General features: G+C 49.3%; 45 protein-coding genes, 11 tRNA genes and 1 pseudogene (1 of these 57 running past the window's edge). 32 read left to right on the top strand and 25 right to left on the bottom strand.

What is annotated here, in order from left to right; translation table 11 throughout:
• Positions 1-1954, bottom strand: the 5' portion of a protein-coding gene (glgP, locus tag IQ256_RS06095) for an alpha-glucan family phosphorylase (protein WP_193854656.1). 245 nt of this gene lie to the left of the window's left edge; only the first 1954 of its 2199 coding nucleotides appear in the window; it begins with the start codon at positions 1952-1954; its stop codon lies off the left edge, out of view.
• Between the two features lie 587 nt (positions 1955-2541).
• On the opposite strand from glgP, the gene IQ256_RS06090 reads away from it, so the two are divergent.
• Together IQ256_RS06090 and rimM are read left to right on the top strand one after the other, a co-directional pair.
• Positions 2542-3855, top strand: coding sequence for a valine--pyruvate transaminase (locus IQ256_RS06090; RefSeq protein ID WP_193854655.1), 1314 nt, complete (start codon positions 2542-2544; stop codon positions 3853-3855).
• An 80-nt stretch (positions 3856-3935) separates the two neighbouring features.
• Positions 3936-4646, top strand: a complete 711-nt coding sequence (gene rimM, locus IQ256_RS06085; RefSeq protein WP_193854654.1) for a ribosome maturation factor RimM — start codon at positions 3936-3938, stop codon at positions 4644-4646.
• 28 nt (positions 4647-4674) lie between these two features.
• Here rimM and IQ256_RS06080 read toward each other — a convergent pair whose 3' ends face one another.
• On the bottom strand, positions 4675-5148 hold the full coding sequence (locus tag IQ256_RS06080; RefSeq protein ID WP_193854653.1) for a hypothetical protein: 474 nt from the start codon (positions 5146-5148) through the stop codon (positions 4675-4677).
• Between the two features lie 274 nt (positions 5149-5422).
• Positions 5423-5504 (bottom strand) — tRNA-Leu (locus tag IQ256_RS06075).
• 340 nt (positions 5505-5844) lie between these two features.
• On the opposite strand from IQ256_RS06075, the gene IQ256_RS06070 reads away from it, so the two are divergent.
• Positions 5845-6249, top strand: coding sequence for a hypothetical protein (locus IQ256_RS06070; protein ID WP_193854652.1), 405 nt, complete (start codon positions 5845-5847; stop codon positions 6247-6249).
• Here IQ256_RS06070 and IQ256_RS06065 read toward each other — a convergent pair.
• Both IQ256_RS06065 and murA read right to left on the bottom strand, forming a co-directional pair.
• On the bottom strand, positions 6136-7068 hold the full coding sequence (locus IQ256_RS06065; protein ID WP_193854651.1) for a M48 family metallopeptidase: 933 nt from the start codon (positions 7066-7068) through the stop codon (positions 6136-6138). The two genes, IQ256_RS06070 and IQ256_RS06065, sit on opposite strands and share 114 nt — an antisense overlap.
• A 229-nt stretch (positions 7069-7297) precedes the next feature.
• Positions 7298-8719, bottom strand: a complete 1422-nt coding sequence (murA, locus tag IQ256_RS06060) for a UDP-N-acetylglucosamine 1-carboxyvinyltransferase (protein ID WP_193854650.1) — start codon at positions 8717-8719, stop codon at positions 7298-7300.
• Between the two features lie 295 nt (positions 8720-9014).
• Here murA and IQ256_RS06055 point away from each other — a divergent pair.
• The 14 genes from IQ256_RS06055 to IQ256_RS05990 all read left to right on the top strand — a co-directional run bounded on the left by IQ256_RS06055 (position 9015) and on the right by IQ256_RS05990 (position 27185).
• Positions 9015-9098 (top strand) — tRNA-Leu (locus tag IQ256_RS06055).
• An 86-nt stretch (positions 9099-9184) separates the two neighbouring features.
• Positions 9185-9976, top strand: a complete 792-nt coding sequence (locus IQ256_RS06050; RefSeq protein ID WP_193854649.1) for an RNA methyltransferase — start codon at positions 9185-9187, stop codon at positions 9974-9976.
• A gap of 98 nt (positions 9977-10074) precedes the next feature.
• Complete coding sequence (gene lpdA / locus IQ256_RS06045) at positions 10075-11508, top strand: dihydrolipoyl dehydrogenase (protein ID WP_193854648.1); 1434 nt, start codon at positions 10075-10077, stop codon at positions 11506-11508.
• Between the two features lie 49 nt (positions 11509-11557).
• Positions 11558-12448, top strand: a complete 891-nt coding sequence (gene trpC / locus IQ256_RS06040) for an indole-3-glycerol phosphate synthase TrpC (protein WP_193854647.1) — start codon at positions 11558-11560, stop codon at positions 12446-12448.
• A gap of 51 nt (positions 12449-12499) precedes the next feature.
• Positions 12500-14149, top strand: coding sequence for a phytoene desaturase family protein (gene crtI / locus IQ256_RS06035; protein WP_193854646.1), 1650 nt, complete (start codon positions 12500-12502; stop codon positions 14147-14149).
• Between the two features lie 81 nt (positions 14150-14230).
• Complete coding sequence (locus IQ256_RS06030) at positions 14231-15010, top strand: photosystem II S4 domain protein (protein ID WP_193854645.1); 780 nt, start codon at positions 14231-14233, stop codon at positions 15008-15010.
• Positions 15011-15216: 206 nt separating this feature from the next.
• Positions 15217-17295, top strand: a complete 2079-nt coding sequence (locus IQ256_RS06025; RefSeq protein ID WP_193854644.1) for an NAD(P)H-quinone oxidoreductase subunit 5 — start codon at positions 15217-15219, stop codon at positions 17293-17295.
• A 257-nt stretch (positions 17296-17552) separates the two neighbouring features.
• The gene (locus tag IQ256_RS06020; RefSeq protein ID WP_193854643.1) at positions 17553-19157 is read left to right on the top strand and encodes an NAD(P)H-quinone oxidoreductase subunit 4; all 1605 of its coding nucleotides are present in this window, start codon (positions 17553-17555) and stop codon (positions 19155-19157) included.
• Between the two features lie 290 nt (positions 19158-19447).
• On the top strand, positions 19448-21331 hold the full coding sequence (locus IQ256_RS06015; protein WP_193854642.1) for a nuclease-related domain-containing DEAD/DEAH box helicase: 1884 nt from the start codon (positions 19448-19450) through the stop codon (positions 21329-21331).
• Between the two features lie 182 nt (positions 21332-21513).
• Positions 21514-22710, top strand: a complete 1197-nt coding sequence (locus tag IQ256_RS06010; RefSeq protein ID WP_228024620.1) for an FtsW/RodA/SpoVE family cell cycle protein — start codon at positions 21514-21516, stop codon at positions 22708-22710.
• Positions 22711-22915: 205 nt separating this feature from the next.
• On the top strand, positions 22916-23680 hold the full coding sequence (locus IQ256_RS06005; RefSeq protein WP_370623356.1) for a cytochrome c biogenesis protein CcdA: 765 nt from the start codon (positions 22916-22918) through the stop codon (positions 23678-23680).
• A 30-nt stretch (positions 23681-23710) separates the two neighbouring features.
• A complete protein-coding gene (locus IQ256_RS06000) occupies positions 23711-25087 on the top strand; it encodes a cytochrome c biogenesis protein (RefSeq protein WP_193854641.1) in 1377 nt (458 codons plus the stop codon).
• Positions 25088-25213: 126 nt separating this feature from the next.
• The gene (gene rppA / locus IQ256_RS05995; protein ID WP_193854640.1) at positions 25214-25897 is read left to right on the top strand and encodes a two-component system response regulator RppA; all 684 of its coding nucleotides are present in this window, start codon (positions 25214-25216) and stop codon (positions 25895-25897) included.
• A 187-nt stretch (positions 25898-26084) separates the two neighbouring features.
• Positions 26085-27185 (top strand): hypothetical protein, encoded by a 1101-nt coding sequence (locus tag IQ256_RS05990; RefSeq protein WP_193854639.1) that lies wholly within the window; start codon positions 26085-26087, stop codon positions 27183-27185.
• Here IQ256_RS05990 and rfbB read toward each other — a convergent pair.
• From rfbB to rplU, 3 genes are all read right to left on the bottom strand, one after another.
• Positions 27175-28197, bottom strand: a complete 1023-nt coding sequence (gene rfbB / locus IQ256_RS05985) for a dTDP-glucose 4,6-dehydratase (RefSeq protein ID WP_193854638.1) — start codon at positions 28195-28197, stop codon at positions 27175-27177. The genes IQ256_RS05990 and rfbB overlap by 11 nt on opposite strands.
• A 258-nt stretch (positions 28198-28455) precedes the next feature.
• Complete coding sequence (gene rpmA / locus IQ256_RS05980; RefSeq protein ID WP_193854637.1) at positions 28456-28716, bottom strand: 50S ribosomal protein L27; 261 nt, start codon at positions 28714-28716, stop codon at positions 28456-28458.
• Positions 28717-28833: 117 nt separating this feature from the next.
• The gene (rplU, locus tag IQ256_RS05975) at positions 28834-29205 is read right to left on the bottom strand and encodes a 50S ribosomal protein L21 (protein WP_193854636.1); all 372 of its coding nucleotides are present in this window, start codon (positions 29203-29205) and stop codon (positions 28834-28836) included.
• 288 nt (positions 29206-29493) lie between these two features.
• On the opposite strand from rplU, the gene IQ256_RS05970 reads away from it, so the two are divergent.
• The 5 genes from IQ256_RS05970 to IQ256_RS05950 all read left to right on the top strand — a co-directional run bounded on the left by IQ256_RS05970 (position 29494) and on the right by IQ256_RS05950 (position 35884).
• A complete protein-coding gene (locus tag IQ256_RS05970; protein ID WP_193854635.1) occupies positions 29494-30306 on the top strand; it encodes a carbon-nitrogen hydrolase family protein in 813 nt (270 codons plus the stop codon).
• Positions 30307-30492: 186 nt separating this feature from the next.
• Entirely contained in the window at positions 30493-31965 is a 1473-nt protein-coding gene (locus IQ256_RS05965; RefSeq protein ID WP_228024619.1) for a cation:proton antiporter, read from the top strand.
• 519 nt (positions 31966-32484) lie between these two features.
• On the top strand, positions 32485-33393 hold the full coding sequence (gene murI / locus IQ256_RS05960; protein WP_193854634.1) for a glutamate racemase: 909 nt from the start codon (positions 32485-32487) through the stop codon (positions 33391-33393).
• Between the two features lie 994 nt (positions 33394-34387).
• Entirely contained in the window at positions 34388-35359 is a 972-nt protein-coding gene (gene sds / locus IQ256_RS05955) for a solanesyl diphosphate synthase (protein ID WP_193854633.1), read from the top strand.
• 57 nt (positions 35360-35416) lie between these two features.
• Complete coding sequence (locus IQ256_RS05950) at positions 35417-35884, top strand: CYTH domain-containing protein (protein WP_193854632.1); 468 nt, start codon at positions 35417-35419, stop codon at positions 35882-35884.
• Between the two features lie 79 nt (positions 35885-35963).
• Here the strand turns inward: IQ256_RS05950 and leuD are convergent, their stop codons facing one another.
• The 11 genes from leuD to IQ256_RS05895 all read right to left on the bottom strand — a co-directional run bounded on the left by leuD (position 35964) and on the right by IQ256_RS05895 (position 39459).
• Positions 35964-36563, bottom strand: coding sequence for a 3-isopropylmalate dehydratase small subunit (gene leuD / locus IQ256_RS05945; RefSeq protein ID WP_193854631.1), 600 nt, complete (start codon positions 36561-36563; stop codon positions 35964-35966).
• 596 nt (positions 36564-37159) lie between these two features.
• Positions 37160-37235 (bottom strand) — tRNA-Gln (locus IQ256_RS05940).
• Between the two features lies 1 nt (position 37236).
• Positions 37237-37311: transfer RNA gene (locus IQ256_RS05935), tRNA-Asn, on the bottom strand.
• Positions 37312-37337: 26 nt separating this feature from the next.
• Positions 37338-37436: transfer RNA gene (locus IQ256_RS05930), tRNA-OTHER, on the bottom strand.
• Positions 37437-37469: 33 nt separating this feature from the next.
• A tRNA-Arg gene (locus IQ256_RS05925) sits at positions 37470-37565 on the bottom strand.
• A 256-nt stretch (positions 37566-37821) separates the two neighbouring features.
• A tRNA-Glu gene (locus tag IQ256_RS05920) sits at positions 37822-37922 on the bottom strand.
• Between the two features lie 27 nt (positions 37923-37949).
• A tRNA-Trp gene (locus IQ256_RS05915) sits at positions 37950-38020 on the bottom strand.
• Positions 38021-38023: 3 nt separating this feature from the next.
• Positions 38024-38097, bottom strand: a tRNA-Ile gene (locus IQ256_RS05910).
• Positions 38098-38102: 5 nt separating this feature from the next.
• Positions 38103-38178, bottom strand: a tRNA-Cys gene (locus IQ256_RS05905).
• Between the two features lie 111 nt (positions 38179-38289).
• Positions 38290-38385, bottom strand: a tRNA-OTHER gene (locus IQ256_RS05900).
• Between the two features lie 687 nt (positions 38386-39072).
• The gene (locus IQ256_RS05895; protein WP_193854630.1) at positions 39073-39459 is read right to left on the bottom strand and encodes an alr0857 family protein; all 387 of its coding nucleotides are present in this window, start codon (positions 39457-39459) and stop codon (positions 39073-39075) included.
• Positions 39460-40148: 689 nt separating this feature from the next.
• Between IQ256_RS05895 and IQ256_RS05890 the strand changes: the two genes are divergently transcribed.
• Positions 40149-40481 (top strand): hypothetical protein, encoded by a 333-nt coding sequence (locus tag IQ256_RS05890; RefSeq protein WP_193854629.1) that lies wholly within the window; start codon positions 40149-40151, stop codon positions 40479-40481.
• Between the two features lie 58 nt (positions 40482-40539).
• On the opposite strand, the gene cobS is transcribed toward IQ256_RS05890, so the two are convergent.
• The 4 genes from cobS to IQ256_RS05870 all read right to left on the bottom strand — a co-directional run bounded on the left by cobS (position 40540) and on the right by IQ256_RS05870 (position 44853).
• Positions 40540-41352 carry an adenosylcobinamide-GDP ribazoletransferase gene (gene cobS / locus IQ256_RS05885; protein WP_370623355.1) on the bottom strand — a complete coding sequence of 271 codons (813 nt, stop codon included), beginning with the start codon at positions 41350-41352 and terminating at the stop codon, positions 40540-40542.
• Positions 41324-42667 (bottom strand): TldD/PmbA family protein, encoded by a 1344-nt coding sequence (locus IQ256_RS05880; protein WP_193854628.1) that lies wholly within the window; start codon positions 42665-42667, stop codon positions 41324-41326. Before IQ256_RS05880 ends, cobS begins: the two co-directional genes overlap by 29 nt.
• Before the next feature lie 2 nt (positions 42668-42669).
• Positions 42670-44151: a TldD/PmbA family protein gene (locus tag IQ256_RS05875; RefSeq protein WP_193854627.1), complete on the bottom strand. Its 1482-nt coding sequence runs from the start codon at positions 44149-44151 to the stop codon at positions 42670-42672.
• 81 nt (positions 44152-44232) lie between these two features.
• Entirely contained in the window at positions 44233-44853 is a 621-nt protein-coding gene (locus tag IQ256_RS05870) for a helix-turn-helix transcriptional regulator (RefSeq protein ID WP_193854626.1), read from the bottom strand.
• 266 nt (positions 44854-45119) lie between these two features.
• Between IQ256_RS05870 and IQ256_RS05865 the strand changes: the two genes are divergently transcribed.
• The 8 genes from IQ256_RS05865 (at position 45120) to IQ256_RS05835 (ending at position 54217) form a co-directional block, all read left to right on the top strand.
• Positions 45120-46976, top strand: a complete 1857-nt coding sequence (locus IQ256_RS05865; protein ID WP_193854625.1) for a SpoIID/LytB domain-containing protein — start codon at positions 45120-45122, stop codon at positions 46974-46976.
• Positions 46977-47164: 188 nt separating this feature from the next.
• Positions 47165-47299 carry a hypothetical protein gene (locus IQ256_RS30010; protein ID WP_255516187.1) on the top strand — a complete coding sequence of 45 codons (135 nt, stop codon included), beginning with the start codon at positions 47165-47167 and terminating at the stop codon, positions 47297-47299.
• A gap of 334 nt (positions 47300-47633) precedes the next feature.
• A complete protein-coding gene (locus IQ256_RS05860; protein WP_193854624.1) occupies positions 47634-48605 on the top strand; it encodes a DUF3445 domain-containing protein in 972 nt (323 codons plus the stop codon).
• Between the two features lie 54 nt (positions 48606-48659).
• On the top strand, positions 48660-49442 hold the full coding sequence (locus tag IQ256_RS05855; RefSeq protein ID WP_193854623.1) for an SDR family oxidoreductase: 783 nt from the start codon (positions 48660-48662) through the stop codon (positions 49440-49442).
• Between the two features lie 155 nt (positions 49443-49597).
• A complete protein-coding gene (locus tag IQ256_RS05850) occupies positions 49598-51097 on the top strand; it encodes an aminotransferase (protein WP_193854622.1) in 1500 nt (499 codons plus the stop codon).
• Between the two features lie 54 nt (positions 51098-51151).
• A complete protein-coding gene (locus IQ256_RS05845; RefSeq protein ID WP_193854621.1) occupies positions 51152-51997 on the top strand; it encodes an ABC transporter permease in 846 nt (281 codons plus the stop codon).
• A 180-nt stretch (positions 51998-52177) separates the two neighbouring features.
• Entirely contained in the window at positions 52178-53239 is a 1062-nt protein-coding gene (locus tag IQ256_RS05840; RefSeq protein ID WP_193854620.1) for an ABC transporter substrate-binding protein, read from the top strand.
• A 138-nt stretch (positions 53240-53377) separates the two neighbouring features.
• Positions 53378-54217, top strand: a complete 840-nt coding sequence (locus tag IQ256_RS05835) for an ABC transporter ATP-binding protein (protein WP_193854619.1) — start codon at positions 53378-53380, stop codon at positions 54215-54217.
• Between the two features lie 24 nt (positions 54218-54241).
• On the opposite strand, the gene IQ256_RS05830 is transcribed toward IQ256_RS05835, so the two are convergent.
• Complete coding sequence (locus tag IQ256_RS05830; protein WP_193854618.1) at positions 54242-54970, bottom strand: sulfite exporter TauE/SafE family protein; 729 nt, start codon at positions 54968-54970, stop codon at positions 54242-54244.
• A 21-nt stretch (positions 54971-54991) separates the two neighbouring features.
• A complete protein-coding gene (locus tag IQ256_RS05825) occupies positions 54992-56461 on the bottom strand; it encodes a DUF3370 domain-containing protein (protein WP_193854617.1) in 1470 nt (489 codons plus the stop codon).
• Positions 56462-56680: 219 nt separating this feature from the next.
• On the opposite strand from IQ256_RS05825, the pseudogene IQ256_RS05820 reads away from it, so the two are divergent.
• A pseudogene (locus IQ256_RS05820) lies at positions 56681-57671 on the top strand (ATP-dependent helicase); the annotation flags it as partial.

The following is a 57671-nucleotide window of genomic DNA, read 5'->3' as shown; positions in this document are numbered from 1 at the left end:
GGGCGTAGCTATCGGATTCGGGGGTGTTGCCTAGACTAGCGATCGCCGCATCCCCGATCGCCCAGCCATTGATGCCAGGTCGATAGCCCTCACACCACCAGCCGTCTAGCACCCCCAGATTCAAGCCTCCATTGAGGGCAACTTTTTGACCGCCGATGCCTGAGGCTTCTAGCGTTCGCCTAGCCGTGCTTAGCCACAGATCAACGCCTTGCACCATGAGCTTACTGGTGTAGAGATCGTAATTTTCAATAAAGGCAATGCGATCGCGTAAGTCAGGGTGGCGGCTCCATTCCATGATCCGCTGAATAATCCGCTTGCCGCCATCGTCGTCAGGATGGGCCTTGCCAGCAAAGATAATCTGAACCGGGCGTTTCGGATGAGCCACGATCTGAGTAAGATGATGCAGATCTCGAAACAGCAAATCGCTGCGTTTGTAAACGCTGAATCGACGAGCGACGCCTACCGTCAATATATTAGGATCAAGCAGACGCGCCACCGCATTGATATCGTCTTGGGCTTCACCTCTGGCCAAACGAGACTGAAGAATGCGATCGCGCGTATAGGCAATCAATCTCGCCTTCAAAATGCTGTGCCGATGCCAGAGCTGAGCATTAGGAATCGTTTCTACTCGCTTCCACTGGTCAGCGCGGGTCAGCGACTGAGCCCATTCAGGCCCGACATATTTATCAAATAGATCCCCGATCAAAGGCGCTACCCAGCTACGAACATGGACACCGTTTGTAATATGGCTGATAGGCACCGCTTCTACGGGCTGCTGAGGATAGAGATCGCGCCATAGCTGACGAGACGTGTGGCCGTGCCGTTCGCTGACGCCATTGGCTAACTGCGTCAGTCGCAGGGCCATTCTGGTTAAGCTAAACTGGTCATCTTCTTTGCCTAGCTGTCCGAGCGCCAAAATTTGACTAGAAGATACGCCAGTGTTTTGCATGTAGGCAGCAAGGGCCTCGCTGATGTCGCTAGCCGGAAAAGTATTGCCAAAAGGAACTGGGGTATGAGTGGTAAACCGGGCGCGATCGCGGACCACCTGCTGCAATTGTTCAAACTCTAGTCCAGTTTCTTCGCGGGCTTGCCTGGCGATCTCTAGCAGCGCAAACGCTGGATGCACCTCGTTGAGATGATATAGCACCGGCTCTATGCCCAAAGCCTGCAACGCTCTGACGCCGCCAATACCCAACAGCATTGCCTGACCTAGCTGTACAGCAGGATCGCCATTATATAGGTGACCTGTTAGCTCGCGATCGCGTTCGTCATTCTCCATCAAATCGCTATCTAGCAGGTACAGCGTGCTTCGACCCAGCTGCGTTTTCCACACCCGCGCTTTGACCGAGCGCTTACCAATCGCTACCTTCACCGTAATCGGCTGGCCAAATTCATTGCAGACTGCCAACAGCGGCAGATTTTCAATATCGTTATCGACATAGTTTGCCTCCTGCCAGCCGCTACGATTGAGCTTCTGCTGAAAATATCCCTGTTTATACAGCAATCCCACGCCTACTGCCGGCATGCCTAGATCCGACGCCGACTTCAGATAGTCTCCGGCTAATACGCCTAGCCCGCCACAGTAGATAGGCAGCGATTCATGCACGCCAAATTCTATACAAAAATATGCTACCGGATGGTCGCCAGAGACTTCGGGAACTTCGCGGCTTGCCCAGGTTCCTTCGGCGCTCAGATAGTGATCTAGCTGCGCGGCCAGCTTTTCTAGCCGCGTTAAGTACTTAGGATCTTCAGCTATCTGCCAAAGCCGATCGTGAGAAACCTTATTTAACAGGCTCACCGGATTGTGGTTGCACTGCTGCCACAGACCCGGATCAATAGAGCTGAACAGCGATATTCTCTCCGGCGTCCAGCTCCACCAGTAGTTATAGGCAAAATCGGCCAAACGCCTGACGGGATTAGGTAGTTTGGCGCTTAGTTGATTGATCGCGTTCATAATGGTCGAAGTGAAGGGGAAAGCCAGCGGAGCTCACGAGTACATTCGTTAGGGTGAACTCTAGACAAAGTGTCTCTCAATACAAAATACAGAGCTCTCTAGAGAGTAAACCCTTTAGAGCAACAGATTGTCGACTAGTCGAGAAAATTTTCTCTAATTTCCTCGATTGGTAAGCACAGCAGTCAGACTCCATGGTTTCAAGCATTCAAAAAGTCTTTGTCACAAGATTAGAAATTAAGAGATTCAGATAGTCACGGCTTTCAAATAAAACACTTGCACCCGAAGGATTCTTACTCTAAAACATCTCACTTTAGCCATGTGTCGCGTAGATCTACTCAGCAGCAGTTGCATCCGATAAGCTGCTGTTAAAGGCTACTAGCATCGACGGTTGTCATTACGAGCAGCACCGGATACTGCTAACAACGGTTGATGAGCTTCGGATCACAAGGCGGATCGTGCAGCGCTTGCTACGCAAATATCAACCTACACTGCCTTGTCCTAATAAATAAGGGTATTATATTGAATCGCATAAGCTGCGTAGAAAGATTTTCTATCAGGCGGCTACTCCTCTTTCTTCTAACGTACCTATGACTTTTGCTCTTACCCAGTTTGGCGATCGCATGTCTCACCTAACCGGGGTGCGGGCAATTATGAAAGACATCATCGAAACCCTCAATTCCAGTAAGGGATCGGGAAAAGAGTTCATTAACCTCAGCGCCGGTAACCCTGTTATTTTGCTAGAAGTTGAGCAGCTATGGCGTGATTGCACCAAGGATTTGCTAGCCAGCAGCGAGTACGGTGAGGTGGTTTGTCGCTACGGTGCTAGCCAAGGCTACGAACCTCTAATTGAGGCTATTCGAGACGATTTCAACCAGCGCTACGGACTGCATCTGACTTCGCGCAATATTCTGATCACCCCTGGCAGTCAAAACCTTTATTTCCTAGCAGCTAATGCCTTGGGTGGCTACAGCTCTAACGGACAGCTCAAAGACATCGTTCTCCCGCTGAGCCCTGACTACACTGGCTACGGCGGCGTCACGCTATACCCTGAGGCAGTCAAAGCCTATCGGCCTTCTATAGAGCTAGGTAAAGACGCTCATTCGTTCAAGTACCGTCCCGATTTTGATCAGTTAGAGGTCAACGAAAACACTGGGTTTGTCCTCTTCTCTCGCCCCTGCAATCCGACCGGGAACGTTCTCACAGGTGATGAGGTGCAGCAGATTGCCGATCTAGCAGCGCCTTTCGACGTGCCTGTCTTTGTTGACTCGGCCTATGCGCCGCCATTTCCGGCGCTGAACTTTACTGAAATGACGCCGATTTTTGGCGCTAATATCGTTCACTGTCTAAGTCTGTCAAAAGCTGGGTTACCGGGTGAGCGCGTAGGTATAGCAATTGGAGATGAGCGCATCATTCAAATTTTGGAATCTTTTCAGACTAACCTGTGTATTCACTCTAGTCGCTATGGTCAGGCGATCGCAGCTCGGGCCATCCGCAGCGGCGCACTGGCCGATATCGCCAAAAACACCATTCGGCCTCACTACCGCAGCAAGTTTGACGTTCTAGAAGAGACCTTGACCACTAAGATGCCTAGCGAAGTGCCTTGGCGATTGCATCGAGGTGAAGGTGCGATCTTCGCCTGGCTGTGGTTTGATAATCTGCCCGTGAGCGACTGGGAATTTTACAACGAGCTCAAGCACTACGGCGTTATCATCGTGCCGGGCAGCCCCTTCTTCCCAGGACTAAAAGCCAGTCTCAATGGTGAAGATTGGCCGCACATGCGCCAGTGCTTCCGACTGAGTCTAACAGCCACCGAAGACCAGATTGTCACTGCCATCAATCATTTGGCAGCGCTGACTGATCGGGTGTATACCGCTAAGTCAGCTGCGATCGCGGCGATCTAAAAACTCTTTTGGAGCCTGTTTTAAGAAGATCTTCTAGAGAGTCACTTTTAGGCGCGGAGGAAGGAGTTGCTTACTAACAAATGGTGAATAGCGTGACAGATAAAGACTGGTTACTCATTGGCCGCATTGTAGGTGCTCATGGCCTCAACGGGTATGTCAAAGTCTATCCAGAAAGTGATTTTCCTGAACGCTTTGTAGAACCAGGAGAGCGATGGCTTGAGAAGCCAGGTGCTCAGCCCACAGCCGTCAAGCTGACGAGCGGTCGCTACCTCGAAGGAAAAAATACTTATTTAGTCAAGCTAGCAGGCTTCGACTTTCGCGATCAGGCAGAAGATCTGCGAGGGTCAAAGCTAATGGTGCCAGCGGGCGATCGCCTACCGCTAGATCCAGGCGAGTTTCACGTCGATGATTTAATCGGCCTAAGCGTAGTTTTGCAGTCGAACCAAACCGCAATAGGCACCATCACCAATGTCTTCACGACCGGACATGATTTGCTAGAAGTCTCGCTGCCAATAGAGGATGTGCCCTCTTCAAACGAGCCCAATCAAAAGAAAAGCCAAGAAGATCCCGCACCAGAAGCAGCAACAGTATCTTCATCCGAATCCGAGAATCACCCATCGCTACGAGCCAAGGCCGCGCAGAAGTTGCGTCGCAAGGCCAAAAGAGCACAGAAGAAAAAGCGACCTAAGACGTTGCTAATCCCTTTTGTTAAAGATATTGTGCCTGTTGTTGACGTTGCCTCGGGCCATGTAGAGATTACGCCCCCAGCAGGACTGCTCGATCTCGCTTAGCCCACTAATGCTGTGAAGGCGATGGAGGTCAGCTAGAGCAAAGCGCTCTAGTTGAATCATCCAGCTTTTTGCGTAAGCGAAAAAGCATCCTATCGTCTTCTATACGCTGTTCTTTATAGCTTCTTTGCCAGACAGGAGAACCAGGTTCATTGCGAATGAGGTTAATCCTTTTGGCGGTGGCTGCTTTTAGCCCAGCGACAAAAGCACTTAACATAGCTGGCTTACGGCTTTGATCTGTTTGCTTTGTATGCGTGGACTTTAACGAAACTAGAGCGTGTAACGAGTCTGGCTCTAGTATCCACTGATCGAGCGTAATTCCTTTGTAATTAGTCTCTACTTGACGCAGCTCGTCTGCCACAATCTTAGCGAGCGAATGAGGTAGGGGGGCCTGCGTAGAGGACTTTTCCAGCTCAAACAGACTGTTACTATTGTGGGTCTTGAGTCGCACATAGTAGCGGGCAGCCTCGACAGATGATTGGCTGTACTGTAATTTTCTTGTCAACGGACCCCCTGAACCTTCACAAAGTGTCTGATAGTATCGTGCCCAGACTAGTTTTAAAATCACACACTCACTAGCAGATTTATTGGGCGCGAAACGAAGGAAGTCAGCGAGCGGTGAAAGAAAGCTCACCGTAGCAGAAGTCTATCAGCTAGCAAAAACCTAGCCGACAAGGAGGGACTAGATAGTCTCCCTTCTCTTTGTTCCTTGTACCGTTTGTTTGCACTTTCACCAATTGCGCTTTTAACAAACGCATTCATGTAAGCACGTCTTAGTATGGGCAAGGAGAGACTCGAACTCTCACAACCGAAGTCGCCACATTTTGAGTGTGGTGCGTCTACCAATTCCGCCACTTGCCCGATAGGTTTCTCAGTATACAGAACTCGTGTGCAAGTACGCTAGTCAGTTTCTATTTTTCAAATTGCTATCTTGCACACAAGACACTCTACTAAATTCAATTCTTAGAATCCCACAAAGCAAAAAAATTTGTGTGACGCTTGAGAGAGTAAGGAGTGGGCACAGTGGGGGATAGCACCCTCTATATCGATACAGTTGCGATCGCACCAAGGGAAACCACTACTCACTCAATAGCCAACCCTAGCCTGTGCTGAGCATTCCAATCTTTTAGCCAAATAAGCTCATCTTCAAGCAAAGCGTGATCGTGAGCTAGTAGCGATCACTAAGAAGACACGGGCTTATTTGGCTCAAGAGGCTGGGGAGAGCGATCGCGAGTATGGATCTCGGGTATTGCGATCGCACTTCTCAGACAAGTTCTCGCAGGCGATTCGTGATTTTGTCGGCGTGATCTTTAATAACGGCGTGCGGCTGGTGGACGTGCCGGGTGAGATTCGGCAGCACTGGGTGAACCTAGATGGCAATGGTAGTAATGGCGATCGCCTGTGTGCGAGTTTGGCGCTGCAAAGCTTGCGCCGGGGCCATAGCTTTGTGCTTTGTGGACAAAGTGATCAGGCTATAAAAGTAGGTAATCGTTCACCAGTTAATCCAGCTACCTGTCGGCCTCTCTTCACTATTAGTTTTGCCGCTAGTTTTATGAGTACTTTGGCCTGCTTGAGAACGTCGCTTGAGGGTAGGACGGTTCTCTAATAGCGACTGGTAGTTAGGGGTAGTGGCCCAGCGATTGATTTCTCTAGCACGCAAAACAGGTACCGGATGACTGAGTTCATCTGTTTTCATTCGTTTGAGCAGCTCACCCATTTCGTTATCACTGATGGCATCATACGATTCGGCCTGCGCCAGAAAAGCATCTAGATTGAGCTGCGGTGAAAGCGTCGGTGACCCCCCAGATAGCTTCATTAGCACGGCGGCAACGGTTCGAGCATCTTGAGTGGCGAGTAGAGCAGCGCGATCGCAGGTAAACTCGGCGCAGCGAACCCATTCCATGATCCTAGACTGCCAGTTTTGAACCAAAACTGCACCAAAAGGGAGCTGACTAGTCGCCAAAGTCAGCAAGTTGGCTAGCGTTAGATAAACGCCGTGGTCGCATTTTAGATGGCCTAGTTCGTGGCCGATAACAGCTTGAAGCTCTGCGGGATTGAGCAGTTCAACCAAGGAAGTGTGAACAACGATGAAAGGTTGCCTGCCTCGCATCGCAAAGGTGTAGGCGTTCGGAACCGGGTGCTGTTTGATATAGAGCTGGGGAACGTCTAGATCCAAGATTTGGCAGGCTTCAACCAATAGTTGATAAATATCAGGGAGCTGTTTAGGTCCAACCAGTACACTTGCAGCAATATTTTCTAGATAGAAAAACTGTTCACCCATAGGCCCTAGCAGGCTACGAATAGCAATGTCTATACCCGGTATCTGCTTAAGCGCCTCGGTCGCTCGCTGATCGAGCGGATGGCGAAAATGACTAGCGTTGAGGCCAAGTAGACGAGCTTTGGAGGAAAACTGAGAGAGAGTCATGTGAAGTCAAGCTTAGGGCTGGTTTTGTAGGCACTAAGAAATCGCTGATATTAGAGTCTGCCGCTAGTATAGCGATTTCCCCAGCATCAGCGATTATCAGCCATTCGATGGCCATTATGTAGATAGCTGTCGAGTCAATAGACGATCAGATCCTACAAGAGCCGCTATTCAAGAAAGACCACCTCAAAAAGGCATCCCTTGTATGGCACTTACTTTGCGATATTGGCGGCTACCGGGCTGTACTGGTGACTGGACTAGCAACGGCTAACGGTTCAGGGGTAGGCTGGGCAGCCGTATCGGCTTCGGCAGCAGGGATGCGTCGTAAGCGCGCCCCAACGTTACGGAGCTTCTCCTCAAATCTTTCGTAGCCGCGATCTAGATGGTGTAATCCGTAGAGTGTGGTTTTACCCTTGGCTGCTAGACCGGCGATCGCCAGCGCAGCAGAAGCTCGTAAATCGCTACCCGTCACGGGTGCGCCCGATAGATAAGAGACCCCTCTAATGATCGCACAGTCACCTTTGACCTTGATATCTGCGCCCATCCGATTGAATTCAGCCACATGCTGCAGCCGGTTTTCAAACACAGTTTCTGTGACCATACTGTTACCTGCCGCTAAGGTCAGCAGCGCCATGAACTGAGCCTGCATATCTGTCGGAAAGCCTGGATAGGGCAGCGTTTGAATATCTGTCGGGGCAATCTGCTCCCCAGGAGAAATGCGAATAATGTTATTAGCTTCGATCTCAATTTTGGAGCCGGTTTCTTTTAGCTTCGATAGCAGCGGCGATAGGTGGTTTGGATCGACAGGGCCGACTGTGATTTCTGAACGAGTGATGGCACCAGCGACTAAGAAAGTGCCTGCTTCAATGCGGTCTGGGATGATGCTGTAGTCGGTAGCATGCAGGCTAGGCACACCCGTGATTGTGATTGTGTTTGTCCCAGCACCAGCAATCTTTGCCCCCATAGCACGGCAGAAATTAGCAAGATCGACGACTTCTGGCTCCTGCGCCGCATTCTCGATTACCGTTTCGCCTTCAGCTAGTGTCGCTGCCATCATCAAGGTTTCTGTCGCACCGACGCTGGGATAGTCTAGGTGGATTTTGGCCCCTTTAAGCTTGCCGCTAGCACCCGGAACATAAGCATGGACGACACCGTGATCCATATGAACATGTGCGCCGAGCGCCTGCAGTCCACGAATGTGAAGGGCAACCGGACGAGCGCCAATGGCACAGCCGCCAGGTAGCGGCACGCGAGCGACACCTAAACGAGCCAGCAACGGACCAATCACAAAAAAGCTAGCACGCAGCTTGCTAACAATGTCGTAGGGCGCTTTGGAATGGCTGATATGGCTACCGTCAATATCTAAGGTATCGCCAGCACGATCTACTTTGAGCCCAAGGGCTTCTAAGACGCTAGCCATTCGACCAATATCCATCAGGTCAGGAATATTGCGAATACGACAGGTTTGTGAGCATAGAAGTGTGCCACCCAACACCACTAAAGCAGAGTTTTTTGCGCCGCTGACCGGAATATGACCACTCAACTTGGCATTGCCCCAAATCTCGATAACAGACTCTGATACGGGCTCTGATGCAGACTCAGCAGATTGGCCGTTGATCGACAGGTTAGAGGTGATGATAGGATTGCCCTCCATAAAAAGTAAAAAAAGTTGATTAGGATAATTTGGTATGGATTCTACCCGAAACTCTTCATCTTCTCTTGGTTAATTTGGAATTTTGCCAAGTGTGTACCAAGAATCATACGTTTACAGGGGACAATGAACCGTCAACTGTCCGTCCGTCTCCGAAGATTTAAAGAGCAAAGAGAAGCATAAAAAGAGTTTGGTTGTTGACGGATGGACCGCACTGCTAGATTATTGTTAATCGCAGCTATGCAGCGACTGCTGATACTTTCTATGCTTAATTCATAGGGTGTCTGGCTTTCTTTGTGCGGGACTGGCGGAATTGGTAGACGCGCTAGATTCAGATTCTAGTGTTCGCAAGGACTTCCGGGTTCAAGTCCCGGGTTCCGCATAGATTTGTTTTAATAACAAATTTTTTCTAAGTAACGGGCTCCTTGGTTCTACCGGCTAGGGAGCTTTTTAATAGCTATTGCTTCTATGCTTACCAGCTTGCAAAATCAAACGGTCAAACAGCTTCGCAAGCTTCAGCAGCCGAAGGAACGTAAAAAGCAAGCGGTGCTGCTGTTAGAAGGCACTAATCTGGTTGAAGCCGCTTGCGATGTTCGCTACCCGTTGCAAACGCTCTGTTTCACCGAAGCATGGCGCTCACGGTATCAAACGCTATCTGAGCAGGCGATCGCACTCTCGTCGCAAGTAGAACTAGTCTCGCCAGAAGTCCTGAGTGCTATTGCTAGTACCGTGACTCCCGATGGTGTAGTGGCGATCGCACCTCGACGCAACGTTTGGGAAGCTGAATCAGGCCGGCCAAAAGACAGCGTCAGCCTAGGCGTGGTCCTTGAAACGCTTCAAGATCCGGGCAATCTCGGCACAATCATTCGCACCGCAGCAGGGGCAGGCAGCGACGGCCTCTGGCTCAGTCACGATAGCGTTGACTTGAGCCATCCAAAGGTACTAAGAGCTTCGGTAGGTCAGTGGTTTCGGATGCCGATGGCAACTGTAAACGCCGTCAAACAGGCTAAAACGCTGCGCGAACAGGGCTTGCAGGTCGTCGCAACCGCAGCAACGGCTGAGCTGAACTACTGGCAGCTAGATCTGCGTCAGCCTACCGTCTTTTTGATGGGAAACGAGGGAGCAGGGCTTTCGCCTGAGATCATGGCTAGCGCATCGGTGTCAGTAAAGATTCCAGTCATGCCAACGGTAGAGTCTCTGAACGTGGCAGTTTCGACAGCGTTGCTGCTGTATGAGGCAAAACGCCAGAGAGCAAGCTGAGAAAGCAAAGTCGAGAAGTTATAGATAACCGAAGAAAACCGAAGTTGTCCAAAGTCACCTTTTCGGTTGAGAATAATACTGAACATAAGGAGAGCGCAGTGGATTCAGCATTTGACTACGACTTGGTAATTATTGGTGCGGGTGTAGGCGGGCACGGAGCGGCGCTACATGCGGTGCAGCGCGGACTCAAGACAGCCATTGTCGAAGCAGGTGATATGGGTGGTACCTGCGTAAACCGAGGCTGTATTCCGTCTAAAGCGCTACTGGCAGCTTCAGGTAAAGTGCGCGAGATGCGTGACGAGCAGCATCTGAAGGCCATGGGCATCAGCCTGTCGGGTGTTGGCTTTGACCGCGAAAAGATTTCTAATCACGCCAAAAACTTAGTTGGCAAGATTCAAGGCGATCTAACGGGTAGTCTCACTCGGTTGGGCGTAGATATCATTCGAGGCTGGGGCAAAATTGCCAGCACTCAAAAAGTCTCTATTGAAGATGAAAGCGGTAAGCGCACGATTACCGCCAAAGATATTATTTTGTCTCCTGGCTCAGTACCGTTTGTGCCCAGAGGCATTGAAACAGACGGTAAGACGGTGTACACCAGCGATGAAGCAGTGCGATTGGACTGGCTGCCTGATTGGGTGGCTATCATCGGCAGCGGCTATATCGGTCTAGAATTTTCGGACGTTTATACAGCGCTTGGATCTGAGGTCACCATGATCGAGGCGCTAGACCAGCTCATGCCGACATTCGATCCCGATATCGCTAAGCAGGCTGAGCGCGTGCTAATCAAGCCACGTGATATAGAGACTCGTGTGGGCTTGTTGGCCAAGAAGATTACGCCGGGCGCGCCAGTTGTGATCGAGCTAGCCGATCCCAAGACTATGGAGACTGTAGATACCCTAGAAGTCGATGCTTGCTTGGTAGCGACGGGCCGGATTCCAGCGACCAAGAATCTGGACTTAAACATGGTGGCTGTAGAAACAGACAGGCGTGGCTTCATTCCAGTTGACGATCGTTTAGCTGTCCTACGTGATGGCAAACCCGTGCCTCATCTGTATGCGATCGGCGATGCCAACGGCAAGATGATGCTGGCCCACTCTGCTTCGGCTCAAGGGATTGTGGCGGTCGATAATATTTGTGGTGAGTCTCGCACGGTAGATTACAATGCCATCCCAGCAGCGGCCTTTACCCACCCAGAGGTGAGCTTTGTCGGTCTGACTGAGCCTGCGGCTAAGACAAAAGCGAAAGAAGAAGGCTATGAAGTGGCGTCGGTTCGCAGCTATTTCAAGGCAAATTCCAAGGCGCTAGCAGAAGGCGAGACTGAAGGACTAGCCAAGGTGATCTACCGGAAGGACACAGGTGAGGTGATGGGAGCTCATATCATCGGCTTACATGCGGCGGACCTGATTCAGGAGGCGGCCAATGCGATCGCCCAAAAACAGTCCGTCACCGAGCTATCCAAATTTGTCCACACGCACCCGACCCTATCCGAGGTACTCGATGAAGCGTACAAGCGAGCAAAGGTAACCGCGTAAGCAAGCCGCATCGTTCACAGATCCTGATTCCACTTCTATTTCATCATTCATGAAAATCCGCCGTCGCCCCCCTAGCACTCCAATTTCTGTCAGGCATCTCGAATACAAAATCGAGATGCCTGATGCTGAGCCGCGCAACATTCTTGAGAAAATTGTGTGGCACAAAGAAACCGAAGTTACTCGGCTGCGAGAGAAGTTGCCCTTAGCTGGATTGCAGCGTCAGGTACAGGGGCTACCAGCGACTAAAGGGTTTATCAAGGCGCTGCGTGAACGAGCGGCAAAGGAAAGTCCGGCTTTGATTGCAGAAGTTAAAAAGGCATCGCCAAGCAAAGGCACTATCCGAGAAGATTTTGATCCAGTTGAGATTGCCAAAAGCTATCAGTCTGGCGGCGCGACCTGTCTGTCTGTTTTGACCGACAGCAAGTTTTTCCAGGGCAGCTTTACCTATCTCAGTCAGATTCGTCAGGCCGTAGACTTGCCGCTTTTATGCAAAGAATTTGTGATCTATCCCTACCAGATTTATCAGGCTCGGCTAGCTGGCGCTGATGCAATCCTGCTGATTGCGGCGATTTTGACTGATAAAGATATTGGTTACTTCACTAAGATTGCCAAAGTTTTAGGGCTAGACGCTTTGGTCGAAACCCATACCGTTGAAGAGTTTGAGCGCGTCGCTGCGATTGATGGTGTTGAGCTAGTGGGGATCAACAACCGCAATTTGGAAGACTTTACGGTGAGTTTGGAGACGACTCGGCAGGTCGTAGAGAAGTTTGGAGATGCGATCGCGCAAAAGCAGCTCTTCCTAGTTAGCGAATCCGGCATCCACACCTTCGAGGATGTTAACACCGTCACAACCGCTGGTGCGAAAGCAATTCTCGTCGGCGAATCGTTGATGAAACAGCCCGACCCCGGCGCAGCTATCGGCAAATTGCTCTCTGCATAAGCGTTTATACGGGTCTATACTAAGAAATGTATAGCCAGCATTAGAGATTGTATGAGTCGCAAGAAAGCCATCATTATTGGTTCCGGGATCGGTGGACTATCCTTAGGCATTCGTCTACAAAGCCTAGGATTCGAGACCACCATCTTTGAAAAGCTAGACGCACCGGGCGGCAGAGCATACGTTCGCAGGGCGCAAGGCTTCACTTTTGATATGGGACCAACCGTACTCACGGTTCCACACTTTATTGAAGAGCTATTTTCTTTGGAAAAAGGTGCGGCGGCTCTAGGCGAACCCGACTTTCCTGAAGAAATTATGGACCCGAAAGACCGGATTCGCTCTGGTGTTAGCGGTGGCCCCAATACTTCTAAGTACGTGAAAATCGTTCCTGTTTTGCCGTTCTATCGCATCTACTTTGATGACGGCACCTATTTTGACTACGACGGAGATCCTGAAAATACGCTGCGTCAGATTGAAGCGATTGAACCTGATGACTTAGAAGGCTATGCGCGGTTTCACGATGCGGCTAAAGCTATTTTTGATCGCGGCTTTATCGAACTGGGCTATACCTATTTTGGCAATGTCGTAGACATGCTGAAAGTCGCACCCGATTTGGTAAAGCTAGACGCGATTCGACCGCTGTTCTCTTTTGTAAAAGACTATTTCAAAAGCGATAAGCTGCGGCAGGTTTTTAGCTTTGAGCCTTTGCTAGTGGGCGGCAGTCCGCTGACCGTGCCCGCTATCTACGCGATGATTCACTTCGTCGAAAAAACCTGGGGTATTCACTTTGCCATGGGAGGCACGGGCGAGCTGGTTCAAGGCTTTGTTCGCAAGTTTGAGGAGCTAGGCGGCACTATCCGATACAACAGCGAAGTTGCCAAGATCGATGTTGAAGGTTCACTGCTATTCGGCAAGAAAACAGCCAAAGGAATTGAGCTGGCAGACGGTAGCTACCATGCCGCTGATTTGGTGGCTTCTAACGGCGACTATGCCAACACCTACATGAAGCTAATCGATCCGAAGTATCGCTTTATCAACCAAGACCTCAAAGTAAAGCTGACCCGCCAGTCGATGTCAGTACTGGTTATCTACTTTGGCTTCAAAGCAGACGCATCAGAAGAATTGGACCTGCGCCATCACAACATTATTCTGGGCCCCCGCTACGAAGAACTGCTCAAAGAAATCTTTGACCAAAAAGTACTAAGCCCAGATTTCTCACAGTATCTGCATATTCCATCGATTACCGATCCCAGCATGGCACCGCCCGGACATCACGCTGCCTACACACTCGTCCCGGTGCCGAACAATGGTGGCGATATCAACTGGGATATAGAAGGGCCAAAACTGACTGATAGGGTTCTCACCTTTCTAGAAGAGCGTGGCTACATTCCTAAGCTTAAAGAGCGTCTGGTCTACCAAAGCCACATCACGCCTGACTACTTTGAAGGAACGCTTAATAGCTATCTGGGTAATGCCTTTGGCGTAGAACCTGTACTGGTGCAAAGTGCATTTTTCCGCCCTCACAACCAAAGCGAGGACATCCAAAATCTCTATTTGGTCGGGGCGAATACCCAGCCTGGTGGCGGCACGCCTTCTGTAATGATGTGCGCCAAGATGACCGCTCGGGTGATCGCGAAGAACTTCAACATTCCTTCTGAAGTTGTTAATGGCATTGCCGAAAAGAAGGAAGTGGCTGCGGTCTAAAAACTTCCCCTAGTGGCCCCTTCTAGGTACCTACTTAGCTAGATACCTGCTTTAAAAACAAGTCTGATGTAACTCTCTTGTATGCTCCCAAAAGAAGACCTGCTTAAGCACTCTGAAAATAAAGAGACGCTCTCTCACATAATTGACCAGGCAGAACAAGCGATCCGTACTTGGGAGCCTGTGGCTACCGACTTTCTTTCTCCCCCTGAGCTATTTGAGGCGCAGGCAGCTTTTAGTCGGCTGAGTGATGTGCATGTGATCGCCCACGGTGGCTATCCCCAAGCAGAACGTCAGCGGCTAGTGATGGCCCGCGCTGAACTACCGCTAGAAGAAACGTCCGTACCCCTAGCAGCCGTCAGTATTGCAGGCAACTTTTTGTTTGACACAGCTACCCATCGAGACTTCCTGGGGTCTTTACTAGGAACAGGTCTAGTGCGGGCGAAGGTCGGTGACATTATCGTATTGGGCGAGCGGGGCGCACAGGCAATTGTGGTTCCCGAGCTAGTGGAATTCTTGACGACGAGTCTGACTCAGGTGCGATCGGTTCCAGTGAAGACACAGCCGATAGAACTCAGCGAATTGCGGGTGCGCGAGCCAAAGAAAAAAGAGATGACTACCGTAGAGGCTTCGATGCGTTTAGATGCGCTAGCGTCGGCTGGATTCGGTATGTCGCGCAGCAAGATGGCTGACATGATCGCAGGCGGCGATGTGCGGGTGAACTGGAAGCCAGTGACGCAGGCGAGCCGCACATTGCAATCGGGTGATCTAGTTGCGATTAGAGGCAAAGGACGATTAGAAATTGGCGAGATGTCTGTGACGAAAAAGCAGCGGTATCGAGTGCAGCTAACTCGGCTAGTGTGATCGCCACACCGCTAAACGCGCAACATCGATGTCATAAGACATTTTTGTTTAATTAAAATTGACATTTCGTAGCATTCTCTCCCTAAAGCAGCAGAACCAGATGGACGGGGTATGGCAATATATAGGCTGTTTGCCAACTGGTTCACGGGCTATCGAGTTCATGGGCAACTGGTTCGTAATTGGGTTGGCGAGAAATGGAGTTAACAATGGAATCTGTCGAGGCCATTTATCAATACATCTGGCTGATACCCGTACTGCCGCTTTTGGGTGCGACTATTGTCGGCGCAGGACTAATCAGCTATAACGAAGCGACCAACAAACTTAGACAGCCAGTCGCTGCTTTCATTGTCAGCCTGATCGGGGCGGCAATGACACTTTCTATCATGGTGCTAGTTAGCCAATGGCAAGGCCATGCACCCTATACCTATTTAATTGAATGGGCCTCTGCTGGAGATTTCCAGATCAACATGGGCTTTACCATCGATCACATCACTGCGGTCATGCTGGTGATTGTAACCACCGTAGCCTTTTTGGTGATGATATACACCGACGGCTACATGGCCCACGATCCGAGCTACGTACGGTTTTATGCTTATCTAAGTCTGTTTAGCTCGTCTATGCTCGGCCTAGTGATTAGCCCGAACCTGCTACAGGTTTATGTTTTCTGGGAGCTGGTAGGTATGTGTTCATATCTGCTGATTGGCTATTGGTATGACCGAGACGGGGCGGCTGATGCCTGTCAAAAGGCATTTGTTACTAACCGCGTGGGCGACTTTGGCCTGCTGCTTGGCATTCTGGGTCTGTTCTGGGCGACTGGAACGTTTGAATTTGAGCTGATGGGCGATCGCCTTACAGAACTGGTCAACGTCGGCACTATCTCAGGCGGTTTAGCGGCTCTCTTCGCAATTTTGGTCTTTATGGGCCCAGTCGCCAAGTCAGCGCAGTTTCCTCTCCACGTCTGGCTACCGGATGCGATGGAAGGGCCAACCCCTATTTCTGCCCTGATTCATGCGGCGACCATGGTGGCAGCGGGCGTCTTCCTGATTGCTCGGATGTATCCGGTTTTTGAGCACATTCCAACTGTCATGAGCGTGATTGCTTGGACAGGTACAATTACCGCCTTCTTAGGTGCCTCAATTGCGATCACTCAGAACGATATTAAGAAAGGGCTAGCTTTTTCTACCATGTCTCAACTGGGCTACATGGTGATGGCTATGGGCGTAGGCGCTTATAGTGCTGGCCTGTTTCACCTGATGACTCATGCTTATTTCAAGGCGATGCTGTTCCTTGGATCGGGCTCAGTCATTCACGGCATGGAAGAAGTGGTAGGCCATGATCCTGCCTTAGCTCAAGACATGCGTTTGATGGGTGGCCTAAGAAAGTACATGCCGATCACGGCGATTACTTTCTTGATTGGTACTTTGGCAATCTCCGGCTTGCCGCCGTTTGCAGGTTTTTGGTCAAAAGACGAGATTCTAGGCTCTGTCTTTGAAGTGAACCCCGTGATGTGGGCGGTCGGCTGGCTAACGGCTGGTATCACTGCGTTCTATATGTTCCGCATGTACTTCTCTACCTTTGAAGGTGAGTTCAAGGGGAACGATATGGGGTTGCGTAAGCAGGTGAAAATCCAGTCTCTGCAGATGGCAGGCGCATCGCTTGGGCCTGGGGCAATGAGTGCTCAGGAACTAGAAGTTGAGACTGCTGCCGATCATGGTGATGATCACTCGCATGCTGAAGAGCCGCATGAGTCGGCTTTGAGTATGACCTTTCCGTTGATGATGCTGGCGATTCCGTCTGTGTTAATTGGTTTAGTCGGAACGCCATTTGCTAATTACTTTGAGGCGTTCATACATCCACCGGGCGAGGCGCTGACGGTAGCTGAGCTAGCTGAAGAAGTGGATATGAGTGAGTTCGTGCGGATGGCTGGGCTATCTGTTGCTATCTCGGTTGCGGGAATCGTGTTGGCAGTGCTGATGTACCGTGCTAACAAAATTGATGCGGGTGCGATCGCCAATAAGATCAAACCTCTCTACAATCTCTCTCTCAACAAGTGGTACATCGACGATATCTACCGCGAAGTCTTTGTCAAAGGAACACGTCGCTTGGCCAAGAGCGTTCTGAACGTCGATATCAAAATTGTCGACGGTATTGTCAACCTCACTGGCTTCGTTACCCTAGTTACAGGTGAAGGACTGAAATACTTTGAGAATGGCCGTGCCCAGTTCTATGCACTGATCGTCTTTGGCGCAGTGCTAGGTCTGGTCTTTATCTCCGGGCTAGGATAAAAGGTATAGCGATTTTCTGGTGCATTTCCTTGTTGCATCACTAGTGCATTAGAGAGGGCATTAGAGAAATGCAAAGTCGCTTCAGGGACCAAGGCTATAGGCCGTTAGGAGGCATAGGGCAACTTCGTCCCCTCTTAACGGCCTATCTTTTTAAGCCACCTTTAAGAAAAGCTAACAGCTTTGATCTAAAATCGATTTTTCTACCTAGAGTGTATAAGGCCCGATAGCTTATCTCGCTTGCAGATTTCAATTTTGTTATGGATCAATTCCCCTGGCTGTCAACCATTGTCTTCTTTCCATTTTTGGCGGCGCTGCTGATTCCCCTCATTCCTGACGAAAAGGGGCGCACTGTTCGGTGGTACGCCTTGGTAGTCGGTCTGATTGATATCGCACTGATTGTCTACGCTTTTGTCAATCATTACGATATCAACAGCGCGGGTATGCAGCTATACGAAAGCTACGCCTGGGTACCTCAGCTTGACCTACGCTGGTCTGTCGGTGTCGATGGGCTTTCAATGCCCCTAGTGCTACTGACTGGCTTTATTACGACTTTGGCGATTCTGGCTTCCTGGCCGGTCACTTTCAAGCCCAAGCTGTTCTACTTTTTGCTGCTGTCTATGTACGCTGGCCAGATTGGTGTCTTTGTCGTACAAGATATGCTGCTGTTCTTCCTAATGTGGGAGCTAGAACTGCTGCCTGTTTACCTGCTGCTTTCTATCTGGGGCGGCAAGAAGCGGCTATACGCAGCGACCAAGTTTATTCTCTACACCGCTGGCGGTTCGCTGTTCATTTTGCTAGCAGCGCTAGGGATGGCCTTCTATGGCGATACTATTAGCTTCGACATGCAAACGCTGGCAGCGAAGGAATTTCCGCTGAGGCTACAGCTATTTCTATACTCTGGCTTCCTGATTGCCTACGCGGTCAAGCTACCGATTATTCCTTTCCATACCTGGCTGCCGGATGCTCACGGTGAGGCAACTGCGCCTGTACATATGTTGCTAGCTGGCATCCTGTTGAAGATGGGTGGCTATGCAATCATTCGCATGAACGTCGAGATGCTGCCGGATGCTCATGCGGTCATTGCCCCAGGCCTAGTGATCTTTGGCGTGGTGAACATTATCTACGCGGCGCTGACCTCGTTCGCCCAGAACAATCTAAAGCGAAAAATTGCCTACTCATCGATCTCCCACATGGGATTTGTGATGATTGGGATCGGTTCGTTTACGAACTTGGGTCTAAGCGGCGCGGTCTTGCAGATGGTCTCTCACGGTCTGATCGGTGCCAGTCTGTTTTTCCTAGTGGGCGCTACCTATGACCGGACCCATACGCTGATTCTCGATGAGATGGGCGGCGTCGGTCGCAAAATGCCGAAGATCTTCGCGATGTTCACGACTTGCTCGATGGCGTCTCTGGCGCTGCCGGGAATGAGCGGCTTCGTTGCTGAGCTGATGGTTTTTGTCGGTTTTGCGAATAGCGATGCCTACGGCTTTAACTTTAAGCTGATTGTGGTGATGCTAATGGCAGTCGGTGTGATTTTGACGCCTCTATATCTGCTGTCTATGCTGCGCGATATTTTCTACGGCCCTGAGAATAAGGAACTGATTGAAAACGAAGTGCTAATTGACGCAGAGCCGCGCGAAGTGTTTGTGATCACTTGTTTGCTGATTCCTATTATCGGATTTGGGCTGTATCCCAAAGGCTTGACCCAGCTCTATGATGCAAAGACCGTTCAAATTACAGAGCGGATTCGGACAGAGATGTTTGCGATCGCGCAAGACAAAAATCCACCGCTGCCAATTGCGACAACGCCCTTGCTCAATGCGCCGCTACTAGGCACACCCGATTTGACCAATCAGCCGTAAATTCAATTTTGATGTTATTGACTATCCCCTCGATCCGCCCGAGGGGATTTTTTGTTGAGAAACAGAAAATCCCTAAAAGTGGTTGGCCAGCATACGTAGGCGTAACCTTCTTTATGAGGATGCAGCCGCCGCTAGCCATACATTCGTGATCTCTAGAACCGTTATATAATGCGGACTAAGTGGCTAGCCGTCGGACGTCGGCTTTGACTGCTCACATGAGGATGCATCCGACGACGGCTATACCAAGGTGGTTTCGTTAAATAGATCTGCCGCTGCTAACTGATATTTCTATGGCTTATACAATTCCTGATTCTATTCCGCCTATAGCTACTCAGGGAGAAAAGACGCTATTCTCGATCTTAAGAAACGGCTTACCTGATGACTACATCGTTTGGTATGAGCCCCGTATTAACCATCAATATCCTGATTTTCTCATTCTAGGCCCTGCCTTCGGGCTACTCATCATTGAAGTAAAAGGATGGTTTGGGAACCAGATAGATAGCGCCGACCGCAATCAGTTTCTCATTCGGCGAAGAAAGAACAATCAGGAACATGTCTCTAGTGAAGAGTCTCCCCTCGGGCAAGCGCACCGATATTTCTGTCACGTTTCTGACAAGCTAAAAGAATATTCCATCCTTCGTCACTTAGAAGGCCCTCACCAGGGAAAGTTGGTCTTTCCAATTGGTAAAGGTGCTGTAATGAGCAACATCACTGTAGCTCAGGCTCAAAAGTTAGGACTCGACAAAGTTCTAGAACAACCTGCGGTTGCTTATCGCGATGAATTGCTAGTTTGGCAGAATTTGAACGACCGTGAGTTAATTCATCGACTTAAGGAAATGTTTGCAGTGAAGTTTCCCTTTTATGCACTCACTGACGAGCAAGTGAGTACCGTTAAGGGGATTCTGCATCCTGAAATCCAGATCCGCACTGAGCCTGCAACCTCACGTAGCCTGCCTCCTGAAGTAAAAGCAAAGCCGCCTGCTGATAGCAAAATTATTGTCAGTCTCGATCCAGCACAAGAGACAGCAGCTAGAAGACTAGGGGAGGGCCACAGGTTGATTTCTGGGGTGGCTGGTTCAGGTAAGACGCTAATACTGATTGCAAGAGCAAAATTTCTGGCTAATGAATCTTCGGAACACAGAATTCTGATTCTTTGCTACCACAAGAGCCTTGCTGCCTATTTACGCTCTCTGATACATTCGCCTGATTATCCCAACTACGAGCAGCAAATTGAAATCTTGCACTTCAACGATTGGGCGAGAAATATTTTAGGTGTACTCCCCTCTCCACAGGACTATCCGAATAAACAGACATTGCGTCAAACAACGGGAGAACAGCTTGTAGAGGCTCTTCAGGAAAACCCTGATTTGAAGTGGGATGCCATATTAGTTGATGAGTCCCATACCTTCGCTCCAGAATGGTTTAGATGCTGCGTAACCGCGCTCAAAGACGGTGAAGACGGTAAGCTGCTGATCGTTTCTGATGGGAATCAGAAAATTCATCAGCGAAAGAACTTTACATGGAAATCTGTAGGCATCAAGGCTCAGGGACGAACAAAGATCTTGAAACTGAATTATCGCAACACACAAGAAATTGTCGAGGCAGCCTGGGCTGCTATCAACTTGGGCCAGTTTGCTATGACTGATCAGTGGACCGAGGAGACCACCTTTCCCTTGATTTCTCCTAAATCGGTTCGCAAGCAGGGTTCTGTCCCAGTTCTGCATCCCGTTGACGACTTAAAGCAGTCTGTTCGTATAGTACATCAGCAGATAGAAGACTTTATTCAAGCCGGATACCTCACCCAAGATATTGCTATTATTTTTCACAGTCATGCTGGCGGCAAGAAGAGCTGGCTCTCCCCTTTGGAAAAATTATTAGAAGCTGCCAAAATTGAGGTCTATAGGCTATCGGACGATCGTTCTAAACGGCACTATAGTGTGAACATACCGGGCGTACGTTTTGTCTCAGCCGAATCATCGCTAGGTCTAGAGTTCAAAGCCGTTGTAATCATGGAAGTAGAACGATTCGTAGATAATCATGAAGATGAAGCTATGCGGTATCGCAAACTTTATGTTGCAATGACCCGTGCTCAAGACAGGTTGCATATCTTAGGATCTGCTTCTCATCCGTTTCTAAAAAAGCTAGAAGCGACTAAAAAGTTCGTATTAGGCTAGGGCTCTATACTGCGGTTACGATTTGCTTCACAGTTAAACCGTTACGCCAGATAAGACGGCTTTTATACAGTGAGAATTGCCAAGAATTTACGGAAGCGCTTGACAGTGCGGACCTTTATCTTTTATAGCTCTAACAACATTTGTGCTGATATGCGCTGGGCAGTAGTCCACGCCAAAGACCTTTGAACTTATCTGCTGCGACTAGTCTTAGAACTGGCACTGTTCAGCTTTTTACTCAGTTTTTCTCAGTGCAGGGCTGGGCGCTCGAAGCGCGGCTGCTGCGCTGGATGACGCTGCTATGGCTGTCGGTAGGATTAGTCGTGCTGTATTCCGCCTCCTATCATGCGGCTGAAGATGACTATGGCCGGGGCAGTCATTATTTTTTGGTACAGCTAGTTTGGATGTTAATTGGGCTGCTGATTTCTAGATACATCACCCGTCATCCACTGCAGCAGATGATGCGGCTCTCAGGGATCTTGCTTTTAGTCTGTATGCTGCTGGTGATGGCCACTCACATTCCAGGCGTGGGGATTTCGGTCAATGGCGCGACTCGTTGGCTACCGCTAGGCCCTTTTTTGATCCAGCCCTCGGAGCTGATGAAGCCTTTCCTTGTTCTACATAGTGCTCAGCTTTTTGGCAAATGGCACAAGCTGACTAATCAGACCAGGCTTGTCTGGCTAGGAATCTTCACTCTTGGACTGCTATCAATTCTGACTCAGCCTAACCTCAGTACAACGGCTGTCTGCGGAATGACGATTTGGCTGATTGCGCTAGCAGCGGGGTTGCCCTATCGACAGCTGATCTTGACAGCTTCGAGCGGATTTATGGCAGCGGTGATCAGCATTAGTCTTAAGTCTTATCAGCGCGATCGCATCATCTCTTTTCTCGATCCTTGGGCTGACCCGGCTGAAAGCGGCTATCAGCTGATTCAAAGCCTGCTGGCGATCGGCTCAGGTGGCCTTGGCGGCACTGGCTATGGTTTCTCCATCCAAAAAGAATTTTTTCTACCGATTCAATATACCGACTTTATCTTCTCAGTCTTTGCTGAAGAATTTGGCTTTATCGGCAGCGTGGTGCTGCTAATCTTTTTTGCTATCTACAGCACGATTGCTCTAGCCGTTGCCGTACAGTCTCCTAAAATGGTGCATCGTCTCATTGCTATCGGCTGTATGGTTTTGTTAGTAGGTCAGTCACTGATAAATATTGGCGTTGCGACGGGCTCTATCCCGACGACCGGATTGCCGCTGCCTCTGTTTAGCTATGGCGGTAGCTCGGTTATCGCTAACTTGATCACAGCCGGGCTGTTAATTAGGGTGGCCCGCGAATCGCGTGAGGCAAACGTACTGTCTTTGAGATCGCTACCTCGCCCAAAGACGTAAGCCAAATATGTAAATGTAGCGAAGTAAGGATGCATTCTTACTTGGCGGGAAGAGTTGCCTGTTGTTCTGTAAGGGTTTTAGCCGGTGTGAATGTACCAAGCAACTCTTCGAAAGCTATAGCAGGACAGGTCAGCACTTCGATACAATTAGAGGTGCTGACTAGAGATATTGACTGCTGAATCATTTGACCTGGATTATTTCGACTATGGGCGCTGCTCTTTCAGAGACGTTGTACGAACGCCTGCAGCTCTTCTTGTATCATCTCAGCCAGTCTGCCAATGGTTGGGTAGAAGCTCAGCTTGGTCATTTGTCGCTGGCCAGCGTAGGCATTATTGCAGCGGCTGGACTGCTAACTAGTTTGACGCCGTGTATGCTCTCGATGCTGCCGATTACGGTGGGCTATATGGGCAGCTACGAACTAGAAAATCGTTGGCAGGCCGTTGGGCAATCGGTCTGGTTCGCAGTTGGGCTAGCGACTACGTTAGCGGGTCTAGGACTGGTGGCTAGCAGTTTGGGATGGGTGTATGGGCAAGTCGGCGCTGGCCTACCAATTGTGGTCAGTGCGATCGCCATCCTCATGGGTCTAAACCTTTTAGAAGCGCTTCCCTTGCCGCCTTTGCCTTCTTTCAACGGCACAGACTTTTTGCAAAATAATATTCCCCGCTCGGCCAAGTCATATTTGCTAGGGCTGACCTTTGGCCTAGTGGCCTCTCCTTGTAGCACCCCGGTACTAGCGACACTGCTGGCCTGGGTTGGCGAAAAGGGAGATCCGGTGCTAGGTGCGTCTCTATTGCTGGCCTACACTATTGGTTACGTTGCGCCGCTGATGCTAGCTGGAATTTTTACAGCTTCGATTAAGCGCATTCTAGAAATCAGGCGCTGGTCTGGCTGGATTACGCCTGCGAGCGGCGTGCTGCTGATCGGTTTTGGTCTATTTTCGCTGGTCACGCGGCTATTACCTATCGCATAACTTGAATAATTTTTTATTCTCTCTTCCCTTATGTTCACTGCTGTAAAACGCTACTTCCGCAAAGACCTAATTCCATTGTTAGCAGATCTTAAGCTCGCGATCGCTCTTCTCTTGGCGATCGCCATTTTCAGCATCAGCGGCACCGTGATCGAACAGGGTCAAGGGCTTACCTTCTACCAAGAAAACTACCCCGAATCGCCCGCTCTCTTTGGCTTTCTTACTTGGAAGTTCATCTTAATTTTGGGTTTAGATCACGTCTATCGCACCTGGTGGTTTCTCTCTATTCTGATTCTCTTTGGCGCGAGCCTAACAGCCTGCACCTTTACCCGGCAGATTACGGCGCTACGCTGGTTTTCTCGCACTTGGAATTTCTACAGCAAGCCACGTCAGTTTGAGAAAATGGCGCTGAGTACCGAGCTAGAGACAGGAGATTGGGATGTTTTGCGATCGCAGCTCAGCGAACATCGATACAAAGTCTATGAAAAAAGCGATAGTGACGACACCATGCTCTACGCCCAAAAAGGGCTGTCCGGGCGCATTGGGCCGATTGTGGTTCACGCCAGTATGCTGCTGATTCTGGGCGGTGCCATCCTCGGTTCTATGACTGGTTTTTTCGCGCAGGAAATGGTCCCTAGCGGTCAAACCTTCAAGGTTCAAAACATCTTTGATGCGGGTCCCTGGGCCGGTCCGCAAATTCCCAAAGACTGGTCAGTTCATGTCAATCGCTTCTGGATTGACTACTCCCCTGAAGGCCGCGTCGATCAGTTCTATTCTGACCTTTCTGTTCTAGATAGCGCTGGCGAAGAAGTAAAGCGGAAAACTATCTGGGTAAATCAGCCGCTGCGCTACAAAAACGTCACGCTATATCAAGCCGACTGGGCTATTGGCGGAGTCAAAGTTCGCATCAACAACAGTCCGACTTTCGAGCTGGCAATGGCACCTCTAGACGTTGAGGGCGCTAAATTATGGGGAACCTGGGTGCCTACCAAACCTGATATGAGCGCAGGTGTATCGCTAATTGCTCAAGATTTGCAAGGCACTTTGCTGCTATACGACATGAGTGGAAAGCTGGTTTCTACCGTCCGCCAGGGGAGTAGTGTCGAAGTCAACGGTGTCAGGCTTTACCTAGATGAAATTATCGGCAGCACTGGCTTGCAGATCAAAGCCGATCCCGGTATTCCGGTTGTTTATCTGGGGTTTGGCTTACTGATGGTCGGCGTGGTGATGAGCTATATCTCTCACTCTCAAGTGTGGGCACTCAAAACGGCAGACAAGCTATTTGTTGGCGGACGCACTAACCGGGCTCAGGTTTCTTTTGAAAAGGAGCTAATTAGCCTTTTAGACGAAACGACAAAAGCCTCAGTGGCTCAAACAACGGCTCCGATTCCGGCTAACACGACTGCCTAATGCTTAAGAGTCTGATTATCTGATAGTTTTGCAGCTCATTTCTTGATTCTTCTCTCAGCGTCTTTTTTTCAAAGTTTCTTCTTCTAACTTCTTCTTTTAGCATCTCTTCTTCTAGTGCCTAGCTCAATGCGTATCCTACTTGTAGACGACGAAGTAGAACTTACCGATCCGCTTACCCGCTTGCTTCAACGTCAAGGCTATGGGGTGGATGTCGCTAGCGACGGCGAAACGGGCGCGCGCAAAGCCATCAGCGGACAGTACGATTTGCTGATTCTAGACTGGATGCTGCCAAAGATGAGCGGATTAGAGATTTGCCAGGCAGTGCGATCGCAGGCTCTGTCTACGCCCGTTCTTTTTTTGACGGCCAAAGATACGCTAGACGATCGCGTCGATGGCCTAGATGCGGGCGCAGATGACTACTTGATCAAACCTTTCGAGCTGCGAGAGCTGCTAGCCCGCATTCGCGCTCTGCTCAGGCGTCCAGTCTCTCCACCAGCGTTGCCTCAGTCTGTTCTTCAGTTTGAGGATCTAACGCTACAGGTCGAAAATCAGCTAGTGAGTCGCGGTGGCAAGTCGATCGAGCTATCAGAGAAAGAAGTCCAGCTCTTGGCTTATCTGATGCGATCGCCTCACCAATTACTGACTCATGCTCAAATCTACAGTGCCGTTTGGGGAGAGGGCTCAGCGCCTAGCAGTAATGCCCTCGCAGCCCAGATGCGGCTACTGCGTAGAAAAATAGAGCAACCAAGCCAGCCAGTTCTAATTCATACGGTATATGGCAAAGGCTACCGATTTGGCGCGGCTACGTAAGGCACTGTCTAGTGACGATCTGAACCTAGTACGACTACAAAACTCAGAAAAGATGCATCCGGTTCCTGTAGTTGTACGTAGTAAAACTATGTACTAACTTAAGAAGAGAAAATAAGCTCCAATTAATTACAGCTTAATTTTTTCATTACTTTTTCCCAGTTTAGAGGCCAAGGAGGCCAAAAACGAAATGAGTCAGCTCAAGAGTCTTCAAGAGAAATCAGTCTCTATCAAGACTACTCAAGCTCATCAACTGCCTTACCAGCTAGCGAACTTTGGTGATAAAAGGCTACGTGAGAGCGATCGCCTAGAACTGCTTAATCTACCTCTGCTGCTCTCTGATAGATCCAAGCATACAGTCTCTACAGGCAGTATCCTGCTCGATTCTTTGGCAGCAGAAAGCGCTAACAGGGCCGCTGCTCTTCAAGATTTGAGCCTAATTAAAATCTTCACTTCCTATCGCATATCTACAAGCCTAGAGCGAGGAGATTTAGAGCGAGGAGATTTAGAGCAAGGGGAGCTAGAGCAAGGGGAGCTAGAGCAAGAATTCGAGCAGAGCTACCCCAGGCCGGTTAGCGCAGGGATGAAGCCTCCTATCGAACGCCTAGATGACGACCTATCAAGCGCTGCTGTTGAATCCTCTTCTTCTACAGAGCCTGCTCTCCAATCTATTAAACAGGCTGATAAACATCCTGCTACAGGGCTCCAATCTGCAGCCGACCCGTCACCGCAGAACACTACCTCCACGGTAGACAATGGGACAACGGCTAGAGAATCAGCTGCCTCTGTGGGTTTACTCGATATCCATGATGAGCTGCTATTTGGCGGTGCCTATAGCGATCTCTTCTCTGTTGATCCCCATATGATGCAGGTCGATGACGATAGGGTTTACATTTTGACCTATCTCCTTCGGCATCTGTCAGACTTTACCGTTATTCAGCTACAGAACGGCTTTCCACATAACGCTGATCCTGCCGTTATCAATCGGGCAGATCCGCCAAGGTACCTAACTGTTCTAGAGACTAGTGATTTCGATCTGTACGATTTAAATGATTTAGATGACCTAGATAACTCGGATCATTTCGATGAGAATAATTTCGACGAGGACGAGCTTGATCGGCTTATGGTCGAAGAGGCTCAGCTCAGACAGGCGGATATAGAAAGACCGATAGATCACCAGAGACAAATAGAGACAGAAATTGAGTTAGACGGACTGAACGCGCAGGTTCAAGTGCTACATGCAAAGATAGAGTTGCTTAGCAGAAAGCTAGAACAGGTTGCTACCTCTTAAGCAGTGGTTGCCACCACGACCGGTTCTGCAGATACCACTCAACCGTTTGCCTGAGTCCTACCTTAAGGCTGCGAGTTGGTGCCCAGCCTATCTCCTGTTGAATCTTAGAGATATCCACAGCGTAACGGCGATCGTGTCCTGGTCGGTCGGCAACAAATGTGATCAAATCGTGGGGTGGATAGGGTAAGCCTTCAGCTAGTTCTACCATCTGATCGCACAGCTCACGAACGAGATTGATGTTTTCAACTTGGCTATTGCCTCCAATGTTATAGACAGAGCCAGGAGGTGCTTTTCGCAATACTTGCTCTAGCGCTACGCAGTGGTCTGCGACATGTAGCCAGTCGCGAACGTTACGCCCGTCACCATACACAGGTAGCGGTTTGCCCAGCAAAATATTCACACACATTAGCGGAATGAGCTTTTCAGGGAACTGGTAAGGGCCGTAATTGTTCGCACAGTTTGTGATTAAAGTCGGTAGACCGTAGGTATGAAAATAGGCGCTTACTAGGTGGTTGCTCCCCGCTTTGGAAGCTGAGTACGGGCTATTTGGCGCGTATGGTGTATTTTCTGTAAAAGGAGGCGCATCGATCTCTAGGCTGCCATAGATTTCATCGGTCGAAATGTGCAAGAAGCGATAGTTCTCTGGCTGATGATGAGCTTGCCAGCGATCGCGAAAAGCTTCTAACAGTGTGAATGTGCCAACTACGTTGGTTTGAATAAAAGCAGCCGGACCGACGATTGAGCGATCTACGTGAGATTCAGCCGCGAAGTGAACGATCGTGTCAATATCACTTTTTTGCAAGATCTGCGAGACTAGAGTGCGATCGCAAATATCACCCTCTACCAGCTGCACCTGGCCAGACGCAACTGGCTGTAACAAACTGCTCCTATTGCCAGCATAGCTTAACTTATCGAGCACACATATCGGCTCGTTTGTTCTTTCACACCAATGGCGTACAAAGTTAGAACCAATAAATCCTGCGCCCCCTGTAATCAGAATGCGCTCTAGCATAATCACTCTTTGATCCGTTTCTCTCGATGCATAGTGCCATCAAAACAGCGTCATGAAAATTTTAACCTGTCACCATACATACTCTAGGAGAAGGCTACGCCTACAGTACGAGAAAGTTGCTTGGCCCGTGGTCTTGGTAAGCGTTCTCTGTCTACGTCAAAAAGCCCACTGTCTCAAAAGAGAAGCGAGCTTTTTCTAGCGAGTTCAATTTCAATGGCCTTTCATTGAGCCAGTTGACTCAGTTTCCAGCAGTCTAATCTATACAGCAGCAGGATAAACGCTAACCTTTTTACGGCTCTTGCCCTTACGCTCGAAGGTCACTACGCCATCAATCAGCGCAAACAAAGTATCGTCGCCACCGATGCCGACATTCTCGCCAACATGGTACTTAGTACCCCGCTGACGGACAAGAATATTACCTGCGATCACAGCTTCTCCACCGTACTTTTTCACACCTAAACGCTGAGCGTTAGAATCGCGACCGTTTCTAGTACTGCCTGTACCTTTCTTATGTGCCATGGTCTCTAGAACTCCTGTATTTCTAAACTGGTTACTGAATTTTTATGACTAGGTTCCTGAAGACGAATCGGCTGCTCAGCTACCTGCCGAGCTGAATTCGATCAATCATCCACAAAATTAATCACTGCTGTCAGAATCGCTACTATCAGCAGAATCAGACGAGATCGTTTGACCACCTACCGTAATCGAATCAACCATTACCCGAGTAAGATCTTGACGATGCCCCTGCTTTTTACGAGTCTTCTTCTTTGGCTGCATCTTGTAGACAATAACCTTCTTGCCACGCAGATGACTGACAATTGTGCCGCTGACTGAGGCACCTTCTACCAACGGTTGACCAACACTGACTTCGCCACCATTTTCAACCATCAAGACCTGATCAATCGTAATCTTTTCATCGGCTTCCATCGGTAGACGATTAATGTCATAAAACCGACCCGGCTCAACCCTGAGCTGAGTGCCACCTGCTGCAATGATTGCGTACGCCATGTTCTTTCTATTCTCATTCTAAATCGCCGTAGAGGTAGGTTGCTTCATCTAGGATAAGCGCAACACTTTTTACCTGGTCCGAGCATTTTCACAGAATATCTATAATCGCTGTAAATGCCACCTGCTGTCAAGCACGAACGGTTAGCTTCTCAAAAGTCCTCGCTGATTTTCCTTTTCTATTTCTAGGGCAATAAAGTACCTAATCGGTCGAAGCGCTTAACAAAAGGCATAAACGAGTCAACCCACGTCTTACAATTATAAGCTGTGTTCTCATGGCTATAGAGACTTATGAAGCCCTACTTGGCAGCTGCACTACAAATGACCAGCGTGCCCGATCTCGATAAAAATCTGGCTCAAGCGGAAGAACTGATTGATCTGGCCACGCGCCGTGGTGCAGAGCTAGTCACACTGCCTGAAAACTTCTCTTTTTTGGGGGACGAAGAGGCTAAGTTCAGCCAAGCGGAGGATATTCGCGCCGCTAGCGAGAAGTTCATCAAAACAATGGCTCAGCGATATCGGATTACCTTATTAGGGGGCGGCTATCCTGTTCCTTCTCCAGATAATCGAACCTACAACACGGCGATATTAGTCAATGCCAATGGTGAAGAGCTTTTGCGGTACGAAAAAGTTCACCTGTTTGATGTCAATTTGCCCGATGGCAATACCTATCAGGAATCTGCTCGCGTCACTTCTGGAACAGCGATGCCTGAAGTCTACCGGTCTGATCGACTAGGACAGCTAGGCATTTCTGTCTGTTATGACGTTCGCTTTCCTGAGCTATATCGTCAGCTATCAAAAGCAGGGGCGGAGGTGCTGATTGTGCCAGCTGCTTTTACAGCGTTTACCGGGAAAGACCATTGGCAGGTACTCTTGCAGGCCCGAGCAATCGAAAATACTTGCTATATGATCGCGCCTGCCCAAACTGGTTTTCACAATGCCCGTCGACAGTCTCACGGCCACGCGATGATCATCGATCCTTGGGGAATTACGCTAGCGGATGCAGGCGATACTGTAGGAATGGCGATCGCAGAGATCGACCCCTCGCGACTAGAACAAGTCCGGCGGCAGATGCCATCCCTGCAGCATCGAGTCTTTGGCTAGAGTATCGAGTCTAAACCACAGTGTCTAAACTACAGTAACTTTGGCTAAAGTACAGTAGACATAACAGCTCGGTGGATAGAGCGGTTCAAAGGTTTAGTCAATTTAAAGAGACGCTTATGACTAAATGAACAAAATATAGGGAGGTGACTCCTGTAAATTAGACTACGACGAGTTGCCGCAAACAGCATGATTGATCCTATCGGATGGCCTATTTCAATCCATAATTTGCTATGGCATGGACCATTGGCAGATACCGTTCCCCTTTTAGCTGAAGTCGATGAGGCGGAGGTCGGCTCATTTGTGATAGCAGGCGTACTGCTTAGTCTCATTACAGTTTTCATTGCAGCCAAGGTAGGAGGAGAGCTGTGCGCCCGGCTCAATCTACCCTCAGTGCTAGGTGAGTTGGTGGGCGGGGTCGTTGTTGGAGTCTCTGCTCTTCATCTGATCGTCTTTCCAGAAGGGCCAGAAATGCCCACCTCTGCTCTGATGAACATTATTCAGATGACGGCTCATCTGAACCCAGAAACTTTGCAAACGGTCTTTAACGGCCAGAGCGAAGCTCTGTCAGTCCTAGCGGAGCTAGGCGTCATTATTCTGCTGTTTGAGATTGGCCTGGAATCAGACTTGAAGGAGCTCATTCGAGTTGGGCCACAGGCTGCTGTAGTCGCCGTTATCGGTGTAGTCGTTCCATTTGTAGCTGGAACAGCCGGGCTAATCGTACTTTTTGGCGTGGGAACAATTCCAGCGGTGTTTGCGGGTGCGGCGCTGACGGCAACGAGTATTGGTATCACAGCAAAGGTGCTAGCAGAGATGCAGCAGCTAAGTTCTAAGGAAGGCCAGATTATTATTGGCGCGGCTGTACTTGATGATGTGCTAGGCATTATTGTGCTGGCAGTTGTTGCTAGCTTGGCTAAGACAGGCGAGATCGAGATTTTGAATGTGGTCTACCTAGTCTTGGGGGCTGCCGCTTTCTTAGTGGGATCTATCTTTATTGGGCGTTTGCTCAGTCCGCTGTTTGTTTCTTTGGTAGATCAGCTGCAAACAAGAGGTCAGTTAATCATCACCTCACTAATCTTTGCGTTTGTGCTGTCTTATATTGCTGCCGCGATTCAGCTAGAGACAATTTTAGGTGCGTTTGCAGCAGGCTTAATTTTGGCAGAAACCTCGAAGCGCCGCGAGCTAGAAGAGCAAATCACGCCCATCGCAGATATGCTAGTTCCGGTTTTCTTTGTAACGGTCGGGGCGCAAACAGATATTAGCGTGTTGAACCCGCTAGAGCCTGCTAACCGAGAGGGTTTGATCATTGCGTCTTTCTTGGTGGTGATCGCCATCTTGGGTAAAACGGTTACCGGATTTGCTGTATTTGGTCAGCCTGGAATCAATCGACTGGCCATTGGATTTGGCATGATTCCTAGAGGAGAAGTCGGCTTGGTGTTTGCTGGTGTAGGCGCGGCGAGCGGCGTTCTATCTGAATCCTTAGACGCTGCCATTATCGTCATGGTCATTGTGACGACATTTATCGCACCACCGCTACTCAGGCTAGTGTTTGATAGCAGTGACAATGATGGCGATGTTCTAGAGCCAGCCCCTGCTGGTACGGAGGTATCTGCCGCAGTATCTGAGGCAGCAGTATCTGCTGCTGATCTGGCTGAATCCTAGTTTCTCCAGGCTTAAGCGCTGAGCTATAGCGTCCGCTACCTAGGGCTGCACATCTATCAATAGCGAATCCGCGTAGAAGATCTAGTTTCTATGCGGATTCGCTTTTTGTGCGGAAACTTCTAACCAGAGCTTGTTTCTATAGGTGCTTCGTGACTTCTGTAACAGTGATTCATAGCTACAGTTATGCAGATTCGGAGATAGCGGTAGGGTATCCTTTTGAGCAAATCTTCGTTTTTTGTGACCGTAGTTTTACATAAAGAAAACCTGGACGATTTTTACACAAGGTATACAGGTGAGACGTGCCGATCTACCCATAATCTCAGCAGAGAGCCAAGGATAGGAATGCACACAGATCGTCGGCTGCATAAACGATGATCTTAGTGGTATAAAAAGCTGCTGCATCTGGCCGCACGTAAAAAGATCTTCCTTTGGAGTTGAAAAATAGGACGGGTAAAGTTTCCAAATCCTACTAAACTCTAGAGAACATTTATTCACTTATTAAACTGAGTATTTCTACTTATGAGTATCCCGGCTCTTTCCAGCAAGCTGCGCTCCAATTTCAAGATTGGTGTCTTTGATAGTGGCGTCGGCGGGCTAACGGTGCTGCGTGAAATGCACAAACATTTGCCTGTAGAGTCAATTATTTATTTTGGGGATACGGCTAGGGTTCCTTATGGTAACCGCTCTAAAAGTGAGATCTTAAGGTTTGTGCGCGAAATCATTGCCTGGATGATGGGGCTCGAGGTGAAGCTAATCGTTATGGCCTGCAACACAAGCTCGGCATTAGTTCTAGAGGAAGTACGATCCGAATTTCCTATCCCAATCTTAGGCATTGTTTTACCTGGTGCTAGAGGAGCAGTCAAGTCTGGTAGGCGAATTGGGGTAATTTCGACTGAGGCAACGGCTAAAAGCGATGCTTATTTACAGGCTGTTCAAGAAATTGACTCGACGATCAAAGTTTGGCAAATGGGCTGTCCAGAGTTTGTACCGCTAATTGAAAACGGTCGCATCCATGATCCATACACATTAGCGGTAGCCAAACGCTACCTAGAACCACTTATCGATGCAGGCATTGATACGCTGGTCTATGGTTGTACGCACTATCCACATCTAGCACCTGTGTTTAAACAGATTCTGCCGAGCCATATCAAACTAGTCGATCCGGCAAGACATCTAACTATAGCGGCTGCTCAAGAGCTTGATATCTTAGGGCTAGGCAATCCGGGTACGGTCAGGATAGGCGCTATACCTACTAAATTTTATGTCAGCGGCGATTCGCTACAGTTTGCCAAAGTTTCACAGCAGTGGCTGGGCTATCAGCCTCTGGTTAGGCACGTATCTATAGAAACGCTTGAAGTAGCCGTGCTAGAAGAAGAAGCTGTACTGGAAACAACTAGCCCTGTTGCTGTTCAAAGACGCGATCGCTAAAAATCACTAGAGCAACCAAAAAACGCTCGCTACCAGACAGGCAACAAGCGTAGAAAATACAAGTCACGTGTGACTTTCACCTCCCAAGCGATGCACCAGAAGGATTCTTCGGATAGCTAGAGATCACTCTAGAGGTAGGCAGTGTAGGTGACTAAGCGTAGAGGGCTAAGTGTCTGACGCGCTGGTACTCATGAACATCATGAACAAGTAAACTACAAACAAATAAACTACAGCAGGGATAACAATTGCAACCGGGTTGGTGCTAGAGAAGTGCAGCATGGCGAGCACGATAGGGAGAACATTAACAGTATCAAAGAAAAAATCTCCAAAGGAGTCTTTGATGTAGGTAGTCTTAGGCAAGACTGTAGTAAAGATAATCGGCCCAACCCCTAGCAAGCTTACTAAGCTGTAGTGAAGCCTAGCAGACAGCCTAATTGATACTTTGGCCTTACCAAAAAACAGGCTCTTTTCCTGCGACTGCTTTCCAGGGAAAAGATTCCTACAGGAAGCTCATTACCTAATTTCTAGTCTAAGAATTGAATGATCAACGATCTCTTAACTGTCGATGGGAATAGCCCCTGAACCAAAGATATTGAACTTACAGACTAAAAAAAGACTGACGCCGGCTTTTAGGAAAACTGTCTCAACCAGTAGAGCAGCTCTGTAGCCACCTATTCAAATTGAGCTCCTAGTAAGAACTGACCTGTGAGTGTTGCCAGGTATGAGTGTCACCAGGATTGAACAGAAAATCTTAACTATCTATAGAATAACATAAGGTTTGGCTAATTGAGAAGCCGTCCCGCTAAAAAAATGGACGACTTCTCGATTAGCCAAACATCTCTTGAACATTACTACACAGCTACTAGGCTGAGGGTGTCTATGGCGCAGTTCTGTTTCCTTTGTGGAGGACTCGTCCCTTTAACAGCACAATAGCTTAGAATAAGAGCAGACAGCTTAAAATTTCGTAACTTAATCCGCCTGAGTCGCGTTTTCCATGACCTCAGCCACCTCTCTTTTTCTACCTGTAGAAGCCGACCTAGCGCTCCTGACCGACAACCTCAAAAATCTTGTGGGGGCTCGTCACAAGATTCTTTATGCGGCGGCTGAACACCTGTTTGGTGCAGGCGGCAAGCGTATTCGTCCGGCCATAGTCCTGTTGTTAGCTAGAGCCACTCAGCCGGATCAAGGCATTACCAGTCGACACCGTCGCTTAGCTGAGATCACAGAGATGATCCATACAGCGAGTCTGGTGCATGACGACGTTGTCGACGAGTCATCAACCCGGCGCGGCGTGGATACGGTACACAGTCGCTTTGGCAATAAAGTCGCCGTGCTCGCTGGCGATTTTCTGTTTGCTCAGTCCTCTTGGTATCTAGCTAATTTAGACGATCTAGAAGTCGTGAAATTGCTTTCTAGGGTAATCATGGATCTCGCTGAAGGAGAAATCCGTCAGGGCCTGAAGCATTTTGATACCACATTGACCATAGAGGCTTACTTGGAGAAGAGCTATTACAAAACAGCGACTTTGATTGCCAACAGTGCCAAAGCGGTGGGCGTACTTAGTGAAGTGTCCGATCATACGGCAGAAAACCTCTATCAATTTGGCCGAAGCTTAGGCTTGGCCTATCAGGTTGTAGACGACATTCTCGATTTTACTGGCTCCGAGGAGGTGTTAGGTAAGCCTGCTGGCTCCGACTTGCTAAGCGGCAATCTGACCGCGCCTGCGCTATACGCCATGGAAGAGGTACCCTATCTAAAGACACTTATTGAGCGAGAGTTCTCAGGGCCAGAAGATTTTGAACAGGCCATTGAGTTGATTAATAGCAGTCGAGGGATTGAGCGATCTAGAGTGTTAGCAAAGACGCACGCTCGCCATGCGGTTGAATGTCTAAGCAATCTACCCCAGTCAGCGTCGCGACAGGCGTTAGAAGACATTTCAGACTATGTTTTAAGAAGGCTGAAGTAGGGCGAGGCGCAAGGCCATAGCCAAAATCCTACAGAACTACGGAAAAGGAAGTTAACGATGGCAAAGGAAACGGAACGAAAATTTCTCGTTGTCTCCGATAGCTGGCGAGCCAATGCAGTAGGTAAACTCTACTCGCAAGGATACATCGCAACTGCTGTTGAAGGTCAAAGCGTGCGCGTTCGAATTGTGGGTGAGTTGGGCTATCTGACCATAAAAGGCCCTGCGGAAGGTCTGAGCCGCGCTGAATTTGAATACCCAATTCCACTGGCTGATGCTAAAGAAATGCTAGATACGCTCTGCGTACAACCTCTCATTGAAAAGGTTCGATATAGGTTACCCTTTGGCGCGCATGTTTGGGAAATAGATGAGTTCAAAGGGGAGAACACAGGGCTTACCATTGCTGAAGTAGAGCTTATGTCTGAGTCTCAAACGGTTGATATTCCAGATTGGATCGGCCCAGAAGTCTCAGGCCAAACAAAGTACTACAACGCTAGCCTAGTGAAGCATCCTTACTCAAAATGGTGAAAGAGTAGAGAGATAGACAGAGATAGGAAGTTAGCGCTGTTTGTTTTCTGGAGGGTTGGCTTATCAAAACATTCTCTTACTAGCTTGCCCAACTGGTATAAGGGAGATGCTCTGCAGTTTGGGCGATCGCACTCGCCTGCGCGACTAGCTGCCCGCACGCATCCCAGGTGCCGTTCAGGAACATTTGTCTAGGACCTGCGCCCATTTCAACTGGAATAGACAGCGTTTCGGCAGTGGCACTCATTTTTTCTAAGTCTAAGGTAACTTCTACAGTAGCGTCTGCCGCTATAGCCGATTGCAAAGCGCTAATGTCGTCAGGAGCCGCTGTTACACAGGGAACGCCCATCGCCACACAGTTACCAAAAAAGATTTCGGCAAAGCTTTCTCCTACCAAGGCTTTAATTCCCCAGCGGGCGATCGCCTGAGGCGCGTGTTCTCTCGAAGAGCCACAGCCGAAGTTGCGATTGACGACTAATATTTTTGCGCCCTGGTACTGCGGCTGATTGAACGGATGGTCTGCTAGCTGCTGGCGATCGTCGGCAAAGACCTGATCGCCTAGTCCATCAAACGTGACCGCCCGCAAAAACCGGGCTGGAATGATACGATCGGTATCAATATCGTTGCCAACCAAGGGCAAAGCCTGGCCGGTAATTGCTTTAACTTGGGAGGAATTACCCATAAATTTTATTGCTTGTTAGATATCAGTCAGACTATTTATTATCTATCAACTGCTGGCAACTATCTAGACCCCTGAGCGAAATACGTGTAATTCCGCTCACATTTGCCTGAACTGACCTTGTATCAGCAGTTTCAGGGTGTACTACTCAGCAATCTCTAGAGCTAGAAAAGCGCATAGGCCAAGCCATGAGCTCCTCAAAGGGCAGGCGTTTAGTCAACATGTCCAGAATGCATTCGGTTGCTCATGCGTTACTTAGTTATTAAACTCGGCAGCTTTGGTAGAACTGATGATGCAGGCTAAGTAAACAAAGACAAGAAGGAAGGTGGAGGAATCGAACCCCTGCAGTGAACGCTGTACCCTGGTTTTCAAGACCAGTTGCCGACCATTTAGCGGCACCTTCCATCTGGTGGAATCAAAGAGAATCGTAGGCAAAGACGTACTCTCAACCTCCTGGTTGCAAACGAGTTGCTCTTCCAATTGAGCGACAACCCCACGTAAGCAGGAGTGGCAGGGCTCGTTCGCTTAGCGTCTCCAGAGGAGTTACCTCACTCTTCTCATTCAAAGTGGGAGATGTTTCCAACTACACCACAGGGGATTGGATGCCGAGGCAGGATTCGCACCTGCAATTTCCTGATTCAGAGTCAGGCGACTTGCTAATTCGTCCACTCGGCATTGGCTGGGGTAGCAGGGATCGAACCTGCGGTCTTTCCGTTAACAGCGGACTGCTTTGCCTCTCAGCTATACCCCATCAGCATTCAATTGCTTGAATGCAAGCCCCCCAAGTCCGATTTGAACAGACGACCTCCTGCGCTAAGACCTGCGGTCAGGCTACGCCAACAAGCAGGCGCTCTTACCCGACTGAGCTATTGAGGGAAATATGTTCGCAGTTCTCTCGAATGCTAACAACGAGAACGGCAGGATTTGTAGGCGCAGACTTCTCGAAGAGTACCTGCAACCTTCAGCTCCGCAAGCTGACGCGCTATCCAATTGCGCTACGCTCTCAAAAACAAGTTGGCGGAAAACAGTGGACTCGTTCGCGAAGCGTCTCCGCAGGAGTTACCACAAGCCTTATTTCGGCTCCATCTGTTTAGCAAACAGCACTCACCCCCTGATGAGATTGCTTTCCATATTGAGCGTCTTTCGACAACTCAAAGGGTCGGGTGGGAGTCGTTCGCGCTAGCGTTCCCGAAGGGTACACACAGTGTTAAAGAACTCCGGTTTTACAGACCTTTATCTGCGCCGATAGAAGCCGACCCGTTGGCAGTAGCGACGGGAATCGTTCGCGAAGCGTCTCCATAGGAGTTACCCGCAAGCACACAGTTGAAAGCCGTGCGGCTTTACCAATTTGCCTACGCTACCTCTAAGAAATCTGTCATTACAACAGAACGCAGAAACTAGGAATTGAACCCAGAGCCTTGGTTTTGGAGACCGAGATGTTACCGTTACACCATTTCTGCAAGTGGCAGCGGCGGGACTCGAACCCGCAGAGGCTTGCTTATGAGGCAAGTGCCTTAACCGATCAGGCGACGCTGCAACGTTTGGAGTCCAGAGCGAGTGCAACTCTCGCGATTTTCGGTTTTGCAGACCGACGCCTTGCTAACTTGGCTATCTGGACTCAGGGTTTGGAAGCCTTGACGGGAGTTGCACCCGCTTCTTCGTGACTGAGAATCACGGCGAATTGTCTATTCGTCCACAAGGCTGTTTTTTGTAGTATTGAAACTACAGACGGGGATGACGAGAGTCGTAGGCGCAGACTTCCCGTAGGGTACTCGCGACTTCCTGCTAGACACCACAGGCACTCTTACCACTGAGTTACAGCCCCAAATAGAGAAGTATTTAGTTTTCAAGGTTCTAACTAATTGGCGTACTACAGAAATCGTTTATCGTTTTGTAGTATATTTTGTATTACTTAAATACTACAAGCTAAATTTGGAAAATGTCAAGGGGGGTTCAAAAGTTTTTTGAGTTTTCTTCTGGCACCCCTCGATTGACCTGCTTTCTCTCTCTTTTTAAAGTCATTTTCATACAAAGAGAAAAATGATTAAAGGAAGTGTCGAGGTCCTAAAAAGTAGTTTCGCCTAATCTTCTGTAGTTCCTTGACTGCCTGATTGTGATGATTTTCTATGTCTGTCTTGCTCTTGTGGGCAGTCGCGATCGCAGACTTCTTACAATTTTCTTTCTCAAGAAATCGCACCCGAGCGAGGGCGTTACGAGCCCAGTAATTTGTAGTGCTGTCTGTGGATAGCATAATATCCTCCAGTTGTTGTTCGATAGAGATGGCGGTCAATAGATATGTCAGTCTATTGACTGCAAAGAAGACTTCGAGCAGTCTGCTGAATAAAGGGCAGAGAAACGCATTGATAGATGATAAATCTATCTATATTACGCACAGTATTTCTGCATTGCTGTCGGAACTTGTTTTTGTAAACAGTTCTCTAAAAGCGAGACTATAGCCTGTAGCAAAGCTTGCTGTGCCAACGCAATCCCCAACAAAGCAAGTTGTTAGCCATTATGCGGCATAAGCCGTTAGTCGCTGAGTTGCCTGCCACAGAGAGCACACCAGCGTTTCGAGCTCTGGTACTAGCGCAGTGACAAATGTTCCAGACTCCGCTTGGGCGCTGATAGCAATCCAGGTGCCTTTTAAGCTCACTTCGATATAGTCAGCGTCGACAGCCGTTAGCGAAATCTCGCTCGTAGTATCTTTTTGTAGTACGCTTTGAAGCTTTGCGACTCCAGGCGTATTGCTAGCAAGTAGAAAAGCAGCCCGACCTGGCTCAATATGCAAAGTCTCGCCAGCATAAACCGCTAGCATCACTCTTTGAGTAGCAAAGGCATCTATAGACGCCACTACCTGCTCTAGAAATAGGCCATAGTCGTTGTAGTTTAACTTCAGCATCGCAAATGGCCTCTATGTCTTGTGAATTAACGACACATGCTGAAGGCAGCATGTTCTTAAACGTAGATAGTTCTGCGAAAACAAAATAACGGGCCTAGTTCTAGAAAATACTCGCGACATGATGAAAACCTTACCTGAAATTATCTGAAATCAAGACGGCCCTAAAACAAGACCCCACTTCCTTGCAGTTAGGAAGCGGGGTCAAAAGCCTTATGTTCTTGGCTTTATGAAGGTATCGCAGCTAAACGCCTGCGCTCCCCGCTTCGATATCGTGTGGGTTCTAAACGATTGATATAGGCTGAACTATCTGCTGAACTATCTATGGAGAGACTGTCTACGAAGAGATTATCTACAGAAAGACCATGCTCACAATCAAACCACAAGCCTACAAACGCCAATCCTCTACCTAGAAGATTTCTACCCAAGAGCCCTGTTCGGGCTAGCATTCCAGCACAACCAAATACCGCCTGTTGAGACAGCGGCATAATCTGTTTTGTAAACAGTTTTGTGATGGCGGGCTTCGTGGCGATGGAATGTTGAATGTGAATCATGTCTCTTCTTTAGATGATAAAGTTGCGCGCTTCTACAGTCTCGACCGGACTGCTTTTTCCTTATGCACATGTCCATGCTACATGTGTAGTATAGAAATGTCCATGTTTTTTCTAAATTAATGATTTAGCCTTTGCTCCATGCGTACCAAAGCTCATCCCTCCACTACCGAAATGCAGGTTACGAGTATTCGACTAGAGCGATCGCTCATTACCAAACTCAAAGAACGTGCAGGTAACAGCGGCTATCAGTCGCTCATGCGCGATATCCTATGGGACTACGTCAACTCGGGTAGCAATTCCAAACAGATCAATCAAACTGACATCCGAAGTGTGATGGCCGCAGAGGCCAGACAAACAGAAAAATGCGCCCTGACTGGACGCGCCATCGAACCCTACGAAGAGATGTGGCTGGCCATGACCACTCAAGGCGAGCTAGTTCCCCTTAGCGTCGATAGCCTAGAAGAAGAATAATATGAAATCCAGCTATAGAGGCGTGATATAGAAGTAGCAGAGGCTAAATCAGGCGGCTCTACGCGCCTGCCGATAAACTACACAGCAGCAGTGCTTCGGTCCATTCAACGACTGCGCCATAGGTATCACCGGTCTGTCCACCTAGCCGTTTGTAGAAATAGTGGCTAGTAAGTCCTGAAAGTATTAGCCCGGCTACTATCGTTTTAAGACTCAATCGTGTAGGTATCCACTCTGTCGATGCTAGTCCCAGGCTGAATAATATGATCAGAAGCAAGTTGGGTAAGGCATATCGAGAGGTGGGTAAGGCATGTTTGTGAAAAGCGCCTTTGCCTTCTTTTTTAAGGTAGGGGTAAGTGGCGATCGCCCACTGCTGGGCCCACCGACCCCAAACCGATACCGCAATCAATACGACAGCTCGATGCTGAGCGATCGCGGCTAACGCCAGGACTTTGAGCAGGATGAGAGCGATCGCAGCCATCCCCCCAAACGCACCCATCCGACTATCTGACATGACTGCTAGCCGCCGACTTTGATCGGGGACAGCCAAGCCGTCAGCGGTATCCATCACGCCGTCTAGATGCAGCCCGCCTGTTAAGGCGATACCTAGAACAATGGTCAGGGCGCTAGAGACCGCGATCGGAAAGTGTAGGATCGCCAGCACCCAGTCCATGCCAGCCAGAAGGCCACCGATGACTACCCCTACCCAGGGCACCCAAAAAGCAATCCACCGAAACTCTAGCGGCCAGCGCTGCGGAATCGGTAGACAGGTATAGAACATTAGCGCCGCATGCCAGCCTGACAATAATTTGCCTAAGCGCCAGCAAACGCGACTCCAGCTTTGCCTAAGCTTCGCCAGTGATCGATAGCTCACTGATCCAAACCCGAGGACAGATGCCGCCTGGGGTAGTTTCGGCTTCAGGTTCGATATGCTCGATGCTTTTTAGCACCTGACGAAAGTCGCCCGCAACCGTCGCCGATTCAACGCTGATGCGCTTGCCGTCTTTAATTAACCAGCCGTCGAACGGCAAGGAAAAAGAACCTTGCAGCGCATTAACGCCCGCATGTAGCGCCTGCAAATCATCAATCAAAACCACACCATCTGCTTTATCTAGCTGATAGGCATCGTCTGCGGACTCACCCGGCAGCACCTCTATATAGTTGAGGCCGATGCTCACCTTGGCACCGATGCTGGCGTGGCCCGTTGGCTCTGCGTTCATTCGCTTGGCGGTGCCAGCGCTGTGGATAAAGTTCTTGAGAACACCTTTTTCGATCAGCGCTAGGCGGCGAGTGGGTGTGCCTTCACCGTCAAAGGTTTCAGCCGAGACGTTTTCTAGATGTAGCTCATCGTCGTAGACAGACAGCAACGGGCTAGCAACCTGAGTGCCAATTGACTCGGCAGTAGACAGCGAGCGATTGTCTAAGATGTTTTGAGCGTTGTACATATTCGAGAACGCGCCCAGCAGACTTAGGAAAGCCTCTGCTGAGAAAACAACTGGGTATTTGCCAGAGGCTATTTTCTCGTAGTCTAGATGGCTGATTGTTTTTTCAGCCGCTTCTTTTACACAGTCACTCACCTCTAGCTGAGCCAGACCATTCTTGACTCGCATTGCCCCAGCCGCCCGAGGTTTGCGGCCTTCTTGCTCCGTCTTTCCATAGAGATAAACAGAGGCATAGGTGCGTTCTTCACTGCGCTGTGCGCCTTCGCTGTTGAGATAGAACCGCTCGATCTCTCTTTGAGCAATGCCGTTATAGGGAACAGAGGCAATAGCCTCATGCGAGTCCAACACCCCTTTCTCTGCGTCTACTAGGGTCTCGATCAGCTCAGGCACAGGAGCGGGCTCAGACTTAGTAAAGTCAACCTCAGCCGTCAGTTCTTTTGCCTGCGGGCTAAAATCAGGCGCGTTTTCTTTGACGCCAAAAGAGCTAGCTTCATAAGCGGTCTTTAGCGCCATCTCTAGGCCGGTTTCGTCAACGTCGGTCGTTGAAGTGACACCAATTTGATTTTGATCGTTCCATACGCGAACGATCACACTAGAGCGGTTAGACGCTTTAACCTGCTTGGGTTTGCCTTTGTCTACTTGGACGCTAGTTTCATCTACAGAAGAGCCATAGATATCGTATTTAGCAATGTTGAGCTTTTGCGCGATCGCCTCAGCCTGCTGTGAAATTGTTTGAACCTTTGCCATCTCTATCGTCCACCCACTGTAATATCATCCACTCTGATGTGAGGCTGACCAACCGTCACATACACGCTGCCGCTCACCGATCCACAAAAGCCCGGTGCCAGACTAATATCATCCGAGCACATCGAAATCTTGTTCATGATGCCAGTGGCCTCGCCAATTAGCGTTGCCCCCTTCAGCGGCTTAGTAATCTTGCCATCTTCAATTAAATAGGCTTCATCTACCGCGAAGTTGAACTGTCCGGTGGGGCCAACGCTGCCGCCGCCCATCTTTTTGCAATAGATGCCTTTGTCGACCGAGGCAAACAGCTCTTCTACGGTGTGCTCACCCGGTGCGATGTAGGTATTACGCATGCGAGAAGCCGCCGCGTGGGTATATCCCTGCCGCCGCCCGCTACCCGTACGCGGATGTCCGGTTCGCATTTCACCTGCCCGGTCGGAGATAAAGTTCTTCAAAATGCCATTTTCGATTAGCAGCGTTCGCTGAACCGGCATGCCTTCATCGTCCATATCGATCGTGCCGAACGCTTCGGTAGACAGTCCTTCATCCCAAGCTGTCAGACTTTCGTGAGCCACTTTTTGGCCTTTTTTATTCATGAAAGGCGTGGTCTCTTTTTCGATCTGAGTGGTTTCTAATAGATGGCCACAGGCTTCGTGAAAGATCACGCCGCCAAAGTGATTGGCCATAATGATTGGATAGTTGCCAGACTCTACATAGTCGGCATAGAGCATGTTGCTAGCGGCTTCGGCGACTTTCTCGGCAGTCTCGCTATAGTCCCAAGCGGTAAGGAAACTAGGGTCGCCCGTGTTACCCAATCGCTCACCAATCGAAGAACGATGCTCACCGTCCGCGCAGAGTAGATTAAAGCCCACTGATTGGGTCAAACGGATATCGCGAGCAAAGGTGCCATCACTAGAGGCCACCAACACTTCTTGGCAGTCGCGGAAGTAAGCGGCGCGGCGAGCCTGCACGTGATCCGCTTTCTCAGCTAGCGCGGCGTTGGCTTCTAGCAGCACCTCGCCCATTGTCTGCATGGATGGGCAGCTAGCGAGCCAGTTATCCTTACCCCGGCCCAGACCGTAATCACGCAATGGCTCTAGATTTATCTCTGGCACGCTAGCCGTTGAATCCGGCATCTCTAGACCCATAATGGCCAGCCCTTTTTCCAAAGCCGCCTTCAAGCCTTCAAAAGACAGATCGTTCGTGCTGACGTAGCAGTCAGAGCTGCCTTTGAATACGCGAACGCCTGCACCTGAAACCAGACTAGGTGAAATGCTAGTGATGGCATCGTCTTCTGCGAGGCAGCTAATATAGTTCTTGCGCTCTAGGAAGAACTCTACGAAGTCGGCTCCCACCGCGCGGCCTAGCCCTAGCAAGGTAGATAGAGGTGCTTTCCAAGTTTTGTCAAATTTGTCTGGGGTGGCGTTGTAGCTGAGCGAAAGAATCTGCTCTAAGCGCAAAGGCTGTTCAAAAATAGCGGCTGTCATCCCGTAGCAAGTCCTGTTGATGTCTTTGCCTTTCAGTCTATCAAATCCACTAGAAGATGGATTTGAATTAAACGTGCGTTCCTAACTATCTCCAGTAATCGGTTTAACCTTTGCCCGGTGAAGCAGCTTGCCATGATGAATAATGCCTGTGTGCGTAACCCGAACGCAATCTCCCGGCTTGGCACTACCAGCTACGAGCTGATGATAGGTCGGATCGTATTCAACTTGGCAATCGACTGTGGCAATTGGCTCTACACCCCATTCGGCCATCAACTGCTCGACGGGACGGACAAATGGCAGGATTTTTGTAGCTGGAAGATCGGGGCGATCCTGGGCGCGTTTGACGATAGTAGGCCACTGAATTAGCCAGCTTTCTAGCGTTTGCAGTGCAGTCTCTTGTAGCGTATCGGCTGCAGTGGTTTCTAGATTGCTCTTATGATGATTTTCCTGATGCTCTCTTGAGTACTTTTGCAACTGGCCTGATTCAAAATGAGCACATAGATCGGTGAAGTCGATCTTCAAAGCGGCTGAAATCTGCATGAGACTAGCTAAACGCATTTTCTGAATATGGCCGTTTTTTAGCTGCTGAATTTGCCAGCGCGAAACCCCTGCCCGCTCGGCCAGCAGACGGTAGCTAGTGATGCCAGCGGCCTGCATCAGCTCTCTTAAGATTTGGGAGATTTGGGTCGAATCAGATGGCATGATAGGAGGTGACGCCTAGCGACACTGAGGTTCGCAAAGATTAGAAGTTGGTACAGGCAGGGGGCGACTATATTAAGCAGATGGGCAAAAGAACTATAAACAAAAGAACTATACAAAGACAAAATTTGATGAGTTCGTTGTTCCTAGCGCAACTTTAAAGAGTTCTGGGTTGAATAATAGACAAGTAAGATCACAAAAACAGATCGCCAAGACTAGAGCAATCGCAAAAACTAGAGCGCAGACCTTGAGTTGATATGGAAGTTGCTATGAATCGTTGGACCTATCGTTTGGGGATAGGACTGAGCGTCGGAACCTTGAGTTTGATGATGGCGGCTGCAGAGGTGATCGCACCTCAGCCCGCACTATCTCAGTCGACATCCCAATCGGCAACCCCAGCAGCGAACGCACCTATCAACCAGACAGCGACCCAAAATCCCGAAATTAAAGTGGGCATCGTTCAGCGCTTTGGTGAAAATGAAACTGACAAACTAACGCTAGCGCCACTTGCAGGCGATCGGCTCACCGTCAGCTTTGAAACAGGCGGCGAGCCTCAGGCGATCACCACCGAGCGGCTAGTCATCGAAACTGCAATGCAGCCTTTACCTGCGCCTGTGATTCAAGAGTGGGTAGTGCTAAGTACTCATCGCAGCTTTGAAAGCGCCGAAGCTAGCGCCGAGCGCTGGCAAGCTGCCGGTATCAACGCCGAGATTGCCCAGCCCGACGCCTGGCAGGTCTGGGCCAAAAGATCCGACTACAGCTCGCCGCTATTGCGCCGACTGCTGCTTGAGAATTTGCACACGTCTGGATATACCACCGCCTTTATTGATAGCCAGGTCGTCACAGAGGTGCCCAAAGCGGCCTTTATCGCAGACGGCTTTAGATATGCCAGGGACGAGTTTTCGATTACCAGCGCCAATCGTCGCATCCAGCTAGGCGAAGGAGAGACAAATCGACTGCGCGATCTGTTCGCGGGCGATATGAAGATTCAGCCTAATTCGTATGGAAACTACACGCTAGTCAATCAGGTGCCTATAGAGTCATATCTGCGCGGCGTGGTTCCTCATGAAATTGGCCCTAGTGCCCCGAAGAATTCGATCGAAGCTCAGGCCGTACTGGCAAGAACCTACGCGCTGCGAAATTTGCGTCGGTTTGCAATTGATGACTATGAGATTTGCGCCGATACGCAGTGTCAGGTGTACTTTGGCCTAGCGCAAACTAGTCCGAAAAGCGATCAGGCGATCGCAGCCACCGCTGGCCAAGTCCTGACCTATAACAATGAACTGGTTGATGCCCTCTATTCTTCAACCACGGGCGGTGTGACGGCCAGATTTACCGACGTATGGAATGGAGAGGATCGCCCTTATCTAACCCCCGTGATCGACTCATTGCAGCCAAAATGGGATCTAGAACAGCGTCCTCTATCCGATGAAGCAAACTTTCGCGCCTTCATTTCCCTGAGAGGGGGCTTTAATGAAGACGGCTGGGAAGCTTTTCGATGGGATCGCAAAGCCTCTGTCGAAGTCCTGAGTGAAACCCTCAAAGAGTACCTGTCGAATAGACAGCATCCTATCGCCAATTTCAACCAGCTCATCGATCTGACGGTCGTAGAACGCGCACCTTCTGGCCGGGTACAAAAGCTGACAGTAGAAACAGATATAGGCTCTTTTGATCTGATCAAAGATGAAGCAGTCAAGGCGCTCGTTCCCCCTCGGAGTCTGTTGTTTTATGTAGAGCCAGTTATGGAAATGCCGAAAGCTGAAACGCCTTCGCCAGAGGCTGGTAGCTCGACGACCTCAGACTCGACTGTTTTGGATGCAGCGATTACAGAAGCAAGCGAGCTAGAAGGTGTCCCCGCCGAGAGTGAACCAGTTGCGATCGCTCAAGATAATTCCAAGCAGGCTAATACTGAATTCCCCAGTGAAGAACCTTCTGAGCAGATGCCAGTTCTAACTGGATTCCGATTCGTTGGCGGCGGTTTTGGGCACGGCGTTGGTATGAGTCAGACAGGCTCATACCATCTGGGAGAGAAAGGGTATTCTTATCAGCAAATCTTGCAATTCTATTATCCTGGAACCCAGCTACAGCCGATCAGCTCGTCGATCACATTCTATAGTGACGATTAGAAGTAGTGCCGGCTAGAAGACTGTGAGTAGCACCGATTTAAGATCAAGAGACTTAGTCCGTACAGACCAATCGCTATTTCGTCCGCACAAAATATTTATTGGCAAAATGTAGATGAATATACAGAAATAGAGGATGTATCCTCGTATTATTCCAATTGAGTAGCAAACTCATCTCAGGAATTGTCAAGATGTTATTGGCCTCTCTACAGCTATCATTTTTGGGTTTAGGCCATGTACCCTCTCGGCTACACATCAAAGAGGGGCGGCTACACAAGCATTTACTCAAGTGGAACGGTGTGGGTTCTCCTCACAGCGTGAGTTAGCCCTTTCAAGGTAAATTTCTCAGGTTTGTTCTCCTAAGTTGATTCCTTAGAGAATTGACTTTGTGAGAGAGTAACCTTACGGAAAATTAGCGCTTAAATACGTACTCCTTCCTTGATCAGGTTGGCAGGTCAGGTTGGCAAACAGAAAAATAACAACACAGCCGCGCGAACACGTAGCGATATAGCTCTGTGCGTCTGCACACTCAAGTCGGGTTCTGCGCTTATGTAGAGTTGCAGTTGCTCGCTTTGCTGCGTACAGGAATTCGCCTGTTTTGTTGTATTCCAGCCAGATAACAAACGCTATAGACACACCTTAGTTTCTGGAAATAGACCTATGTATCTTCCATTTGTGAAGTCCAAGGGGCATCCGGTGATGGGGTTGCAGCCGCTGAAGCTGAAAGATTGGATCGAGATCGACGAGAATTTTGTCTCTCAGCTAGGATATAAAGCGTGGCTGCTAGCCCACCGCTATGAAGATGTATTTGTCTCTTGCCCCGAGACTCAGCCTGCTCAGCAAGAATGTTTGGATTTGCTGACAACGCATCTGATACAACACTTTCCTCATGTCTATCAGCCGATTGGCAATGGCCAGGTAGAGAATGAGCAGATAGAGAATGAGCAGATAGAGGGTGAGCAAATAGAGAGGAAGGCGATCGCGCCATCAGCTCTGATCAACCTCAGAACAAAGCAAACCTGGCGCTGTTCAGACTTTTCGCGATCGCCGCTAGATTTAGCAGCTAGGCTAGTACAAGAGGATCTGTGCATAATGCTGCCCGCAGAGGCCAGCTATCGACTGGCGGCAGCTTCTGTCTGCTTTCCGCTGCGGTGGAACCTCAAAGAAAAGCTGTCTCAACCCATCGCGCAAATCCATCAGCAAGTTCCTAGCTACGCTGACAGGCTAGCTCGCCCAGTCAATCACGTATTCGCTCGTTTAAAGGAAGACTATCCTAGTCTTCGATTTAACTGGAGTATTGTAGATTCAACAGAGCTACATCTCACACAAAATAAGCATGTCACTGGCTTTGATCCAGGAATTACGGCCCGGAATATCGAAGAAAAACTATGGCTACGGGTGGAACGACAAACGCTACGCCGTTTGCCAATAAGTAAGGGCATTTTGTTTACTATTCGAACTTATGTCTACCCTCTTGGCCAAGTTGTGAAAGATTCCAAGCTAGCTGTGCAGCTAGCCGATGCGATTCGCTCACTCCATCCCGATATGCAAAAGTACAAAAATTTATTGCCTTTTAGGCAAGCGCTTTTAACGTATTTGGATAGTCGCGCCGTGTCTCATTCATGCGTGTAGTCTCTTGCACACTGTCTTCATATGCTGTTGTATTCATCTGTTTAGGAGGTTGGTATGCCGTTTGATTTGTCGAATCGAACCATTTTAATCACAGGCGCTAGCAGCGGTATTGGCGCAGCTTGCGCTAGGCAGCTAGGCACTTGTGGGGCTAGGCTAATTCTATCGGCTCGGCGAAAGGAGAAACTTCAGTCGCTATCTAATGAACTAGAACAATCCTACAAAACTGAGACTTTGCTGCTGCCTTTGGACGTACAAAGCGCAGACGATGTGGCTGCCTCAGTTGAGGGACTGCCAGCATCATGGCAAGAAATCGACGTGCTGATTAACAATGCGGGTCTAAGCCGGGGCTTGGATCCGCAGCAGAATGGCGTACTGCAGGACTGGGAAGAAATGATTGATACCAACGTCAAAGGTCTGTTGTATATGACTCGGGCGGTAGTCCCTGGGATGGTAGAACGACAAGCGGGCCATGTAGTGAATATCGGCTCAATTGCCGCTAGGTACACCTATCCTGGTGGCAGCGTTTACTGTGCAACGAAATCGGCAGTGAAAGTGCTGTCTGAAGGGTTGAAGATAGATTTACTAGGTACGCCGATTCGAGTAACGAATATAGAACCAGGATTGGTAGAAACAGAATTTAGCGATGTGCGATTTAGAGGCGATACCGATAGGGCCGAGAGCGTATATCGCGGGATGACAGCGCTAACGCCTGACGATATCGCTGATTCTATTCTGTTTTCGATTACGCGCCCGGCGCATGTGAATATCAGCGAGCTATATGTTATTCCAACGGATCAATCTTCTGGAACATTGATCGATCGTCGCGCTGGACCGTAGGTCTGAGACACATAAAGGTAGTCCGAGATACATAAAGTTTGTGTTGGAGCCGTTACTATTTTTGCAAATATCAACTGTGTATTTGTATAGACTTCAATCGAAATGCAAGAGATTTTGAGAACAATTTAGTCAGTCTTGATTAGAGACTTTTTCCAATGGTTGTAGATTTTAGTGCGAAGGCAACAGAATTAGCTAAAGAGTCGGAGAAAGTAGCTGCCGAAAGCGCCAGTTCTGAAAATGCCAGTTCTGAAAATGCCAGTTTAAAGAAAGCAAACTTGAATACAGAAACGCTCGAAAGGATGGATTCTGGGTCGCTTTGGCATGCACTTGTACAGCACAAACCGTTTGAGCAAAAGCCTCCTAAGTGTATAAAAAGTGGAGCCGGCTGCTACGTCACTGATAGCAGCGGTGACGAATATTTCGACGGAGTTTCTGGTCTGTGGTGTGTGAATGTAGGCTATGGGCGTCAAGAGCTAGCAGATGTCGCTTACGCGCAAATGTTGAACCTGTCTTATTCGCCGCTGACGATGAGCCACGAGCCGGGTATCCGCCTAGCTCACAAGCTGCTAGCGCTGCTCGGCTATGAAGGCAAAGTGTTCTTTTCAACTAGCGGCTCTGAAGCCAACGAAACTGCCTTTAAGGTCGCTAGGCAGTATCATGCTCAAACGGCTCCGGCAGGCGCAGGCCCAAGATACAAGTTTATCTCTCGCTATCGAGGGTATCATGGCCATTCCATGGGAGCGCTAAGTGCCACCGCGCAGGCCGAGCGGAAGCTGAAGTATGAGCCGCTGGTGCCAGGATTTATGCATGTAAATCCGCCGTATTACTATCGGTTTGGAGAGGGGCTCTCAGAAGAAGCCTATACGGCTAGACTGTTGCAAGAGCTGGAAATGACGATTCGATATGAAGGCGCAGAGTCAATCGCAGCAGTCATCGTAGAGCCGATTATTTCAGGCGGCGGGGTGATCGTGCCACCGGATGGATACCTGCGTGGAGTAAGAGAGATCTGCGATCGCACAGGCATTCTCTTGATCTATGACGAGGTCGTCAATGGCTTTGGTCGCACAGGTCGGATGTTTGGCCATCAGCACTGGGACGTAGAACCCGACATTATTACCTTTGCAAAGGGGCTCACAAGTGGCTATATGCCGCTAGCGGCGACGGTCGTAAAGCAGCATATCTTTGAAGCCTTCTTAGATGAGCCGCAGCCAGGACAAAAGAGCGATCGCCACTTTCGCCACATCAGCACCTACGGAGGTACGCCAGTTTGTACAGCAGTAGGGCTACGCAATGTTGAAATCATTGAACGCGAAGGATTAGCAGATCAGGCGGCTGAAGTGGGCGACTATCTGCTGACTCGTCTAAAAACGCTATTAGCCCATCCGAACGTGGGTGATGTGCGGGGAAAAGGACTGCTGCTAGGTGTGGAGCTAGTCACTGATAGAGAAAGTAAAACGCCTTTAGAGGATGCCAGTGTGGCGGCGGTCGTAAAAAAATGTCTGGATCAGCGCGTCATGATTGGACGCAACACTAACACCATCCCAGGCTTTACAAATGTTCTAATTATCTGTCCGCCGCTAGTAATCACCCGTTCAGAAGCCGATCATCTAGCCGATGTCATTCACCAGTCTGTCTTTTCGCTATCAAAAAACTGATTCGGGCGCAACTTATCCTGTAGGATATCGCCACTAGCTGGAGCCATTGACTAAATGACTGTTCAAACCGATCGCCCTCCTATTCGTGACCCTAAAGGGAAGCCGAAAGGCAATCTGTCGCGCAAAACATCGTTTCGCCTGTTTAATCGTGCGCTGTCTTTTTTAGCGATCGCAACTGCTCTACTGCTTTGGTTTTTGGTTACCAATCTGGGTCTAGTCGATCCGTTGTTTTTTCCTTCGCCTCAAAGCGTATGGGCCGCTTTTGTCACCATTGTGCAAAACGGCTATAAAGGGCGATCGCTGCTTGCCCACATTGGCTCTAGCATGTGGCGACTGCTGATCGCTTTTACGATGGCGCTGGGGCTAGCGGTGCCATTAGGGCTAGCGAGTGGCTACTTCAAACCTGTCCGGGCAGTGCTCGATCCGTTTATCGAATTTTATCGGCCCTTGCCACCACTGGCCTATTACACGCTGCTAGTCATTTGGCTGGGTATTGAGGATGCTTCTAAAGTTGCGCTGTTGTTTTTGGCTGGATTTGCGCCGCTATATATCGCCATGGTGTCTGGGGTTCAACGGGTGCCACGCGATCGCATCAACGCCGCCCTTTCTCTAGGCTCTTCTCAGTGGCAGGTATTCACCCAAATCGTGTTTCCCTCCTGTCTGCCTGAGCTGTTTATTGGGCTGCGTACGGCTCTAGGCTTTATGTACACCACTTTAGTCGCAGCAGAGATGGTCGCGGCAGTCTCCGGCATTGGTTGGATGGTATTAGACGCCAGCAAATTCTTACGCAGCGACATCATCTTTGTTGGCATCTTAATTATGGGCGTCATTGCAATCATTCTTGACTTGGGCCTGCGCTGGCTCCAGGCTCGCTATCTGCCTTGGGTCGGTAAAGAATAGATCTTCTGTTTTTGATTCAGCGCATTACGAACGATATGTAGAAATTCAAATACGGAGAAGAGCAACAAAAGAAAAAGTCAAAGGTACGGTTCGAGGTAGACTTGCCTAGGATGAGACGATTTCGAGACAATCTTAAAACTACACCTGAAATTACAACAACGTGAGGCCACGCAGCTAGATATGTACACGCTTAGACGATATTCTCGAAGACGGATCAACATTCTCCTAGGACTGCTCAGCTTAATTCTGGTAGTGACGTTAGCTGCCTGTAGCAACGAACCAGCCGCTACGACTACCGAAGCGACTGAAGGCGCTATGCCCAGCGAGTTTCGCATTGGGTATCAGGTTGTCCCTAATGCCGAACTTTTGACTAAGAACCAAGGATTTGCTGAGGCAAAATTCCCCGATGTGGACATTCAGTGGCTGCCCTTCGATTCTGGTCGAGATGTTAATACAGCAATGGTTTCTGGCGGAATCGACGTTGGTCTAGCAGGGTCTGTTCCGGTCTCAACCGGTATCGCTCAAGACTTACCCTACCAAGTTTATTTCATCCACGATATTATTGGCGATAACGAGGCGCTTGCCGTTACAGAAGCTTCTGGTATCCAATCAATGGCCGATGTGCCTGGTAAAAAGATCGGCGTTCCCTTTGGCTCAACTACTCACTTTAGTCTGCTCTCCGCTCTAGAAAGTGAAGGGATTGACCCGGCAGATGTGCAAATTCTAGACATGCAGCCCCAAGACATGCTAGCAGCGTGGCAGCGTGGCGATATCGATGGTGGCTTTGTCTGGCATCCAACGCTTTCTAAAATGCTAGATGCGGGCGGCAGCGTTTTAGTGACAGCCAAAGAACTGTCGGAGAAAGGAATCATCACTGCCGATTTGGGTATCGTCAATAAAGAGTTTGCTGACACTTATCCTGACTTTCTAGCGGGCTATGTCGACGCCTTAGACGAAGCAGTTCAGTTCTATCGAAACGAGCCTGAAGCCGCCGCTGCAGCAATGTCTGAAGAGATTGGACTCTCGCCTGAAGAGAGTCTTGAAGTGATGAACGAGCTAGTTTGGGTAAGCGCCGATGAGCAAGCTTCTGAAAAATATCTAGGAACGCCAGAGGAGGCCGGTGCAATGAGTCAGGTGCTAAAAGATTCGGCTGAGTTTATGGTGAAGCAAGAAGCCATTCCTTCAGCGCCAGATCTAGAAGCCTACCGCGCTGCCCTGTTCAACCAGGCGGTTGCTCAGTAGATTCTGTTTCTACAGAGGCTTAGTTACACTGGGTCTCTATAGGTGTTTTAGCCAGGCATTGAGATCTTTACTCTATTTTCTTTTTCATATTTAGTCGCTCAAAAAGTTCATTAAATTCTTTATCGTTCAGGTTCTTTTATGACTCGCCCTCCCGTGATTAACGTGTCTGAAACGAGGGCATCTCAAACTTCCGCCGAAGATGTCTTGATCGATTTAACCGATATTGAGCTAGCTTATGATGTTACTGGACGAGCGCCTTTCTTAGCACTGCAAGATATCAACCTCACGCTCAACACAGGTGATTTTGTGTGTGCGATTGGCCCTTCCGGCTGTGGGAAAACGTCTCTTTTGCGAGTGCTAGCTGGCTACGAAACGCCGACCTATGGCAGCGTGAGCGTAGACGGTAGACCTCATACAAAACCAGATGCCGAAGTGGGCGTGGTCTTCCAACAGCCTAATCTGTTTCCCTGGATGACAATCGAAAAGAATGTAGACTTTGGCCCTCGGATGAAAGGGGTGGACGCGCATCAGCGGCGGCAGCGGGTGAGTCGCTTTCTAGAGATGGTTTCTTTGATTGAAGCGGCAAAGAAGCTGCCACATCAGCTATCGGGCGGCATGAAGCAACGCGCTGCGATCGCCCGAGCATTAGCCGCCGATCCTAAAGTGATCTTGATGGATGAACCCTTTGGCGCACTTGATGCCTTTACTAGGGAATCGATGCAGATGAGCCTACACAACATTTGGAAAAAGACTAACAAAACAATCTTCTTTATCACGCACGATGTTGAAGAAGCTTTACTGCTATCTACCCGAGTAATTTTGATGTATGCTAATCCCGGTCGGATTGTAGAAAATATCAAAAATCCATTTTCAAAAAAACTAGCAGAAACTTCGCCTACAGAGCTGCGCGTGTCGAAAGACTTTATCGAAATGAGAGAGTATCTCGTCCGACGGATCAAAGAATCTGGCGAGTATTAAGCCAGACGTAACTAAGCAGAGTTTCTACGACTGTAGCCCCAGAACAAACAGCCGAATTCCGACAAAGATAAGAATCACCAGGACAATTCTCCTAAACAACAGAGGATCAAAGAACCTCGATAGGATGATGCCTGAAGATAATCCAATGACCATGCTAGGTATCGCAATCAGATACTGTTGAAAAACAGTCTCAGTCAAACGATTTTGAACAATATGGCCGGTGACGACTAAAACGGCATTTCCCCAGAAAAAGACGCTAAGGGTGCTCTTAAATTTTTCTTGGCTCCACTGCTGGCTGCTGCCATAGAGGATAATAGGTGGTCCGGGGATGTTGTAGCTGCTGCCCAAAGCGCCGCATAGAAATCCGGTGCCGTACATCCACCGCCGCGATCGCAATACAGGCATCACCGGATCAAACAAAGCATAGACAGCATAGGCTGCAATCATTAACCCTAGTGCCAACAGCATCCAGTTGCCCGATAGGAAACGCAGCATCACAAAGCCTAGAGGAATACCCAGAAGAGAGCCGAGCCAGAGCTTGCCCACCAGTCCCCAGTCGAAAGAGCGTCGATAGTAGAGACACAGCAGGGTATCGATCGTCAGGCCCAAGATAGCCACCAGCGGCGCAGCTACGTAAATACTAGTCAGCCCAGATAGCACAGGCATAATGATCAGCGCTGCGCCAAAGCCAGAAACACCCCGAATAAAGGAAGCAGCACCTACCGTCAAAATGATAATGGCTTCTAGGGGCATGGTGGCTCCGATTGAAGAGAATTAGGGATCTGTTTTAACAGTCAGAACCTGCGGCGGCGTAGAATCAGCAGGATAGATCAGCGACACATCGACAGTACGCGATGTCATTGGCGGCAGCGTCAGCGTGGCCAGCGGCGTTCCCTGCTGACCGCGTTTCATCACTAGGTGGATATTGCGAATGGTGGGTAGGCCGCGATCGCTCTGATAGCGAACCTGTACAGGCCCCCTAAAAAAAGTCTGAACGGGCAAAGGCTCAAAAAAGCGAAGTCCATCTTCACTAAGCGTATCTTCTTTGATGGCGGTTTCAAGTGCAACAGTAACCGTCTGAGTTTGATCTGTTGGATTTTGCAAGGGCAGCGTCAGGCTGTAGCGGACGCCATAGTTCCCGTGACTTTCATAGGCGGTGTCTGGATAGCGCACCAGCATTTCGGCGCTTTGATTTTGATCAGTGCCCATTCTGCCAGCATAGAGCAGGCTAATACCATAGGAAAAAGATTCCCCGGCTGAGGGAATCGTCAGCTGATCGCTGGTGAGATCGTCTGTGAGGGTTGCTTGCCATTCAGAGCCCTGCGAGACGCCTGCCACTCGGCCATAGATTAACCGCTCGCCTTCTGCTAAGGGCAAAGGCGCAGGGGCAAGATCGCGCGGCCCGGCTAATCCACTTTCTTGTAACAGCGATTCCCAAGACGCCAGCGTGGGTGCGCTTTCAATTATGTTCCCATCCGCGCCCGCTTCTGTGAGGGCAAACTGCGCCATACTGGCTACATAAACCGGCCCGTCGCTTTCTAAGTAGGCCAGCGTTGAACGGCCATTGATCGGGGGCTCTAGCTCTCGAATCGGAATCGGCTGATTCATTAGCATCCGACTCTCACCCGGCGGAATCACCATCGCTGTCGGAAAGATATCCTGCTGCAGGCGATCTTGGAGCATATCCCCAGCAACTCGGCTACCTGGCCCGGCATAGACCGGATCTAAAGGACTAAATGGCACGAAGTCCGGTATCTGAATAAAGGGTGCATCCGGTTGGCTAAGGTAGCTCGCCCCTGAATTGACTCGCACGTTGACCGGTACCGTGCCAGGGTTGTTCACAAGTATGCCGATGTATAAACTATCTAGCAGCTCAGGATTCTCTTCGTCGTAGTCTAGTGCCTTGTAAACGTGATGAGCAAAGACATCGAACCGCCCACTGAACGGAAAGTCGAGATGGGCTTCTGGAACAGCCATACCCGCAGGCGGAAAAGTGGACAGTAGAATGCCAGGATCTTCAACTAGCTCTGGACTGTTGCTATTAAAAACAGGAACATTATCTATTGCTCCAGGCAGCGGCCTGACGGACTGTTCTACGACAAATTCTGTGGGAGCTGGCGGCGATTGGGCAACTAGCTGGGAGGGAGGGGGGCTAGTCAATCGGGCGTTAGTCAGATGAGAATCAATCAATTGAGCGTTGGCAAACGTTTGAGCAAACGTCAGCGCTGTAAACCAGGCAAGCATAGATAAGTCCGTCGTCGTAGGTTGAAGAGTATTTTGCCTGAAGAAGGGACGCGATCGCTATTTTCGCAATACCACTTTGCAGTTTGACCTTCATGGCCTAGACAGCATACACTTCAACTCCTGCAGCTCATATTAGCTAGGACTCTAGAAGATTTTTCTTCCTTCAGTAGTAGAATAACCTTTAGCTGCTGGTAAAAGTAAAGAAAACTGTACAGAGCAATGAAAATCCTCCACGGTACTTGGATTCCAGATGCTAATCCGGCCTTCGTACAAGGAGGTGCCTTTTATCTGTGGATAGAAGCTGGGGGAATAGAAGCTGATGCTGACTGTCAGTATCTCTCCCAAAAAGCAATCGCGCAGGTCTTGGTAGAAGAATTGGGGTTCCCCTCACCTCAAAATTATGACATCAGCAAAAACATTAGTCCGAATACTTTTACGCTACCGACCGCGAATGGTCGGCCTCTGCCTTCTTTAGAACTTGCTCGCTACTTAGAGCTAGAAATACCTAGTTCGTTTGAGTGGCAAACCTGGGAGATAGATTGCTACCGGATCGAACGCTATTTCAAAGGTAGTCAAATCTATCCAGGTATTAGCGCTTTGATCCCGCAGCTCAAAGAGCTGCACTTCATCGCCCACTATCAGCTAGCAGACGTGCAGCTGGGTTCCGATCTGTTGTTTTGGCTTCACTATACCCAAGCATTCAAACAGGTGATTCTAAAAGATCACTATATTCCCTCACTGCGCTATCGGAATCAGCCTATTCGCCAGGCAGGTAGTCAACGAAAGGCAGCTCGCAAGAATCGTAAGGAATCCAGTCAGACGTTCGAGACCTATCCTCATTGGGAGATTGTCAGTGAAACCTACGAAGAGACCCTACAGCGATATATGGACTATATGCCGATCGCCTGTACGTCTGGCTTTGCGGGTTCCAAAGCAGAGCTTAGCGAAGCGCCATACCTATACGATAAAGAAACACTTTTGCGACATTGTTCAGAGTGTTTGCTACACGATATTGTCACTCGCACGCCGCTACCCAAAGCATTTTATAAAAAGATTGAAGGCTCTTTGATCTATAGCTGTCTAAAATCTTCTCACTGGACGACAAACAGCGAACTGACGCTATACAAGCAGTGGCGACCCTGGCGCGATCGCATTGCTCGCACTCAAGATGCAGCGCTGTTCTACCTTTGCTTTCAGCTTCAAGACCCCA

It is taken from the genome of cf. Phormidesmis sp. LEGE 11477 (assembly GCF_015207105.1).
Lineage (GTDB): Bacteria > Cyanobacteriota > Cyanobacteriia > Phormidesmidales > Phormidesmidaceae > Phormidesmis.
The sequence above is the reverse complement of the archived record's forward strand: the minus strand, read 5'-3'. Positions and strand labels throughout refer to the sequence as shown.

Excerpts from the sequence above, each read along its gene's own strand:
- IQ256_RS06065 (WP_193854651.1), bottom strand. The coding sequence starts at position 7,068 with ATGACTCTCTCTCAGTTTTCCTCCAAAGCTCGTCTACTTGGCCTCAAC.
- IQ256_RS05990 (WP_193854639.1), top strand. The coding sequence starts at position 26,085 with ATGAGTCAGCTCAAGAGTCTTCAAGAGAAATCAGTCTCTATCAAGACT.
- IQ256_RS06090 (WP_193854655.1), top strand. The coding sequence starts at position 2,542 with ATGACTTTTGCTCTTACCCAGTTTGGCGATCGCATGTCTCACCTAACC.
- IQ256_RS05850 (WP_193854622.1), top strand. The coding sequence starts at position 49,598 with ATGGTTGTAGATTTTAGTGCGAAGGCAACAGAATTAGCTAAAGAGTCG.
- rplU (WP_193854636.1), bottom strand. The coding sequence starts at position 29,205 with ATGGCGTACGCAATCATTGCAGCAGGTGGCACTCAGCTCAGGGTTGAG.
- IQ256_RS05895 (WP_193854630.1), bottom strand. The coding sequence starts at position 39,459 with ATGCTGAAGTTAAACTACAACGACTATGGCCTATTTCTAGAGCAGGTA.
- IQ256_RS05950 (WP_193854632.1), top strand. The coding sequence starts at position 35,417 with ATGGCAAAGGAAACGGAACGAAAATTTCTCGTTGTCTCCGATAGCTGG.
- crtI (WP_193854646.1), top strand. The coding sequence starts at position 12,500 with ATGAGTCGCAAGAAAGCCATCATTATTGGTTCCGGGATCGGTGGACTA.
- IQ256_RS06030 (WP_193854645.1), top strand. The coding sequence starts at position 14,231 with ATGCTCCCAAAAGAAGACCTGCTTAAGCACTCTGAAAATAAAGAGACG.
- IQ256_RS05835 (WP_193854619.1), top strand. The coding sequence starts at position 53,378 with ATGACTCGCCCTCCCGTGATTAACGTGTCTGAAACGAGGGCATCTCAA.
- rfbB (WP_193854638.1), bottom strand. The coding sequence starts at position 28,197 with ATGCTAGAGCGCATTCTGATTACAGGGGGCGCAGGATTTATTGGTTCT.
- IQ256_RS05825 (WP_193854617.1), bottom strand. The coding sequence starts at position 56,461 with ATGCTTGCCTGGTTTACAGCGCTGACGTTTGCTCAAACGTTTGCCAAC.
- IQ256_RS05860 (WP_193854624.1), top strand. The coding sequence starts at position 47,634 with ATGTATCTTCCATTTGTGAAGTCCAAGGGGCATCCGGTGATGGGGTTG.
- sds (WP_193854633.1), top strand. The coding sequence starts at position 34,388 with ATGACCTCAGCCACCTCTCTTTTTCTACCTGTAGAAGCCGACCTAGCG.
- IQ256_RS05865 (WP_193854625.1), top strand. The coding sequence starts at position 45,120 with ATGAATCGTTGGACCTATCGTTTGGGGATAGGACTGAGCGTCGGAACC.
- leuD (WP_193854631.1), bottom strand. The coding sequence starts at position 36,563 with ATGGGTAATTCCTCCCAAGTTAAAGCAATTACCGGCCAGGCTTTGCCC.
- IQ256_RS05880 (WP_193854628.1), bottom strand. The coding sequence starts at position 42,667 with ATGGCAAAGGTTCAAACAATTTCACAGCAGGCTGAGGCGATCGCGCAA.
- IQ256_RS06025 (WP_193854644.1), top strand. The coding sequence starts at position 15,217 with ATGGAATCTGTCGAGGCCATTTATCAATACATCTGGCTGATACCCGTA.
- IQ256_RS05965 (WP_228024619.1), top strand. The coding sequence starts at position 30,493 with ATGATTGATCCTATCGGATGGCCTATTTCAATCCATAATTTGCTATGG.
- rppA (WP_193854640.1), top strand. The coding sequence starts at position 25,214 with ATGCGTATCCTACTTGTAGACGACGAAGTAGAACTTACCGATCCGCTT.
- IQ256_RS06000 (WP_193854641.1), top strand. The coding sequence starts at position 23,711 with ATGTTCACTGCTGTAAAACGCTACTTCCGCAAAGACCTAATTCCATTG.
- rpmA (WP_193854637.1), bottom strand. The coding sequence starts at position 28,716 with ATGGCACATAAGAAAGGTACAGGCAGTACTAGAAACGGTCGCGATTCT.
- rimM (WP_193854654.1), top strand. The coding sequence starts at position 3,936 with ATGGTGAATAGCGTGACAGATAAAGACTGGTTACTCATTGGCCGCATT.
- murA (WP_193854650.1), bottom strand. The coding sequence starts at position 8,719 with ATGGAGGGCAATCCTATCATCACCTCTAACCTGTCGATCAACGGCCAA.
- IQ256_RS06020 (WP_193854643.1), top strand. The coding sequence starts at position 17,553 with ATGGATCAATTCCCCTGGCTGTCAACCATTGTCTTCTTTCCATTTTTG.
- IQ256_RS06015 (WP_193854642.1), top strand. The coding sequence starts at position 19,448 with ATGGCTTATACAATTCCTGATTCTATTCCGCCTATAGCTACTCAGGGA.
- trpC (WP_193854647.1), top strand. The coding sequence starts at position 11,558 with ATGAAAATCCGCCGTCGCCCCCCTAGCACTCCAATTTCTGTCAGGCAT.
- IQ256_RS05870 (WP_193854626.1), bottom strand. The coding sequence starts at position 44,853 with ATGCCATCTGATTCGACCCAAATCTCCCAAATCTTAAGAGAGCTGATG.
- IQ256_RS05840 (WP_193854620.1), top strand. The coding sequence starts at position 52,178 with ATGTACACGCTTAGACGATATTCTCGAAGACGGATCAACATTCTCCTA.
- IQ256_RS05845 (WP_193854621.1), top strand. The coding sequence starts at position 51,152 with ATGACTGTTCAAACCGATCGCCCTCCTATTCGTGACCCTAAAGGGAAG.
- IQ256_RS30010 (WP_255516187.1), top strand. The coding sequence starts at position 47,165 with ATGTTATTGGCCTCTCTACAGCTATCATTTTTGGGTTTAGGCCATGTA.
- IQ256_RS05875 (WP_193854627.1), bottom strand. The coding sequence starts at position 44,151 with ATGACAGCCGCTATTTTTGAACAGCCTTTGCGCTTAGAGCAGATTCTT.
- IQ256_RS05855 (WP_193854623.1), top strand. The coding sequence starts at position 48,660 with ATGCCGTTTGATTTGTCGAATCGAACCATTTTAATCACAGGCGCTAGC.
- IQ256_RS05830 (WP_193854618.1), bottom strand. The coding sequence starts at position 54,970 with ATGCCCCTAGAAGCCATTATCATTTTGACGGTAGGTGCTGCTTCCTTT.
- IQ256_RS06005 (WP_370623356.1), top strand. The coding sequence starts at position 22,916 with ATGGGCGCTGCTCTTTCAGAGACGTTGTACGAACGCCTGCAGCTCTTC.
- IQ256_RS06050 (WP_193854649.1), top strand. The coding sequence starts at position 9,185 with ATGCTTACCAGCTTGCAAAATCAAACGGTCAAACAGCTTCGCAAGCTT.
- IQ256_RS05890 (WP_193854629.1), top strand. The coding sequence starts at position 40,149 with ATGCGTACCAAAGCTCATCCCTCCACTACCGAAATGCAGGTTACGAGT.
- IQ256_RS05970 (WP_193854635.1), top strand. The coding sequence starts at position 29,494 with ATGAAGCCCTACTTGGCAGCTGCACTACAAATGACCAGCGTGCCCGAT.
- murI (WP_193854634.1), top strand. The coding sequence starts at position 32,485 with ATGAGTATCCCGGCTCTTTCCAGCAAGCTGCGCTCCAATTTCAAGATT.